Genomic DNA, 57,671 nt, shown 5'->3' on the forward strand with positions numbered 1-57,671 from the left:
GGCTTTCCCATGTGAAAGTTGGGTGAAGGCGGGGTTAGGAAAGTGAATAGTTTCACTTTCCACCGACTGAACGCGAGGCCTCTGGCCGTCAGCCGGACCATTGCCAGCAAAGGTTGCCCCGGGCAATTAAAGAAACCCGTTGCAGAAATGCAGCGGGTTTTTTGCGTTTATGGTGCTAAATCGTGCTTTAGCGCGACTTTAGCGTAAGGTGAAGCAAGTAACTTTCACTGGCATTGATATGGACTCTAAGTATCATTTAAAGTCGTTCATAATGGATGGATCACCAATCCCTCATCAGTTGTTAAAATCGCTTATTTCACCTTGCGCAAAGCAAACGTATTCGCTGCGCTCATTATCGTTAATCCTTTGCACTACATTGCGCAAAGGAAACGCGCTCACTGCGTTCGCTGTCGCTAACCCTTTGCACTTAATTCATCCCTGAAGCTAGATTACAGCGCGCATTTATGCACTCACTTCCTTATGTTGCAAAACTTCATTTCGGTCATTCGTCACCCTTTCTACGATAGGGGCTGATGGAGGTAGGGGAGTCAAAAAGGAGTAAGTAAGGTATGTCATTTGACAAAGCCGTAATGGCTTTAAGAAAAGGAACAGGGAGCTGCTGGCTCCCTGTATAAGTGAATTAAAGCTCGAAAGGTGCGACACCAACTGCTTGCATTGTGTAGCCCGTTTGCGCAAGCTCATTCTTAAAGCTCTCTACTTTAATTGTGCCAGTGACTGTAATGGCATCGTACAGGCTGTCGATAGGCACCCCATTTTTAATCTTAACGTGCACAATTTGATTTGGGGGGGGCGGTGGCACGTGAATACAAGCTCCGAAGTAAGGCACAAGCAAGAATTCGGTAATAACTTCACTGTCTCCTTCTAGTGGCACTACAAATCCGGGTAAGCTAATACTCTTACCATCTAGACTTTTGACAACGGGAGCATCTAGATCAGGTTGCACCCAGTTTTTATCATCACCATCATGATTGGCAGCCTCTTGATTGCTAATCTGAACATGCCCAGTAGGTATGAGGTCATCCCAAAATATTTCTTTTGGCGGTGCAGCTAAGGCTGTACTAGACACTAATATCATCATGGTTGCTGATACTAACCACGATATGAATCGAGTTGAAAACATAAATAACCTCTTAAACTTTGACACTCATACCATCATTGAGCGAGTAAAAATAAGCACGTATTGCGGGAATTGCACCTATTGCTGTACCTGACACCATGATAACGCCAAGTAACATCAGTTCATAGTCACTGAGCAGAGATAAAGAAATGGCAATACCAAACTGGGCTTGTAGGACCCCTTTACCTATGAACATGACAATATAGAACATAGCTACGCCGATAATGCTTCCTAGCGCTGTAATAAGAACCGCTTCGCTACACATTAAAGCAAAGACATGCTTTGGCCTTGCACCGACAGAGCGCAGTATTGCTAATTCTCGTCGACGTTGACTAAGCGAAGAAAGTAGTGTCGTGAGCATACCCAGTAGACTGATCAATACGACAACCGCAGAAAATAGCATCAGTATTTTCTCCACGATATCTAGCATACCCCAAAGCTCTCTAAGCGTGACGCCTGGCATAATAGCCGACAGCGCCTCAGGCTTGTATGTATTAATATTTCGACGCACTTGCAGTGTATAGAGCGGTGAATCAAAGCCCATTAAAAACGCGGTGAGTTGTTTTGGTTGGCCAATCAGGTCTCCAGGTTCGCTGTCTAATGCACCATGGTTATGTTCACTATGGTCATGATGATGTTCATGTTCATCATGATGTGCGTGATTTTCATTTTTACGGCCAACCACATGAGTTGTAGAACGATGACTTGTGCTGTGCATCTGCTCAATTGCTTTAAGCGGTACATGTAGGGTTTTATCAACAGGTGTTCCTGTCGGCTCTAAAATACCAACGATGGTAAGTGGGTTATCATCGTGATTATGAAAGCTGGTATTCCCCATACCATGGGCGACAACAATCTGCTGTCCAATGTGGTAATGGAGTTGTTTTGCAACTTCACTGCCAATCACGACCTCTTGTGCATTGTGATAAGCTCTACCATTTGTAAACGCGAGACTTTGCTTCTTGCCGTAACGGTAATACTTAAAGTAGTTGTCGTCACTGCCTAGCACGGAGAACCCTTTGTGACTATCACCAAGGCTTATAGGGATTGTCCAAGCAACACCACGTTGCGCTTTGATATATTCATAGCTTTGCCAAGACAGTCCGTTGTTAGCATGCCCAATTCTAAAAACACTTGATAACAAAAGCTGGATGTCGCCGGTACGAGCACCTACGATTAAATCTGTTCCCGATATTGTGCTACTAAAGCTCTGTTTAGCTTCTTGACGTACCCTCTCTATGGAGAGTAGTAACATGACACTGATTGCGATGGTGAACAATGTGAGCAATACGCTGGCTTTTCGATTTGCAATACTCTTGAATGCGAGCGTCACTAGTTTCATTGTGCTACTCCATTAATTTCTCTGAGGCTGATTTGGCGGTCAAATAAATGAGCTAGATTTGCATCGTGACTCACAAACAAGATAGTTGCTTGGTAATGTTTGGCTTGCTCAAATAACTGATTAATGAATACATCGCGGTTGTCAGCATCAAGTGCAGATGTTGGCTCATCAGCAATGATGAGCTCTGGCTGGCCAATAAAAGCGCGCGCTGCTGCCACTCTTTGCTGTTGACCAATACTGAGTTCACTTACTGATTTGCTGCGCGTTTGCTTATCTATGCCTAACTCTTCAAGCAACAAATTAGCCTGATGTTGAGCTGAAGTGTTTGCACTACGCAGATTAGAGGCTCTTCGCTTGGAAAAATTGCAGCCCAGTATGACATTTTCAATCGGACTCAAATATGGGAGAAGGTTGAAGTTTTGAAAGATAGTGCCTATATGGTCGGCTCTAAACCTATCTCTTTTAGCATCACTCAGTTTGCTCAAATCCTGATCTAAAATAGTAACACTGCCTTGTTGAGGCGTTTGAATCCCCGCTAAGAGGCTTAAGAGGGTCGATTTTCCGCTGCCACTCGGGCCATGAAGAAATAGCTTTTCTCCTTCAGCTATTTGCAAGTCATCAATATGCAGGGTAGCTTCAGACTGGCCCGGCCAGCTGAAAATCAGATCTGTAATTTGGATCATTTAATTATCTCATTGTACCGAGTTTTAATTATGTTATCCCAGAACAGAGCCACGCTAAACTAAGTTACGCTCGGTTCGCGTTGTAATGCGGTAAACAATTGTGATTTTTGCTGCGCTCGACTATTATACACCCCTCTAACCCCCTCTGTATTTTGCGTCCTTTAGCAAGACGCAGCCGTTCTCTATGGAGATACAATGAGTAGCTACAAAGTTCTAGACGTCAATGACGATCTACCAATACGCACCAAAGGTGCAGTTCACAGTGGTAAAGTACGTTCGGTTTACTGGTTAACCGACCAAGACAATGCCAGATTAATCGAAGAAAAAGGCTATGATGTTCCAAAAGGAACTGAGCTTGCGATCATGGTAATTTCAGATCGTATTTCAGCGTTCGACTGTATTTGGCAAGGAGAAAACGGGCTAAATGGTGTGCCAGGTAAAGGCATTGCATTAAATAGTGTTGCCGCTCATTGGTTTAAATTATTTGATGAAGCAGGTCTTGCGGGAAATCACATCGTAGATATTCCTCACCCGTATGTATGGATTGTAAGAAAAGCAAGCACGGTTCGTGTCGAGGCGATTGCTCGCCAGTACATTACGGGCAGCATGTGGCGTGACTATAGTAAAGGTGTACGAGAGTTTTGTGGCATAAAACTGCCTGAAGGCCTCGAAGCACATCAAAAGCTTGATGATGTACTGATCACCCCATCTACCAAGGGTATTATCTCTGGCGTTGACGGGGTTCCGGAAGTAGATGATGTAAACATCACCCGTAGTAATATCACTGATAACTTAGAAGCATTCAATTTTAAATCTGAGGAAGATGTTGCGCGCTACGAGCAACTATTAAGTGAAGGGTTTAATTTGATTTCAGCACAGCTTAACAAGCTAGACCAAATCTTTGTAGATACGAAGTTTGAATTTGGCTATGTAGAGGATGCGGATGGTTCGTCGCGCCTTATTTATATTGATGAAGTTGGTACACCAGATTCATCTCGTATTTGGGATGGGCCTGCATATCGTGATGGCAAAATCATCGAAAATTCAAAAGAAGGTTTCCGCCAGTTACTGATAAACAACGTTCCGGATAGCGATGTGTTATTGAATAAAGATCGTATGCCAGAAAGGGAGGCGCTTGCTGAGTCGTATAAGCTGCCGCAAGAAGTGATGATGTCAGTATCAGAGACTTACGTTGGCATTGCGAGTAAAATAGTGGGTCAATCGTTAATGATCCCTCAAGATCCGCGTTCAGAGGTCATTGCAATCTTGGATAAAGAATACGGTCTTATCGATTAAGCAAACTCACTAAAATGCCTAGCAGTCAGTTATTTAAAGGATTGTTAGGCATTGCGACATGAATTCCTTGCATTTCCTCTCCAAGTCACTTTTACTTAGTATAAATACATGTGCGTTCACAGGGTCTGGACGGTAGAGTTTCGATGTTGCTACTTTTGAGATTGAAGAAATAATCGCGTACCTTTTGTTGTGTGATTCATCACTTCATTCGCGCTTTTTTAATGACTAGCAGCATTTTGCTTCTCCATATTTTAAGCAACACCTTAATAGGGCACTCTTTTCCTTTCAGACGTGTAATTGCATAAAGTTTTTCACCGATTTCATTGATGCTGAAATTAAATGCCTGACAGTAAGGTCTGTCATTAAGGGTATGCGTTGAATAGCACAAAATCGAATAATCATAGGGTTGGTTACAGTAAGTTGTAGCTGTGGGCCAGAACACTCTGGTTCTGCTTAAACTGAATAATTGTAGTGTTAAAGGATCGCTATGGGCACGAGTTTTAAAAATCGCATTATAGTGCTGTGTGTTGGCTTGGTATTAATTACCGCAATTGCCAGTTTGGCTGGATTTTGGTGGTCAACGAGCCAGTTTAAAGAGCGCCAGGTTCAACAAGACATTCAAAAAGCACAGAGCGTATATCAACAGTATTTAGTTGCTAGAGAGCGGTTATTGGTTACAGCAGCGTCTGTGTTGACCCAAGACTTTGGTTTTAAACAAGCGGTTGCAACAAGAGATGCATCCACGATTAGCAGCGTACTATACAATCATAGCCAGCGTATTAATGCAGAGTTGATGTTATTGCTAGATATGCGTGGCAAGTTGATTTCAACTAATCAAAATCAATTAGTTTTACCTCAGGATATGCGGCCTTTAGTAAAAGAACTGTTGGCACATGAAGACCGCTCTGCATTTGTAGTACTCGATAAAAAACTCTACCAAGCCATTATTCTTCCTGTGAAAGCCCCAAGAACCATTGCGTTTACAATTGTCGGATTTGTTGTTGATGAACCGATTGCAGAGCAACTTAAAGGACTAACGGGTATGGAAATGAGCTTTATCAGTCTTGGTGAAAAGATGAAAGCGAGTTCCATTCAGTTGCCCGAAGACAGAGATTTGTTTGCCTATTTACACGAACAAAAAATTAGCAGATGGTTTGGTGAGTACCCTCTGTATATTAATGCGGAAGTCGCATTGCCGTCTTTGTCTCAAGTGCCTGTGAGCCTAATTTTAAGTGCAGATTTACGTAGTGAATATGAAGAGTTTGATCAATTAGTACTGACCATCGTGTTTCTGTCTTGTATTACGATGTTGTTTGGCTTTCTTGCCAGTGGTTTTTTAGCCAAAAATCTAGCAACGCCACTACAGCAATTAACTGTCATGGCGAGGCGCTTTGCTAAGGGAGATTATAATGCCGAAATTCATGAATCGCGACCGACAGAAGAAATCTGCCAGTTGGTCGACGCATTTCATGAAATGGGAGACGATATCCAAGCGCGTGAGAAGCAGATCCGGTATCAGGCAAGTCATGATTCGTTAACGGGGTTTTATAATCGGACTTCTGCTCTACCCATTTTGGATGCTTTGGTGTCTACTGATCAGGTCTACTATTTATTAGCGCTGGATATAAAAGGGCTTAGACATATTAACGATAAGCTTGGCCCCCGTATTGGAGATAGCTGTATTGAGGCGGTTGCTAAGCGGATTGAAGTTGTGACGTCTAGTTTTGAAGGATTGAACATTCGCCTTGGCGGGGATGAATTTTTAACGGTATTACAAGCTAAACCCGATTCAACGATGGAAAATTGCGTTAATAGCTTCCTCTCTGAACTCAGCAAAAGCTACACCATCCACAATTTTGAAATTAATTTGCGTTTTAGTGTTGGCGTGGTGCACAGCCCTGAGCAAGCAGATAATGCGGATGACAGTATTCGTCGGGCCTTAATTGCGGCAGACAATGCGGCGCATGGAGTGGAAGATGTCTACTTTTATCAAACAGGTGAAGATGAAGCTTATCTAGAAAGACTAGAAATCATTGATGAGTTGAAACAAGCTCTGATAGATGATGATGGTCAATTGTTTATGACTTACCAGCCTAAATTGAATATGCGCTCAGGTATGGTGGATAAAGTCGAGTCTTTGATCCGCTGGAAGCGCAAAAATGGCGATTGGGTATCGCCAGAGCTTTTTATTGATTTAGCAGAGCAATCTGGGCTGATTGTCGATTTGACCCAATGGGTGTTGAAAACGGTAGTATCTCAAATCGCGCATTGGGAAGGACAAGGTGTCACAATGAAGGCCGCTATCAATGTCTCAGCTCAAGATATTGCAGATGCCGACTTCATTCCGCATTTGCAAAGCATGTTGAGTGAGTTTGCCGTTGCACCTAGCTTAATAACGATTGAGCTGACAGAACGAGACATGATTGAAAATGAAGAAAAGGGTATTGCAGCACTGTTGGCATTAAAGGAACTCGGGGTGCATATTTCGCTAGATGATTACGGGGTCGGACAAACGTCTCTTGGCCGATTGAAAATGTTACCTATTGATGAACTAAAATTGGATAAGGTCTTTATCCTTAAATTGTCTGCGTCACATCAAGATCAGTGCATTGTCCGCTCAACGATCAGCTTAGGTCATCAATTAGGCTTTTCTGTCGTTGCTGAAGGAGTAGAAGATGCTGACTCATTGCAGTTACTCAATGAAATGCAATGTGATTATGCTCAAGGATACTACTTAAGCCGACCTCTCAAAGCCAATGACCTAACGCAGTGGTTGGGGCAATACCATAAAGCGGGTTAGTGCGGTGGTTGACACAGGAGCGTACTTAACGCTTGAAAAACCTTCTCTGGCGACACATCCTGAATCAGATCTACTTCATTCAAGGAAGTAGATTTGTGGGTCAACGCAATCAAATTCTCGGTCTTAGGCGCAACCAGAGACCATGGAGAGGTACCATGCCCAACGATGGCAACACAAGGAACGCCACACGCCGCAGCGATATGCATTGGTCCAGAGTCAATTGAAATAACGGCATCCATTGCACCGATATTGTCTACAAGTTCAGCCAAACTCATGCTACCGGCTAAATTATGTAAAGTAATCCCCTTACTTTGAGCCAAAGAAGTGAGAGAGGTCATGTCGGACTGTTCAGACTGATCACCTAACAGAAATATATTTATATTTTTGATGGTAGAAATGTGTTGTACGACTTGCACGGCCAAATGTTGTGGGTAATAGCGTGTTCCTTTGACTTTACCGCCTAAGTAGAGCGCAATATTACATTGCGCCTTAGAAAGCGCTAACGTTGATGGTTGGGCCGTGAGCTTAGGCGTATCAAAGTGTGTAAACGGTCTGCCATGTGCGTCATTGACTAGTTTACAATAGCGATAAATATAATGGTGGCATTGGTTTAATTTAAAGGCATGGCTTAAAAATGGTCGACGTGCGTTTTGCGCGTAGCCGATCACATTTTTTATACCCGCTAATCTTGCCAGTACAGCATCAGTAAGAGATCCTCGAAATAAGACCGCCAAAGCAAAATTTTGATGCTTGAGTTGGCTAGCCATACCGTACAGGCCACGATGCTTACTGCGACAATGACGGTCATCAGATATGACTTCTAGTCCATACTCGCTTGCACGTGAGAATATTTCCGTCAGATGTGGCCTGACGAGCACACAAATACGTTGCGTTGGGTAGAGTTGTTTAAGTAGTGCCAAAGCGGGCAGCGTATTAATAGCATCACCGATAAACTTAGGTAATATGGCTAATACAGCCCCATCTAGTCGATTTGAAACAATTACTTTATTACCCATACATTAACTTGAGCTACAAACTTATCCTATCTAGTATAACGCTAGGCGTTTTAGAAATTAACTAGAATCAATGAAATAAGTGTCTGACTATGACAAAAAATATGAAAAGCTGTCAATGGCTGTTTGAAAACTTATCAAACATAATTGTGCTCGATGCAGGGATAATCAAACCAGGAGAGAAGGGCAGATATCGCCCTCCAGCAATAATTCCTGATGCGCGGCGCTTTGATATTAGTAACAACTTAAGTGATGAATACTCCAACATGCCAAATATGATGTGCTCAGAACAAGTCTTTCAAGCCGAAATGCGCCAGTTAGGGATCAATGATACCGACACGGTTGTGGTATATGATGACAAGGGGTTATTTAGTGCGGCTCGAGCTTGGTGGATGTTTAAGGCGATGGGGTTTGATCAAGTTTTTATTCTCGATGGTGGCTTAAAGCAGTGGATGGCATTGGGCTATGAAACGGTCACTGAATATGCCTCTGTGGAACAAATCGGTAACTTTACAGCGCAATCTAGAGCACATTACTTTATTGATAAAGAGCAGGTTCTGGAAGGTATCTCTGATCCTGAGGTGATGATGTTGGATGCGCGCGGCGAACAGCGGTTTAAGGGCATAGGGAAGGAACCTAGAGCTGGTATGCGAAGTGGGCATATTCCTCATAGTGTTAATTTACCTTATACCAGCGTACTGACAGAGCAGGGCTTATTAAAACCTCTACCTGAGCTAGCGCAATTACTAAATAGTTTAGGAGTTAATGAGCAAGTAAAGACATTGCAATTTAGCTGTGGTTCTGGGATCACGGCATGTATATTAGCTTTGGTGGCTCTAGAATGTGGCTATTCGAGTCTGCATGTTTATGATGGTTCTTGGAGCGAGTGGGGTCAGTTAGAAGATTATCCAGTGGCTGTCAGTGAGAACTAACGGGGCGTCGCTTACGCATAGATCAACTGTTGCACTTTACTTTGTAGGTAAGTCGGTGAGGTATAAAGTGTTTGCATGTTTTTATCATTGAGCGCCGCATGCAAAGGCAATGTTGATATGCCAACCATTGAGACTTCATTATTGTTGGGCGCTTTAATAAGGCGCACGATATCTCTGTTGCCTTGCTGTGCGATAGAGGGGATAAAAGGTCTCAATTGAGAAATCAAGTAATCTAGGCACGGTTCCCCTAAATCACCGCCAAGAATAATTGTCTGGGTATTGAGAATGGACTCCAAAGTATGAATTGCAATGCGCAACGGCTCTGTAGCTTGAGCTAGCCAGTTTTGACATGCAGAGTGTTTTATTGGATCTAAATGCTTAACCGACGTTAAAGGTTGCTTGTCATGCTTTTCAATGTAATGCCTCAGTGATACGAGGGATGCAAAATCATTCAATGTTCCCAGTTCACCTGTTGATTGATTAATTTCCGGAGTAACAAAAATATCACCCAGAGCGCCAGTGAGACCATTTTGTCCGAGCATAATTTGACGATCATGAACGACCGCGGCTTCAATTTTGTTACCAAGATGAACGTATATGAAATTATGAAGTGTTTTTGCCTCACCAAATAGCATTTGGTAAGCAGCACATGCTGAGGCAGTGGTCTCTATTGCAACTGGCATGACGAGCTTTTGGCTCAGCTCTTTTTGCAGTTTTTTACCTGCCTGATGCTGAAATAGAGTATCCCCTTGCTCTGTTTGCAAAGATAAACCCATTGCCAAAATCGACGGATGTTCAATATTACTTTCCCGTACCAATTGCTGAACTTCATTTGCAATGTTATCGCTGCTCCAAGCAATCTGTTTGTGAGAGGTTCTTTTAGCGAGGCATTCACCATTCAGAAAATAAAGGCCAAGCTCAAACATGTCGGGTGAAATACGCACAGCTAATGTATGGCATGCTCTTTTGTTTAAACATAACATTTTAGAGGGTTTACCCGCTCCTTCAGCGCGTTTAATACCAACTTCTTCAATTAAATTTACACTCAGTAAATCTTCTACCATGTTGGTAATGGTTTGTTTTGTGAGTTGGGTATTTCGTGCAATCTCTGCGCGGGAGATAGGGCCGAGTGTCACAACTTGTGATAATACTAAACGTAAATTAGCGGCTTTGTTTTGTTTAGCATTTAACCCTTTCAATCTACTTCTCCGAGCTTGCCTGGTATGATTTTAAAATCTGGAAGAGCTCTATCTTATTACACATATGAAAATTATCGAATAGTTTATCTCATTCAACTAGGCCGACTTTGTCGGGGCAGTTAAGTAAAACTAATTGACAAATATACGGCTGCTGATTAAATGTACTGAGTTAGGATTAATTAAAGGAACATTGTGTGTCAAGGAAAGGGCTCAATCTACCTACCACAATGCGGTTTACATATTTCGTCAAAACAGGTTGGCGAAGTTTTTGGATAGGTGCACTTGTGTTTCCTATTTTAGGCTACTCATCAAGTAAGTACATGCTTACTCCCGATCAATCTATGCAAGTAAAAAGATCCAGATTGACTGCTGCAATGGCATGGCATGGTTCCAGTCCTTGGATAAGCGCTGTAACTCGGGGAGCAAAAAGCGAGTTTAGACGCTTGGGTATCGATGTCGTCGCGGTGACTGAAGCACACTATGACCCCGCAAAACAAGTTTCTGACTTGGAGACGTTAACGGCTTTGGAGCCTGATATTTTGCTCTCACTGAGTGTAGATGGATTGAGTACGAAACCAAGTTATCTACAGATGGTGGACGCAGGCACCAAGCTCGTGCTCCTTAGTAATCCGATTTCAGGTTTTAGGCACGGTGTTGATTTTGCCGGTATCGTGAAAGATGATGTGGATGGGATGGGGCAGGCCGCTGCACACTTGGTTGCTAAAGCCATTTTGGGTAAAGGCCAAGTGGGTGTCATTTATCATGAAGCTAATTACCCCATAACAAATCGACGAGATAGAGCTTTTAGAAAGGCATTGCAACGCTACCCAGAAATTCAAATTGTAAGCGAAAAAGGGTTCACCAAAAAAACGCAAACGGCTCAACTTACTGCAGCAATGATGATCCAGCACCCCAGTATTAATGCAATATATGTGTCCTGGGATGCCGCGGCTGAAGGAGTCATAGAAGCATTGCGTATAAGCGGCCATAAACACACAAAGGTGATCACCCATGATTTGGGATTAAACAATTTGATCGACATGGCGTTGGGCGGGAATATGTACGCTACGGTGTCTGATCGACCCAATGAGATGGGGAAACTAATGGCAAGGATTGGTGCCGCAGCGGCAATTGGTGCTCAGACACCATTATATACGCAAGTTGACTTTAATACCGTAACACGCGAAAACATTGCCGCATCTTGGCAAATCGCCTTTGCAACCGACTTACCAAAGCTACTGCAACAAGTACTGAAACCTAACGAACGGCAAAAGGTATCTAAACAATGAGTTCAGTTACACAAGTGACGGCAAAAGCACTTGTTTATTATGCTTTTGTATTGACCGTGGTGATCTTCACTTTTGTATTGCATAACAGTGCATTTTTCTCGGTAGAGAATTGGTTGAATATCGCGCGTCAAACCGCCCCCGTTGTGATCATGGCTATCGGGTTGAACTTTGCCTTATCTGTTGGGATGCTCGACCTTTCCATTGGTGCGGTTGTGGCTTTGTCGGGGCTGGTGGCCGCGATGTTATTGCCTGATTATGGGGTTATGATTGCCTCAGTGGTTGCGCTTAGTTTAGGTGGTGCTATTGGTGCGTTTAATGGCTATCTCTCACTTCGTTTGGCAATTCCTTCTTTGATTGTGACCTTGGGTACTATGGTCTTTTTGAGTGGCTTCGTGCGTTACTTATCAGGTCTTGAGTCCATTCCCATTTTAAATAAACCTTTTTTGATCCTCTTTGGTGGAGGTAGTTTGTTTGGCTTACCGAGCCTGTTATTTTGGGTTATAGGGATCGCTGCTTGTGTTTATTGTATTTTTAATTATTTACAGCTGGGTAGGCGCTTGTTGGCAACGGGCGCGAACTCAAATGCTGCGCAGGCTATGGGGGTTGATACGGACAAAATACGTATTATCGCAATGTCGCTTTCGGGAATGTTTGCTGCATTAGCTGGGCTGCTTTACGCCGGAAGAATGCAAAGCGCGCGATATACCTTGGGTGAGTCAGAGTTGATAACAGTCATTGCGGCGGTTGCAATAGGTGGTGGCAGCCTAATGGGTGGCCAAGTGAGTATTTGGGGAACGGTGTTAGGGGTCTGGCTTATTGGTGTGTTGAATAACGGGCTAATTTTATCTGGGTTCTCAAGCAATGCGCAGATGATGATGAAGGGCATCATCCTTGTTGTTGCTGTAGGTATCACTTATAGGGCCCGTAAGTCATGATACGCACAGCATTAGATCAAATTGCGATCCAAGTGGTGGATTTACATAAATACTTTGATGACGCCGCTGTGCTGAGAGGCGTTGATTTTACCGTGCATCGAGGAGAGGTTGTTGCTTTACTGGGTGACAATGGCGCTGGCAAGTCAACACTCGTTAATTGTATTGCAGGAAAACTACTGCCAACCCGTGGTGAGATCCAAATAATGGGGTCCTCACACATTATTAACTCACCACACAAAGCTCAAAAGTTGGGAATTTCGGTCGTTTATCAGGATTTGGCATTAATAAAGGAAATGACCGTGGTTGAAAACCTATTTCTAAATAGAGAGATAAAGCACCGTAACCAGTTTTTAAAGCGCTTGGGTTGGCTCGATAAAAAAGCCATGAGACAGCGAGCTAAAAAGTTATTACGGCGCTTGGGAAGTGAGAATATTGAGTTAGAGATACCAGTATCTAAGCTTTCTGGTGGGCAACAACAAATAGTGGCTTTGGTGCGAAGTGTAATTTCAGGTGCTGATATCATCGTTATGGATGAGCCGACCGCAGCGCTCGGTAATGAACAATGTAATCAGGTTATTGAGTTGATCCGCCTGTTGAGTACTCAGGGGGTTACGATTATCCTGATTAGTCATAATTTAGGGCAAGTAACCAAGCTCTGTGATCGAGCTGTGGTATTATGTGAAGGACAAACGGTGGCGGATGTCGCCGTTAAAGAGGTTGACCAACTAGCGCTACTTGCCTTGATGAGTGGAGTAGAACCAAATCGCTTTTCTGCCTGAGGGGTAAATATGGAATATGTTGAGGCGTTAAAGGCGTTTGCACAATGCAGTGAGAATAAAGATGAGGCGATGTCTGTTTTGGTGAAGACCGCAGATGGCAATGGTCGTTTTCATGTCACAGCACCTATGTTCAAAGCGGTTCTACAACAGGCCGTAGATGAAAAATTAAGTTTAGATGAGCTAGAGTTCTGGGCTTCAATCTTACTTCAACGTGAAGACTTTAAAGTGGATGAACTTGAAGGGAGCTTATATGCATTATCGGAGCCCGAGCTAATGGGAGGGCTAGATAAGGCCAAAATAGAGCGCTTGATAGCGCTGCTAGATTGACCTCATGGTAAGGGTTACTTGTGGTAAGTCAAACAAGTTTCCACTTCATTTTTAGAGCCTAAGATCACCGCAACACGCTGGTGGATATCATTAGGTTCAATATCTAGAATGCGTGACTCTCCCGTGTGAGCAAGGCCGCCTGCTTGTTCAACAAGCATCGCCATTGGGTTTGCTTCGTATAGTAGCCTTAGTTTGTATGGCTTTTCTGGGTTCTTAGTGTCTGCAGGGTATGTGAATAAACCACCGCGACACAAAACGCGATGTACGTCACCAACCATTGCCGCAATCCAACGCATGTTGAAGTTTTTCTGGCGTGGCCCTTCGTTTCCAGCCAGTAGATCAGCGATATAGTCTTTCATTGCTGGTTGCCAGTGGCGTTGGTTAGAGGCATTGATTGCGAATTCTTGCGTATCTTCAGGGATTTTCGCAAAGTCTTCAGTTAACAAGAAGCTGCCATGCGTTTTATCTAGTGTAAAGATGCGTGTGCCTTTACCAGTAGAAAGCGCCAGTGTGGTAGATGGGCCGTAGAGTACGTAACCTGCGGCTATTTGGTTTTTGCCTGGTTGCATGAAAATAGCTGGATCAGCAGGGTCTGATCCTTCTGGTGCTTCCATAATAGAGAAGATAGTACCCACTAAAGAGTTAATGTCGGTATTTGACGAGCCATCTAATGGGTCAAAAGAGACAATAAACTTCGCATCCGGATTACCTGCAACTGTGTAATCTTCTTCTTCAGAGGCAATGGCTTTAACATAGCCAGACTCCAGCAAGATGTCCTTAATCAATTGATTAGAAAGCACATCTAGCTTCTTTTGCGTTTCACCTTGAATATTTTCATCCAAAGTTGAACCTAATACACCAGACAGTGCACCTTGTCCTACGCGAAAAGAGATTTCTTTACAAGCGGCTAAGATAGTTCGGATAAGAGACACTAATTCTCTAGAACAACCATCTTCAAATAACACCGGCGGTAATCTACGCATATTTTAAATCCTGATAACGTTTGTCGGGCCGCAGTGAAGTGTATGTGAGAGTGTCACTGCAGGCTGCGCTGAATTTCGTCTTGATTCACTGTTTTTTGTATACAATTTTATATACTAGATAAAAACAATCACAAAACATGAAATAACAAAGACACAATTATGATAAAGAGACGTATGACACCTTATCTCGTTTCGGCCTTGTTGTTGCCTATGATAACGCATGCTCAGGCAGCAATTAAGTCCATAGACGAATTTACTGATAAGTTTAATCACTTTCCGGGCTATTATTCGTTTTATAGTGACAATAGCAGCGGCAAAGTCTACTTAGATGTAGATAAACTTGCTCAGCCATTCTTATTACAGCATAGCTTGCCTTATGGGGTTGGTTCAAATGACATTGGACTCGATAGAGGCCAACTAGGCGGGACGCACCTTGTTCAATTTGAACGATTTGGTGACAAAGTTATGCTTCGAGCAAACAACACCTACTATCGTGCTAGTGCTGACAACAGTGCCGAACAGCAGAGTGTCAAAGAAGCATTCGCTTCAAGTATTTTGCATGGATTTAAAGTTGTCGCAGAAGACTCAGACAGTGTACTTATCGATTACACACCGTATTTACTTTCAGATGTACATGGTGTGAGTCGTCGTTTAAAGGCCACTAAGCAAGGTAGTTATAGTCTGGATAAAAGCCGCAGTGCGGTATATGCATCTCGCTCAAAAGCATTTGTAAAAAACACGGAGTTAGAAGCAGTATTAACCTTTAAAGGTAAAGACCCCGGCAAGTATGTGCGTCAAGCGGTTGCAGATCCTTACGCCATTACTGTGCATCAAAGACACTCTTTGATTGCTCTACCTGATAAAAACTACACGCCGCGTAAATTCCACCCTCAATCTGGATTTTGGAGCATCGAACATAAAGACTACTCAGCACCGCTGGGCGAGTCTATGTATGTACGTTACATCCCGCGTCACCGCTTGGAAAAGAAAGATCCAACGGCCAAAATATCTGAAGCAGTAAAACCCATTGTTTATTACTTAGATCCGGGTGTACCTGAGCCTGTAAAAACGGCATTGCTTGATGGCGCACGCTGGTGGGAGCAAGCGTTCGAAGCGGCTGGTTACAAAGATGCGTTTCAAGTCAAAATGCTACCAGAGCATGCTGATCCAATGGATGTACGCTATAACGTGATCCAATGGGTACACAGAGCCACACGAGGTTGGTCATACGGTGCATCTGTAGTAGACCCACGCAGTGGTGAAATCATTAAAGGCCACGTAACCTTAGGGTCGCTTCGTGTGCGCCAAGATATTTTGATTGCTGAAGCCCTTGCCGCACCATTTATAAAAGGCGATGAGGTAACACAAAAGCTGCATGAGATGGCGCTAGATCGCATTCGCCAATTGAGTGCGCATGAAATTGGTCATACTTTGGGTATCGCCCACAACTTTGCCGCTTCTGGTAATGAGCGAGCATCGGTGATGGATTATCCGCACCCATTGGTACAGTTTGATGGGCAAGGCAAGCTTGATGTCAGTGAAGGCTATGCGAAGGGCATGGGTGCTTGGGATATTCAAGCTGTAAAATATGGGTACAGTGATTTTTCAGCGAGCAATGAAGCAGAGTCGCTTGCGCGTGTGATCAAAGAGACCAAAGATCTTGGCCTTGGTTATATTTCTGATGCGGATGCACGACCAAAAGGGGGAGCTCACCCCAGTGCGCACCTATGGGACAACGGTGCAGACCCCGCGACAGAGCTGCGCAGAGTCCTTGGGATCCGCAAGCAAGCTTTGGCGCAATTTGGTGTCAACAACATTCAAAATGGGGTGGCGCTTTCGCAACTTGAAGAGAAGCTGGTTCCTCTTTACCTATTCCACCGTTATCAAGTTGAGTCTGTCGTTAAGTTGATCGGCGGTGTTGATTATCACTATGAAGTGCGTGGCGAGGGGTCATTGAAAGGTGCTGAAGTTGTCGTGAAATCAGAGCAAGCAGATGCATTACAGGCTCTATTAGAAACAATTACACCAGACGCTTTGGCGATTCCTGAATCTGTTTTAGCGGTAATACCACCAAAAGCTTACGGAGAATCTCGTAATCGGGAAAGTGTGCATGGGCGCACGGGGCTGCCACTGGATGCAATGGCTTTGCCTGAAATGGCGAGTTTACACACACTCAATCTGCTATTAAATGCAGAAAGGCTAAATCGTGTTGCTCAGCAATATGCAAGAAACCCCAAGCATCTTGGTAGTAATGAATTGCTGACCAAACTGCACACCGCTGTGTTTGAAAGCACTGCTAACTCGCCAATGGCAAAGAAATTAAATGAGCGAGTTCAATACCTAACAGCACATAGAATGGCGACGCTGAGTGCGAGCTCAAAAGTCGATCCAGAAGTACAAGCGCAACTACGCTTTTACTTACAGCAAGTGGCAGATGAGTATACCGACCAATCTATGTTCTCAAGCGCTGATAAAGCAAAAGCATTTGAGCAATTTCTAGGCGAGCATATTCAATATTTCTTAAAACGAGGCAAGTGGCCAGATAGCTTTAAACCGCTAGCGATGCCACCCGGTTCACCGATTTAAGCAATAAAAAAAGCCCCTTAATAGGGGCTTTTTACTACGAATATTGGGTGAATAATTAATTAAGCAATTTGCTTTTCCGCGAGCTTTAATTCCATGGTTGCCTTTAGTAGACGGTATAAATTAATAGAAGCGTCTATTTCTTCTTTACGGTTGGTTAAGCTTTCGATGTTTAGCCCAAGAGGTACATCTAGCTGAGCACAGCTACGCAAGATTAAATCCAAGTTTTCACGACAGATTTTAATCGACTCCTTTAGCGTATTTTCCGCATCTAACATGCGCCATTTAGTTGCTTCCGGTACTGAAATACCTAACCACTGCATAAACTCAAGAGTTTTCTGTCCACCACAAGGCGTAAAAGTTAAAATAATACGCTGTGGCTCAATGCCTTGTTGGCGACATGTACGGGCATAGCTTGTTAATAGATCTATGGTTGCTTGCGCATCATAAACAGCTTGAGAAATAAAGAACTCACAGCCTTGTGCTGTTTTGTCAATTAAGCGCTCATGTTCATTACGCTTACTAGAATGGCGCTCGGCAATAGTCACACCGCCTAAAAAGAAATCTTCTTGGTGATCTCGTAGCGTTTGGTAGGCATCTGGCAGGCTTAATTTAATATCCCCTTTTGATGATGGGCTACCCACCAGCACAAGGTTACTTAGACCAAAATCTTGTTTTGTTTTATGCAACCATTGTGTGAACTCACTGTGATCCCTTTGCGCAACACTTTTATATGTAATCACATCTAGGTTAGACAGTTGGCTAACCACTTGACTGTACTCACAAGGATCAACCGTTTGTTTAAATGGGAACGGACGGGTGACTTCAGTGCGGCTACTTTCATCTTGAATATCGTAGATAACAACGCCGTCATATTCAATTTCATGCAATCGATTCAATAGCTTAGTTGCAATTGCTTGTACTTGTTCTTTATCAGTCCCGAGTTTGGGTGGTGTAGTACCGATTAAATATACCCCTTGATTCGGGTCTAAGATTTTCTCTTGCAGTGATAATGCCATGGTTCTCATTCCTGCCAATTCGTAGTTTATGGTGTAAATATAGCAGCCATTTAGACGTCTAGATAGATCTTTTTAATGAAAGAAATTCAATTAACTTGAATTTCTTTCATGTTGCAAGGCGGGAAAAGTGATTTTCTACTTGTTTTTCAATACTTGGTAACTCTCGAATTTTTGGGTTTCTGTCGTGATTAAGCAGATTTATTTAGGCTTTAATGCATAATTATGTCACTGACAAGCGCTCACAAAAATGTGTGCATTTAAATACATCAAGAGAAAGACTAGGGACACATATGAAATATAGGCTTTTAGCGACCAGCCTAGCGGTGACATTAGCACTAGCGGGCTGTGTATCAAATAACACATCACACTCTTCGGCTTCTCAAAGCATCGCTGCTGTGCAGCAAACCAGCAACAAAGTTTTTGCTCATGATTATGTGCTTGAAGAATTAGACAATGGTTTACGAGTGATGGTAGTCAAAACAGATTACCCTGATGTTGTTTCATTGCAGATCCCCGTGTCTGTCGGTTCCAGAAATGAAGTCGAAGAAGGCAAAACAGGTTTTGCCCACTTTTTTGAGCACATGATGTTTAAAGGCTCGAAAAAATATCCTGAGCAAATTTATAAAGACATTATTAAGAATTCAGGTGTCGATAACCGTGCATACACCACGAATGATTATACGAATTACTATCTCAGCTTTTCAAAAGAGCACTTAGATAAGGTGCTAGAAATACAAGCGGATATTTTCCAAAATTTACATTTCAGCGAAGAGCAGTTTCGTACAGAAGCGCTGACGGTAAAAGGTGAGTACCTAAAAAACAACGCAAACCCTTTGCGAAAGTTACTGAGTGCCGTTCGTGATAACGCGTATGATGAGCATACCTATAAGCACACTACGATGGGCTTCTTCGAAGACATTGAAGCGATGCCTGATCAAATGGCTTACGCAGACTTATTCTTTGAGCGCTTTTACAAACCCGAATATGCAACGATTATTATCGTCGGTGATATAGAGCCAAAAGCGACCGTCGATATGGTCAAAAAGTACTGGGGCGAGTGGCAGCGTGGTGAGTATCAAGCCGATATTCCTGTGGAGCCAAAACAACAAAACGCAAAGTACAAGCATGTTGTTAATGAAGGGCAGCCAGGTCATTGGTTACTGGTTTCATACAAAGGACCTGCTTGGGAGCCGAGCAAAAAAGATCGCGCCGCGGTCGATTTGATTTCAGAGCTTTATTTTTCGGAAAACTCAAAACTGTATCAAGAGCTTGTGGTCGACAAGCAAATTGCGACGCAATTGATTACCTATAATGCAGAAACAAAAGACCCTGGTCTATTACATGTGTTTGTCAAAGTTGAAAATGAGCAAGACTTAGCCGTGGTGCGTGATGCGGTAAATCGCACTTATGCAGGTGCACGTACTGAGTTAGTAGACGCAGAAAAACTTGCGGCACTTAAGTCAAACCAGCGTTACAGCTTCGCAAATAGTATGGACTCTTCGAAAGCCATAGCGTCAACACTGGCAAGCTATGTTCATTTTGAACGTGATCCAGAGGTCATTAATCAGATGTATGCAACAGCTGATACCATCACCCCTGAAGATATCCGCAACATTGCAAATCAGTATTTTGTTGATAGTGGTCGAAACACCGTGACAATGTCCTCGCTAGAAGCCATTGACGGGTTCGACACTGAGGTTAGCCTTGATGCACTGGCTGCTGAAATGAGCGCGCCTGCGCAGCAATACTTTACGGTACTTGATAAAACATCAAACTCACCGCTGGTGGACGTAAACTGGCTATTTTATACTGGGGCGGCGGCAGATCCAGAAGGTAAGAAAGGTCTTGCCGCATTAACTGCTGCAATGTTGGCAAAAGGGGGGAGTGCCACCAAGTCTTACAAAGAAATTCAAAAAGCACTGTACCCACTAGCAGGCAGTTTGTCTCATCAGGTAGACAAAGAGATGATCTCTTTGCGTGGCCGAGTTCACAAAGACAATGCTGAACAATGGTATGCATTGGTCGGTGAGCAATTACTGAATCCAGGTTTCAGAGAAGATGACTTTAATCGCCTGAAAAAGGAGATGATAGATGGCATCAAGTCAGGTTTGAAGTCTTCTAACGATGAAGAGCTAGGGAAAGAAGTACTCTATCACAAGCTCTATCAAGGCCATGTGTACGAAAGCTTAAACCTTGGTGATTTATCTGACTTAGAGGCGTTGACGCTTCAAGATGTAAAAAACTTCTACGCGACTCAATTTACCCAAGCAAAGTTAAACTTGGGACTCACGGGGGCACTCAATAGTCAGCTCAAGGCCAAGCTGATTGAAGATTTGACCAAACTGCCGCAAGGTGATCAAAAGCGTTTGAGTGTGAGTGATGCGCCTAAATTGACAGGTGTTCACGCCACCGTTGTAGAGAAAAGTGCAAAATCAACGGCGGTTTCGTTTGGTTTTCCAATTGACACCATTCGTAGCAGCAAAGACTGGGCAGCTCTGTGGTTAGTGCGTTCATATTTTGGTGAGCACCGTAACTCAGGCGCTTTTTTGTTTGACCGTATCCGTCAAACTCGCGGGATGAATTATGGTGACTATGCGTATATCGAGTATTTTCCTCGTGGCATGTTCCAAACGATGCCTGACGCAAACTTAGGTCGGTCTGAACAGATTTTTCAAGTTTGGCTACGTCCACTGCGCTCTAACAATGATGCACATTTCGCGACACGAGTGGCGGTGTATGAACTAGATAAGTTGATCAGCCAAGGCATGACAGAAAAAGACTTCGAAGCAACGCGTAACTTTTTAAACAACTACGTACCGCAGCTAGTTGCAAGTCAGGATAGACAACTTGGCTATGCACTAGACAGTCAATTCTATAACACGGATGAGTTCGTGAGTTTAGTCCGTGCTCAATTGGCGTCTTTGAGCTTGGCAGATGTCAATCGTGTTATTCGTGAAAACCTGCAAACGGACAATATGCACTATGTGTTTGTAACCGGCGATGGTGAAGATATGAGGCAGCGCTTGGCCAATGAGCAAATTTCGCCATTGAAATACAATGTGAGCAAACCGCAGGCTTTATTAGATGAAGATAAGATAGTTGAAAGCTACGAGCTATCTGTACCAGCTAAAAATATTGAAGTCATAAAAGCGGATGAACTATTTCAGTAACCGTTGATGCACCTAAAACGCCCCATGTTACGGGGCGTTTTAGGTTTACCCACCTGTTTTCCGTCCAATACCTGATAAATGAATAGAATGTTGTTATTTTATGGTCAGACGCTTGGCTTATGATTATAAATACACCATTATAGGAACCTTAGGTTATATTTAATAACGATAAAATTGCCTGACAGTAGTGCGTATTGGAGAAGATGCGCGTTAAGATGAGTAGTAAGTAGTTAACGATAGACATGTGGTTATTATGAGACACGAAATTTGGCAGCAATTAAGAGACGAAGCGCAAGAATTGGTTAAACGAGAGCCATTATTGGCCAGTCACGTTTATTCGAGCGTATTGAACCATGAATGCTTGGGTGCCGCTTTAAGCTTTATTGTGGCGAATAAGCTCTCAGACGCTGTAGTATCAGCATTTACCATTCGAGAGTTGTTCGATCAGGCGTTTGTTGATTGCGACCGGATGTTGACTCATGTGGCACATGATATAAAAGCTGTTAAAGATCGAGACCCCGCTGCCGATAGTTATCTTAACGTGATATTAAATCTTAAGGGTTTCCATGCATTACAAGCACACCGTCTCGCTTACTGCTTGTGGCGACAACAGCGCAAAGAGCTCGCCCGTTTCGTACAAAGTCGCACCTCTGAGGTATTTGGTGTTGACATCCATCCTGCTTGTAAAGTCGGTCATGGTATTATGCTTGACCATGCGACTGGTATAGTCATTGGTGAAACCGCCGTTATTGAAGATAATGTCTCAATTCTACAATCAGTGACACTAGGTGGTACTGGTAACGAACAAGGTGATCGCCACCCGAAAATCAGAGCTGGTGTCTTAATCGGCGCAGGTGCTAAAGTCTTGGGTAATATTGAAGTGGGGGAAGGCGCACGCATTGGTGCCGGTTCCGTTGTTTTAAAAGCGGTTGCTCCTCACACCACTGTTGTTGGTATTCCTGCCAAAGTCGTTGGCAAACCAAATTGTCCATGTCCTGCTGAAAGTATGGATCAAAACTTTTTAGATGACACTATCAGTCGTATCAATGACTCTCATACGAGTGCGATGCTTTGACCTTGATAAGGCCTAACACATGTTTCGCCAGTTATGTTTAATAATCGGCGCTTTTTGCTTAGGAGTGGTAGTGACACTTGGCTACCACCATCAACAACGTAAAGCCCCCGCCGCAGACTTCAAAAGCACGCACAATCCAGTTACTCAAGTACGTTTCGACGATAACCCCGACGAAGGCGAACTTGACCCTCGACATGATACTCAAGCACAAAGTAATGGCGATGAGCCAATATTGCGCGAGGATGCATGGTCAGCGCTCGAACAGGAAAACGCGCAGTTGCGCATGCAGTTAGCGCAGTTACAGCAACAAACAGTGCGAGCTAAAGCGACGGGTAACGTGGCAAAGCAACTGCAAAGTATTTTTGAGCATCAACAGCGGGAAGAAATATGGGCCTCTGAAGTAGAAATTCAAGCAGCGGATTTTATTTACGTATCCGAATTGCAAGATCTGGTCGCCATGCCCGTGGCACAGTGTAAAGCGCATGTATGCCAATTAAATTTTCAAGCGGTTCAGCGTGAAGATGGCAATAAGCATTGGCAGCACGTCCACAACGCGCTACTTCAAATGCCTTGGGTGCGGCAATTTAAGACCATTACTGCGGTGCAGAATGGTCCTTCAATGCAGGTCCATTTGAGTTTAAAACGCAGCAGTGAACTCAAATCAGAGTATTAGCCTATGTGCTACTTTGGTTCAATGCGCATCACCGTTGAGTGAATTTGGCCGTCACTGAGTTGTGTGGTGATGACCTCTCCTTGTTGAGTGTCCTTTATCGAGTTTAATACACCTTGATGAGTTTGTGTGATGCTGTAGCCTCGTGAAAGCACCGCTAAAGGGCTAACGCTATCCAGTTTGGCAGCTAACAATGCGAGTCGATTTTGACGCTGTTGATGATGACTCTCCATGCTGTTTTTTAATGCGACTTCTAGTTGTTCAAGCTTAGACTTGGCAATATTGAGTCGTTTTTCAGGGTGGAACTGCAACAGCCTTTGATGTAATACATTTACGCCATTGTGGTGTTTGTGCTGTTGATACTCAATAGCGCGGGCCAATCTCTGTTGCAACTCATCGACACGCTGCGTCTGTTGCATCAATTGACTCTGTGGGTGTTGCAACCTCAAGCGCTGTTGTAATCTTGCAATATGTTGCTGTTCATTGAGTATTTTGCGGTTGAAAGCCTGAAGAAGCCGATGCTTTCTATCTTTAACAAACGCAATCAGCTCACTACTATCGGGACTGACTAACTCTGCAGCAGCCGATGGTGTTGCAGCACGCATATCCGCGACATAATCACTGATAGTGGTGTCTATTTCATGGCCTACGGCACTGATAATGGGGAGGTCACTGGCATAAATGGCACGTGCGACAACTTCTTCGTTAAAGCTCCACAAGTCTTCGAGTGATCCGCCGCCACGGCCAACGATGAGCACATCTACTTCGTTGCGTCTGTTTGCCAGCGTAATTTTCTCAGCGATTTGCGCTGCGGCTTCTTGCCCTTGCACTAACGCTGGGTAAATGAGTACCTCTAGCTGTGGAGCTCTGCGTTTTAGCACGGAAAGGATGTCTTTGATTGCGGCACCCGTTGCTGAAGTCACGACGCCAATGCGGTTAATAGCTTGAGGGAGCGGCTTTTTATGGTGACTGCTAAAGAGGCCTTCGGCGGCGAGCTGCATTTGTAGCGCTTCAAACCTTTGTTTGAGCAGCCCTTCACCCGCTGGCGCCATATGTTCTACTATGAGCTGATAGTCACCGCGAGGCTCGTATACAGATACACGGGCTTTTACTTGCACCTGAGCGCCATTTTCTGGCCGGTACTTGCAGTAACGGTTGTTGCCGCGCCACATGGCCGCCTTGATCTGGGCTTTTTCGTCTTTTAGCGAAAAATACCAATGGCCAGATGCCGGAGCGACAAAGTTTGATATTTCGCCGGTTAACTCAAGAGACGCAAAGCCTTGCTCTAAAATACTGCGAATTTCGCGGTTTAGGCGCGAAACGGTATAAACTTTGTTGTTTTGTGGCAATGACATACCTAACTCCATAAAAAATTCACAGACACTTTACCATATTTTTTGCTAAATTTTGTTTACTCGCATAAGGAACGCTGATAAAATGCGCACGCAATTCCTTATACTCAGAATTCACTTGAGAGAAGCCGCACACATGCTAAGAATTGCAAAAGAAGCCCTTACTTTTGACGACGTACTATTAGTACCCGCTCATTCAACTGTTCTACCGCACACGGCGAGTTTAAAAACACGCCTGACGCGTAATATCGAGCTTAACCTGCCACTTGTTTCTGCGTCAATGGACACAGTTACTGAAGCGCGCTTAGCGATTGCCCTTGCGCAAGAAGGCGGCATTGGTTTTATCCACAAAAATATGACCATCGAAGAGCAAGCAGATAACGTTCGTAAAGTTAAAACGTACGAAGCTGGTATTGTTACTTTCCCAGTTACAGTGACTGCGGACAAGACGATAGCAGAAACAATCGCCCTTGCCGATGAAAAAGGTTTTTCAGGTTTTCCTGTAGTGGGTGCTGATAACCAACTAGAAGGCATCGTGACTAGTCGCGACATGCGTTTTGAAACGCAGTTAGACAAGCCTGTTTCTTCTGTTATGACTAAAAAAGCGGACCTTGTTACTGTAAAAGAAGGCGCTGGTCGTGAAGAGATCCTTGGTTTAATGCATGAACACCGCATCGAGAAAATCTTAGTGGTCGATGATGTTTTTGCACTTAAAGGCATGATCACAGTTAAAGATTATCAAAAAGCACAAGAAAAACCGAATGCATGTAAAGATGCGCAAGGTCGTCTTCGTGTCGGTGCTGCTGTAGGTGTTGGTGCAGGTACTGACGAGCGCATCGCTGCATTGGTTGAAGCGGGCGTGGATATTTTACTTATCGATACCTCTCATGGCCACTCTCAGGGCGTTATTGACCGCGTAAAAGAAACGCGAGCGGCCTACCCTGAACTGCAAATCGTCGCAGGTAATGTTGCAACTGGCGCCGGCGCACTCGCATTAGCAGATGCAGGTGCGGATGCAGTTAAAGTAGGTATTGGCCCAGGTTCAATTTGTACAACACGTATCGTAACGGGTTGTGGTGTACCTCAAATCACAGCTATCTCGGATGCTGTTGAAGCATTAAAAGACCGTGATATTCCAGTTATCGCAGATGGCGGTATTCGCTTCTCTGGTGATATCGTAAAAGCGTTGGTTGCTGGCGCATCATGTGTCATGGTGGGTTCAATGCTTGCGGGTACTGAAGAGTCTCCGGGTGAGGTTGAGCTTTATCAAGGTCGTTACTACAAGTCATACCGTGGCATGGGTTCATTGGGTGCAATGAATCAAAAAGACGGTTCTTCAGATCGCTACTTCCAGAAGAGCAATCAAGCAGACAAACTTGTACCAGAAGGCATTGAAGGCCGTGTTGCTTACAAAGGTCCAATTGCAGCGATTATTCACCAGCAAATTGGTGGTATCCGCAGTGCAATGGGTCTAACGGGTTGTGCAACAATCGTAGAACTAAACACTAAGCCTGAGTTTGTACGTGTAACGTCAGCAGGTATGGGTGAGTCTCACGTTCATGACGTACAGATCACCAAAGAAGCGCCTAACTATCGCTTAGGCTAAGCTGGCCAACGCGCGTTGAGCCCGCAAAATTGTCAGGGCTAGCAGCAGCTAGCCCTTTTTAATTCTGGTAAAGCAGGTTAGCTGTGCTTTACTAATTTTATCGTTTCCTAACTAACGAGATTATCAATGAGCAAAGACATCCATGATTCCCGTATATTGATCTTAGACTTCGGTTCTCAATACACGCAGTTGATCGCACGTCGTGTACGTGAAATAGGCGTTTACTGTGAACTTTGGGCTTGGGATGTAACGGAAGAGCAGATCCGTGAATTCAATCCTCAGGGTATCATCCTGTCTGGTGGTCCAGAGTCAACCACAGAAGAAAATAGCCCGCGTGCACCTGAGTACGTATTTGAAGCCGGTGTGCCTGTCTTGGGCGTTTGTTACGGCATGCAAACAATGGCTATGCAGCTTGGCGGTAAAGTACACAGCTCTGATAAGAAAGAGTTTGGCTATGCTAAAGTTGAAAAAGTTGGTAACTGTGCACTATTCGAAGCGATTGAAGACCATATTGAAGAGGGTGTTGGCCAGTTAGATGTGTGGATGAGCCACGGTGACAAAGTTGTTGAGATCCCTGATACTTTCGTAACAAGTGCAAAAACGGATACTTGCCCGCATGCGGCGATGTCTTGGGAAGAGAAACGTTTTTACGGCGTACAGTTCCACCCAGAAGTTACACATACACAGCAAGGTACACGTTTACTAGAGCGTTTTGCCATTGATATCTGTGGCTGTGAAAAGCTTTGGACGCCTTCGCAAATCATCGAAGATGCTGTTGAGCGTATCAAAGAAAAAGTAGGCGATGATGAAGTTATCTTAGGTCTATCTGGTGGTGTTGATTCTTCAGTTGTTGCAATGCTTATCCACCGTGCGATTGGTAAAAAGTTAACGTGTGTATTTGTTGACAACGGTTTACTTCGTTTAAACGAAGGTCAGCAAGTAATGGAAATGTTTGGTGATAAGTTCGGCCTGAATATCATCAAGGTGGATGCTGAAGAGCAGTTCCTAAATGACCTAGCTGGTCTGTCTGATCCTGAAGATAAGCGTAAAGCAATTGGTCATACCTTCATTGACGTATTCGATGCTGAATCTAAAAAGTTGAAAAATGCTAAATGGTTAGCGCAAGGTACAATTTACCCAGACGTAATCGAGTCAGCGGCATCAAAAACAGGTAAGGCGCACGTGATCAAGTCTCACCATAACGTCGGTGGTCTGCCGGACGATATGGAAATGGGTCTAGTAGAGCCACTTCGCGAGCTGTTTAAAGATGAAGTACGTAAGATTGGCCTAGAGTTAGGTTTACCTTACGATATGCTTTACCGTCACCCATTCCCAGGACCTGGTTTAGGTGTACGTGTACTTGGTGAAATCAAGAAAGAATACTGTGATTTGCTTCGTCGTGCAGACGCTATCTTCATTGAAGAGCTACACAAAGCGGATATTTACCACAAAGTATCTCAAGCATTCACTGTATTCCTTCCAGTTAAATCTGTGGGCGTAATGGGTGATGCGCGTAAGTACGATTGGGTAGTCTCACTACGTTGTGTCGAAACTATCGACTTTATGACGGCGCGTTGGTCACATTTACCATATGACTTCTTAGGACTTGTTTCAAACCGTATCATCAATGAAATCGACGGGATCTCTCGTGTGGTTTACGATATTTCTGGCAAGCCACCAGCGACAATTGAGTGGGAATAACCTCTATATAAGTTGTTGCAAATAGCGTAAAAAAAGGGCGAATATGATGAATATTCGCCTTTTTGTTTATTTATAGTGCAAACAAACAAAAAAATGCATTTTTTCTCTTTACCTTTTTCGAAAGCTCATTATAATGCGTCGACATTGCAGGGGCGTAGTTCCAATTGGTAGAACAGCGGTCTCCAAAACCGATGGTTGCGGGTTCGAGTCCTGCCGCCCCTGCCACTTCAACTCTCTACACTTCATTGATTCTTTTTAACCTTACATTTAGACTCATTAAAAAAGTGTTTTTATCATGCATCCAATTCAAGCTCAATTGCTCGGTGTCACACCATTAAAACTCAAAGCTCAATATTCAAAAGACAGCGATGTTGATGATGCGCATCAAATAGATCTGTCACCAGCTCCATTGGTCTTATCGGAGCAATTACAGAATGATATTTTACGCGCTACACTTCAAGATGCGCTAGAGGTTGTGCAAGGCGAACACATTATCTTTACAGGTAATAGTTTGCAATTACCTGAGGCGAAGCTAAACGCCGAACAGAAAAAACAATTATGGCGAGTGATTTGTGATGCTAATTCCAAGTAATGATTTTCTGAGTCAACATACAATGTCTGACATCATGGCCGTAGAAGTAGCCAGTCATCCACATCCGTGGAGTGAAAAGACACTGGCTTCATGTATTGGCGGGCGTTACTTTAATGCGAGCCTAACGTGTGATGGTGAATTGATTGGCTACTATATTGCTGAGCGGGCAGGCCCTGATTACACACTGATGAATATCTGTGTGCACCCACAAAAGCAAGGTCAGGGGTTAGCCACACTTTTAATGCAGTCATTGATACAACGTTGTATTGAAGAACAAGCAGAAAACTTATTTTTAGAAGTGCGTGCTTCAAATACCACAGCCATCGCACTATATGAAAAAATGGGGCTAACGATAATGGGTAAACGTAAACACTATTACCCCACAATCGATGGCAAAGAAGATGCGATTTTGATGGGACTGCAATTTGCCGCGCAAGCGAGCGAGTAACCTCGCTTATCGTGCAGCTTGCAGTTGTACCTCTTCATTACTCAAAGTGTATTTAATGGCTTGTACGAGGCTAAGTGTTGCATATTGCCATTGCGCTTTATTGTTGTCTCTGAGGCTATTTTCAAGCTCTCCAGCCGCGCTGTGAATATTGGTAAAACCAAAACAGCCAGCACTGCCTTTTAGGCTGTGTGCTAAAGCGCGCAGTGATTCCCAATCTTGTTCACTATACAATGACTCTACAAGCTCCATTTGCTCCGGCAGCTTTTCGAGATAGTTTTGACTTATCTGCAAAAACTTCTCACTTTCGAGTAAGTTGTTCCACTTAGATAAGTTATCATTGTCCACTTGCAAAAACTCAAGAAGTACCGCGCCGAGCTTTTCTCTGTCAATAGGTTTACCAAGTGTGGCATCACACCCTGCCGCAAGGTAGTTATCAATGTCATTTTTCATAATGTTGGCGGTCAGGGCAACGATAGGGCCATCATAGGCCGCATGTCTCAGCATTTCAGTTGCTTCTAGACCACCCATGACAGGCATTTGCATATCCATGAGAATGAGGTCGTAGTCATTCACCAGTGACATTTCAACGGCCTCAGCACCATTGTTGGCGATATCCGGTACAAGCCCCCACGTGCTCAATAATAACGTAATGAGCTCTTGATTATCTTTATTGTCTTCGGCCAGTAATATATTGGCTTCAAGTTGCTTTTCAGCCAATTCTTGCGTGCTACTAATCTGATTGTGAATATATGAGTCGCAGTCTATCCATTCAATATTGGTGGTTTGATGGTTGGCAGCGATACTAATTGAAAATACACTGCCATTACCTTGTTCACTGGTGACCTGAACATCACCGCCGAGTAATTGGGCTAGGTTTTTAGAAATACACAACCCTAGACCGGTGCCGCCAAATCGCCTCGTCGTGGTGGTATCTGCTTGCTCAAAGGGCTTGAAGACTCTCTCCATTTCACTTTCAGACATACCAATACCTGTGTCCTTGATCACAAAAACAAAGTGATCTGGGCCTGTTTTAAAGTCTACGCCAATAATGATGCTGCCCTGTTCAGTGAATTTGACAGCATTACTGGCAATATTGAGCAGGATTTGTTTCAGTCGCGTTTCGTCGCTATTGAGCACTTTTGGTAGTGGGAAGTTATAATCGAGCATGAAGTCGAGCTGCTTTTCTTCAGCCATTGGTAAGATAATGGACTCAACATCTTTGAGCAGCGGAAGGAACTCAATTTCATTTTGCTCAACTTCCAGTTTCTCAGCTTCGATTTTGGACAGATCAAGGATGTTATTGATCAGTTCTAATAAGTGTTTTGAATTGCGTAAAATAGTGTCGAGATGGAGTTCTGCATTTTTTGCTTGTGGGTTGTGCAGTAACTGCTCCGTGAAGCCCATGATTGCGGTAAGCGGGGTGCGGATCTCATGACTCATGTTGGCTAAAAAGCGGCTCTTGAGCTGATTGGCCTGCTCAGCTTCTGTAATGGCGACTTCCAACTGTTGGTTCATCTCTTCTAGCGCGCGAGTACGATTTTCTACCTTTTCTTCAAGGTGTAGTTTGTAATCTTCAAGCTCGCCTTGGAAGTCACGTATTTGCTTGACCATGTGATTAAAGTCGTCAAACAGTGTCCCAACCTCATCGTCTTCGTGGGCTGGCAAAAATACCGATAAATCACCGTCACCAACACGGTGACTCGCTTCTCCCAGCAGTTCGATTGGCGTTAAAAGCAAATTACGAACAACGATAAAAATGAGCACAGGCAGCGTGACTACAGACAAGATAACAATCAAGGCGGTAATGAGGCTAATGGCCTTCCCTGATTGGTACAAAATACTCTTGGGGATCGTTGAAATATAATAATATCCACCACTCAATTGGGCACTATAAGTCATGCGCTTAAGTTCATCCACGGAAGGCAGCACAATTGAGTCGAGCTTACCGCGATCTGCCAATGAGCTGATTTGTGCCATTTCTTGATCGCTTAAATAACTTTGTGTGAAGTGCCCATCGGATGAAAACAGTACCTCACCTTGCCCTGAAACAAGTAAGTTAAGCGTGTTGTCATAAGGTGCCTCTAATATGCTACTTGAGATGATAGAAGGGGCGACTTGAACAATGATATAACCTTGACGTTGGGGTCTTTTTAGGTGGAAGTTTACGCTATAAATTTGCTGTACAAAATACAGTTGCGTGCCGCCTTCTTTCGCAGGCAGCATGTATTGCTGCTGACGTAAGTTACTTTTAATTACTTGATCAAAAAACGGATATTCTTCGGGGGCAAAGCTTAAGTTGCTGGAGTAAAATGCCGTGCTGTTACCTACCGAGTCCACTAAATTGATACTGATAATATCGGGGTAAGCTTCACTATAGCTGGCAAAAACGTCCATCAAGGCACCTAACCTTTTGGTCTTGGTTTGGTTTTCATTAGGTGCTGTGATTAAAAAGTCACTCAGGACAGGAGAAGTAGACAGTAACTTTGTTGTGGACTGATAGATTTCCATGTAGTTGAACATTTTTTGCTGTTGTTGTTCAACAAAGCGACTAACAATTAATTTAGCCTGTTTTTGCGTTGAGCTAGTGACATTGGTTAGCGTAAAGCCACCCAAAAATAAAAGAGGAAGGATCACCAGTGGAGTGATATACCACAGTAATCTGATACTGAGCTTACTGGTTTTCATCTATCCTGATATCCATATTTGCCTGTACTAGCCGAATTACTATCCATTAGAAGTCCAAACACAGATCATATGATGGCTAGCTGAATTTCTCAAGTTTTTGAGAAAAAGAGGGAGGGCATAGCGCTTACTTGCTCGCTTTAGCTAACAGCTTGCACAAAAGACACGCGTGTCTTTTAACTTACGAGCAAAAGAATAATGGTACGCTTAAATCTAAAACGATATTGTCTTTGACATAAATCGCATATTGCTGCTTTTTATCAACATGGAGTGACTCATTGGTAGAGCCCAATATTTGGCAGGAAAAGCATGATATGGTTGAAGCTGTTGAAAAAGACGGAAAGAAATTCAGAACCCGCTTTTTACAATACATCAGGGAAGTGTGTCGATACGAATCATCGTTTTCGACACTTTAATGATTCTGCTAGTGAACCTAGTTTAAGGGTAAGAAATGCGGAAATAGCAAATGGCTGTTCCCGAGTTACAACTCGTTGTTCAATATCAGGTGATGGAATCTGAATGACTGATATTGCAAGTTATACCTAGTAGTAGCAAGCAGGTACTCTTAATTACCTTCATTATTTTAAGATGGAAAATGCACAAAAAGGGAAGTGCTAATGTCTAGATTTATATATACCTTTTTACAGTGGCTGGCTGTAAGTTTGATTGTTTGCTTGAGCACGTTTATGCATCAACTTCAGAGTCTCTCCCCGAATTCAAATATCTGATAACTTGTCATGGTTGTGATGATGTTCAATCTCGCGCCAGTGCATTTAGGTATGTTACAAACCCCAGCCGACATGAAGATCTCATAGAGCGAATATACTATAAACAGCTTGTTGCGACTCAGCATACTCTACCAAAAACGTATGCGGCAGGCCTTGGTTCGGCACTGGAAAAGCTGCGCAAACAGGCTTCTGATAAAGTCAATGCGAGTTCGGGTTACCCTGCAACTATTTATGTTTATGACCATACAAAGCCGTCGTTAACTAAGTATCAAGCATCTGGCGAGCAGCTCTTTAAAGTACAAAAGATCACTCTTTTATCATTAAAAGAGCAAGCTGCCATAGAAGTAATACGTGGAGTTTTTGAAAAGCTCACGCATAAGAATAGCCATTTAACCGAGGGAGGTTATCTTTTGAGTGAGGTACTAGCAGAAAGTAACCCCTATGGGGAAAATGCCAGAGATTTGATATTAAAAGCGGCTTATAAAAAAACACTTTATTGGCGACACCAGCGTGATCTTGAGCGAGAAGCCAAGGTCGAACTCGAGGTGGCTCAAACGTATTTGGCGTATCTAAACCCCAATAACTTTCAGTATAAGCTATTGCACAAGCTGGCGTTTAAAGATGATAGCTTCGCAATCGTACGTATTGACAGAGTGAATAATCAATTTGAGCTTGTTTATGCAGAAGACAGTAATGGGAAGAAAATCTACCCTCATTTAATTGATGCGCCATGAATGTAGTTTAGAAATGGCGTTACTATAAATAGGACATAAACAATGCCAATTGCAGTAAGTACCGCAATTGGCATTGTTATTAAATTTATAACGCGCTAAATAATTCTATTTCAGCAAGCTGTAGTAGATCATTGCCATTGGCATCTGTGGCAGTGTGAGTTAAGTCAATTCGATAGTGACTAAATTGTATTTCATTTTCGATTCTGAACATCTTGGTTTGATTACGTGCATCAAAATGCTCTTCGCTGCGTGTATCTAGCGTGTGCCAGTGAACACCATCATTGGAGCCGAGTAATTCCCAACTGGCAGGATCGCGCTCTGGTGCGTCGTTGCCACTGGTGATGCTATAAGCATGTAATACGTGCTGTGTGGGCGCTTCAAATTGTAGCCAACCACGTTGCGTGAGCGCGACATATTTATTGCTAAAGTCGCCATCGAAAGCACTCTCAAAGCCTTCCCCCCATTGAGCGAAGCCTTGGTGTTCCGCACTGAGTTTGCCACCCGCAAGTACAAAATTATCGAGCTCAAGCGGAAGAGTCGCGGTCGCTTTATCTATCAGTAAGTCGATATCCGCAATCTGAAAAACCTCTTGCCCATTTACTTGTGGACCACTGTTCACAAAGCTAAATTTATAGTGACTATATGGCACGTCGAGATCCAATACAAAATCTCGGGTTTCTAAGCGGCGGCTAAAAACTTGGTTTGATTGTGTATCGATAACATGCCAATCAGCGCCATTTTTTGATGCAGATAACGTCCAGCTACTTGGATCTCTGCTTGGCTGATTCTCCCCAACCGTTAAGCGATAACCTTTGAGCCGACCCTCGCCATAACCGGAGTAGGAGATATCGGCCCTCGGTTGAATTGTTAAATATTTTGAGTAGCGATCTCCATCAAAGGCGTTTTCGATAGCATAAATGGGATCGACAGGAGGTTGTGATACTGCTGCGTCCCCACCGATTTTTACCAGACTAATTTGATCCGCAGGAATTGGCGGGGCTTCAGGTGCAGCACCTAAAGTAGCCTGATATTTTTGCCACAAGACTTTGATATCTTGGTTTAAGATACGCTTAAGTGCTTCTTCAAGCGTCCACTCCCAACCCTCACGCTGACTTGTGAGCACCATTTGATTTATTTTGTATGTGAAATCCGCATCGTAGTTATCCTGTAACCAAGATAGGAAAAAGCCCGTGTTGGTATAGCCACCTAACCAGTTTCTTGCAGGAGATGGTTTACGAGTAGCGTGGTACCCAGCTCGGATCCGAACTAAATCTGCAATGCCCTCGATAATAGCGTGAACTTCGCCGCCGTCTTGCATCGCACCTGTTGGGAAATGTTGATAACCATGGACCAGTTCATGCCAAAATACGCCAAGTAGCTCGTAAATTACCTCTTCATCACTCGCGTTTGCCAGTGACTCTGTAATGTACTTGGTGCTAAATGCAATCTCCATGTTACGGCCTGAACCTGCGCGATAAGCTAACGTATCCATCCATTTTAAGCTGAAGGTCACTGAATCGAATTCAGGAGACTCTCCATAGTGTTTATAGAGAAATTGGTTTACTTGTAGGGTGACATCATTGATGGTTTTTTCTAGATCAGGGAACAATCGATTAATTCGCTTGTAGCCTTCACTTTCGGTGTCTTCATGGGCAAATTTAATCTCCGGGTAGTTAAAGCCTTGCCAAGGGTTTTGTGGGTCGACCACTTTGACTTGTTGGGTCGCGACCTCGCTTTGCCCGTGCCAGTTATAAGAGGTTAGTTTGACTGATTTAACACCCGGTGTTTTAAATACGACTTGTGGGTTTTTAGCCAGGCTCGTTTCAGGGGTGCCGTGCTCAAATTGCCATTCAAAACTATTTGGTACATTACTGCTGGCATCATTAAAAGTGATGGGCGTATTGATAAATACAGTATTAGTGTCGCTGCTGATATTGGCTATGGGTAACTGTGTCTTAGCAAACAAATCAATCTCAGCGATTTGAAGTAGGTCGTAGCCCCAGTTATCGGTGCCTTTGTGACTTAATTCAAAGCGATAATGTTTAAATTGAGGTGCCTGCTCGACTTGATAGGTTTTTTGTTCGAATCGTTGATTGAAAACCTCTCCTTCGCGGCTGTCTAACGGCTGCCAACTTTCACCATCATTGGAGCCCAACAGTGTCCAATTATGTGGGTCTCTCCCTGGAGCATCGTTTGCGGAAGTAAATTGGTATTGCGCAATTTGCTTCGGTTCTGCTAATGATACTTGTATCCAGCCTTGAGGCTTCAAGGTGACGTACTTAGTACGAGGATCGCCATCGAATGCATTCCCCAAGCCTTCGCCAGCAGGGGAGTCTGCTTGTTGTTCTGTTAGCTCGGTGTGAGCGTTGACGACGCTGTGCAATGCGCTAGGATCGTTTCGTTTATCGTGGGCGAGCTTTTCCCAAACTTGGCTTGTATTTGGTTTGTCATTGCGAGTCCACCAACGCGCTTTGAATAATTCACCTTTGAAGGCAACAACGTGGCCCTTTGTATAGGTTTGTGAGCTTAACCATGGTGAGTTTGATTGGGCAGTGTCATTTACAAATTGCAAGAGTTGCCAAGCGCCTGACTTGTTTTCTCTTGGTGTATCACCTTGCGTCCACCAGCTCGCTTGATAAAGCGCACCTTCAAATAGTGCGCGCTGGCCTTTTTTATAGGCGATTTGCGATTGCCATTCTAATGGAGAATTTGAGATCTGTTGACGAGGTTGATGTGTGTGTCCAGAGTGTGCTTGAACAGCCGTCGACTGAATTGCTAAGGCGATGGCACACAATGCATATTTCTTCATGACTAACTCCCATTATGTCATTTTGTTATTATTGATTGGAACGTTCCATTTATTATTGGCATAAGTTAGCTTGAAAGAAAAGTGTTTAATAAATCATCGGGGAAGAATCAGAGAAAGGAACTAGGATTGAGCAGAGGGATGGGATAAAAAGCCGACCAAGTCGGCTTTTTTTGACAATTAACTGTCAGCACGGCTCATGAATTTAACTTCAGCTGTGTTGATCTTAATCTTGTCACCTGTCGAGATGTGCTCAGGCACCTGAACAATCAAACCAGTCGTCAATGTAGCTGGTTTTGTGCGTGCACTGGCCGAAGCGCCTTTGATTGAAGGAGCCGTTTCTTCAATTACGAGTTCAACACTGGATGGCAAGTCAACAGAAACAGGCGTGCCTTCAACGACGACTACAAGTAGACCTTTTGTGTCTTCGTTGATGAATAAGACCTGCTCCGAGATAGCTTCCTTGTTAAGGTGATATGGGGTGTAATCTTCCTCGTCCATAAACACGTACTCTTCGCCATCGACGTATGAAAACATGGCTGGACGGCGTGTTAAATCTGCCAGTTTTAGCATTTCTTCAGCTTTAAAGGTTTCATCTACCTTTCCGCCATTGACAACATCATACATACGCATACGGTAAAGACTACCGCCAGCACGACCCTGAGGGACTGAACGCTCAATATCGCGAACAATCATTACACGACCATTATATTCGATCGCTGCGTGCTTTTTAATTTCACTGGCCTTAGGCATAGTAATTCCCCATTTAATTTTGTTTTGCAGAAAACTAGCATGAAGCTCGGTCGAGGCCAAGGTTTAAGGTAATTTTATTGCTTTGCAAAGCAGGCATGCGTTAGCATGAACCAGTATTAAGACGCTGCATAAATGCTCAGCTTTTTGATAGCTTATGTGTGAGGAAACGGACATGACCCAATATTTGGATATACGCTGTGACTGTGGTGCTTTGCAGGGCAGAGTTGCATGCAGTGCGCACTTTTTTCAAAATCGTGTAATGTGTTATTGCGATGATTGTCAGGCGTTTGTTAATCATCTCGGTCATGAAAGTTCACTCAATCAATATGGCGGTACAGATGTGTACCAAGTGAGCGCATCACAAGTGTCTATTGTGTCTGGACATGAACATCTAAAGTGTTTAAAAGTAACCCCAAAAGGTGTTCATCGTTGGTATGCGAGTTGTTGTAATGCGCCGATTGGCAATACCATTGGTCCTCAGTGGCCATTAGTGGGATTCATTAGTTCAGTTATTGTACAGGACTTGGACAGCATTGTTGGGCCGATTAAAGGTAGTGTGTTTTGTCAGTTTGCCAATCAGCCTGTTCCAAAAGAGGTAAAAGGCCGCTGGTCTCACAAACGCATCGTCGCCACGATGGTCATAAAGTTGCTTGTGTGGCGTATACTTGGCAAAGCGCAACCAAACCCATTTTATAAAGCTGGCAAAGCCGTCAGTAAACCTCATTGCCTTGCCAGTGATAATACGTAATTACAGTGCGTAAAGCGCCGCCATTTCATGGTATGCCAAGCCAAATTGCTTTTTAAACCAGCTATTCACAAACTCATTATGTGGTGCAATTTTGCCGCAGCGCAGTATATATTCGCCGTATTGCGCGCCAATTAAGCCGTTGCAATGGGTTTCTTTCCAGACTCGTTCAAGTTGCACTTTAAAATGCGATTGTAAAGCACTTAACTGCTTATCTATTCTGGTTTCAACATCCAAAAAAGTCGCTTGCATAGGAGTTATGTCGAGTTGAGGAAAGTCGGCATGGTGACTTTGCGTGTAATGAGTTTGGCTGTCGTCAACTTTGAATTCGATACTTTGTCTTGCCACCACCCCTTTGTAAGTGGCATCGATACTAAACTGTTCGGTGAACTCGGTGACAGGGTAACTGTATGCTTTCTTTACTTCCACATCTAAGGTGTCTTTTGGATCTTGTGGATTAATGCGTTCTTCTACAGTCGTGTAATGCTTTTGTCGATTGACCAGTTTGGCATCACGACTGTGTTCCAGTTTGGCTTGGAACCCTAATGAAAAAGTTTGTTGACCAATGGGGCTATACCACAAGCTTTCTCTAAAAATCTGCTTAAACGCTAAAGAAGCGGTGTTAAGTGTGTTGGCTTGTCGGCTGGTCTGGTGCAGTTTTACGGCGAAGTCGGGAGATAAGCTGATACGTGAATAACGGCTTGGATCTTTGCTAATTGGTTGAAAATTTTGAGGTAGCGACCAAGACATGCAGTATTTTTCAGCGAATTGACGTAAGTAAAAGCGTCGTTGGGTCGCCTGTGAGGCCATTTGTCGACATTGTGCGTGCGCTTTGTTTTGCAAAGATGCTCTGTGTTGAGCAAATAGAGGCGCCAATTGTGCGTTGCTGATTAAAAATGAATAGCTGTGCTCAAAATAACGAAATTTGTCGGGGTAGTGTGACTGTGAAAGCAGTTTTGCTTGCTGTTTTAGCCATTGAGCAGCGTAAGCAAGCTCTTCACTTTGGGTGTTTGCTATGGCACCCAATGGTTCTACTTGCCAATCAATTTGGTTGCGCAATAATGATTCTAGTCTGAGTGTTGCACCGGTTTGGTTGCCTCCAAGTCGAAGCATACGCACATCTATTAGGCCTTTATCGAGAATTTTATTGCGTGCTTGTGCAAGCCCTTTTTGTGCTTCGATGTTGTGGGGATCTTCAACCAGCGCCTGTTCATAATATTCGGCGGACTGCGTATACATACCTGCTTGAAAGAGATTATGTCCTTTTTCTACTAAACTTTTACAACCGACAAGCGCGACCGTAAACACACACAAAGCGAATGCTCTTTTCATGTTTTTAAATTCCTTGTTGTACCACCAGAGGCCCTAACTTTAATCACATTTTTGCCAAGCAAAAAATAGCAAACAGGCATACATGCTTAGCAGTTTATGATAATCGTTCAGTTGTTTCGGTGTCTATGGCTATGGGTGAATATTCGTTTAAATTTGTAAAACAGTAAGCTCGTCGCTAGGGGGAATATAGGCTCGCTGAGGAACCTTCTCCTCAGCGCCTGAACACAGTGTATTAACTATAAATCAGTACTTAACTGGATAACCGTGCTTTTGACTTTGTCACTACAGGTATTGATAAAAAAGTGGTCGCCATTAAAAGCATGCTTTGTAATTGGAGCCGCAGATAAACTTTGCCACGCATCAATCTGTTCGGGCGTAACGTCAACATCATCGGTACCATATAAAACATCAATAGGTATAGGCAAAGCATTGCTCTGTGCTTGGTAGCACTCGGCAATCTCAAAATCAGCGCGCAGCAATGGTAAAAATAACTCCATTAACTCGGTGTGTTCAAGAATTTCTCTAGGGGTGCCATTAAGCGATTTTAGTTCTGCAACGAACTCATCGTGCGGCAGATCGTAAAATGGGCGTTTATTGCTTTTTAGATGTGGTGCACGACTCCCTGAGGCAATTATTTTAAGCGGCATAGAGCTGTTTGCCTGAAACAAATTATAGGCTAACTCATAAGCGATACGGCTTCCTAAGCTGTGACCGAAGAAGATGCATGGTTTTTGAGTTAAGAATGATTGCTGCGACATAAGCTCTTCGATCATGGCTTGCATTGTCGTATGTGCAGGTTCCGTCAATCGAGAGCCGCGGCCGGGAAGCTGTACTGCGACCAGCTCAATATGGGCAGGCAAGTCATTTACCCAAGGCATGAAGATACTTGGTGCCCCCCCAGCATAAGGGAAGCAAAACAAGCGCAGCGTTGCATATGGGTTTGGTTTTGGGATACTAAACAATTTATTAGTCATGATGTCGTTATTTTAATTATATTTTTTAGCATATCCTATCAATTTGTCTGGATTTGTATAGTGGTGAAAAATACGAGTAGAGGCTTGAAAATTAGAAATTTAGAGAACAAGGGGCAGTTTTACAGAAGGATTATAGTGGTCACTTGGTATGGTTGAGGCAAATTGCATCATAGGCACAAGTTGCCCTTCAATTTTTGCAGTGTATGGCAGAGATATTATCTGTAATTTGTCAGCCTATAAGTTGTTAAAATAGTCAGGATCGGAGACAATACGCGGATATGTGTTCATAGATGAGTGTATTGAATTAGCGTTCGCACTCCTAAATGCCTAAAGTAGAGTTTTCAATGTCAAATAACAGTATCCAGCAAGAGGTCTCGCTACGTCGTACTTTTGCCATCATTTCTCACCCGGATGCGGGTAAAACGACTATCACAGAAAAGGTTCTTTTATTCGGAAAGGCGCTACAAAAAGCCGGTACGGTAAAAGGGCGTGGTTCAAACCAGCACGCAAAATCTGACTGGATGGAAATGGAAAAAGAGCGTGGTATCTCGGTAACAACCTCGGTGATGCAGTTCCCGTATAATGATGCATTGGTAAACCTACTAGATACCCCGGGACACGAAGACTTCTCGGAAGATACTTATCGTACACTGACTGCCGTTGACTCATGCCTAATGGTAATCGATGCGGCAAAAGGTGTTGAGGATAGAACACGTAAATTAATGGAAGTTACTCGCTTACGTGACACACCAATCGTGACTTTCATGAACAAACTTGACCGTGATATCCGTGACCCAATGGAAGTGATGGACGAAGTCGAAACAGAACTGAATATCATGTGTGCACCTATCACCTGGCCAATCGGCTGCGGTAAAGAATTTAAAGGCGTGTACCACATTCATCGTGATGAAACGATTTTATACGCAACGGGTCAAGGTCATACCATCCAAGAAAAACGCATCATTAAGGGCTTGGACAATCCAGATCTAGATGCCGAAATCGGTGATGAGTTAGCCGAGCAGCTCCGTGAAGAGCTAGAGTTGGTAATCGGTGCGTCAAATGAGTTTGATCATGAGTTATTTTTATCGGGTGAGCTAACACCAGTTTACTTTGGTACAGCATTAGGTAACTTTGGTGTTGACCATATGCTTGACGGTTTAACAGAATGGGCGCCAACGCCAATGCCACGTCAAACTGAAGAGCGTGAAGTAAAAGCTGAAGAAGAAAAGTTCTCAGGCTTCGTATTCAAAATTCAAGCGAATATGGACCCCAAACATCGTGACCGTATTGCCTTTATGCGTATTGTATCAGGTAAATATACTCAAGGTATGAAGATGGACCATGTTCGTATTGGCAAAAAAGTCAGTATCTCCGATGCGGTAACCTTTATGGCGGGTGACCGTGAGCGTGCTCAAGAGGCATATGCGGGTGACATCATTGGCTTGCATAACCACGGTACAATTCAAATCGGTGATACCTTCACGCAAGGTGAGAAGCTGAAATTCAGTGGTATTCCAAATTTCGCGCCAGAATTATTCCGTAGCATTCGTTTAAAAGATCCACTTAAGCAAAAGCAGTTGCTAAAAGGCCTGGTACAGCTGTCAGAAGAAGGTGCGGTACAGGTATTTAGACCACTACAAAATAACAGCTTAATCGTAGGTGCGGTCGGTGTACTTCAGTTTGATGTGGTTGTAGCACGTCTTAAAGCTGAATATAACGTAGATGCAATTTACGAGAGCGTGGCTGTACAAACGGCGCGTTGGGTGACGTGTGACGATGATAAGAAGATGGCTGAGTTTAAACGTAAGTGTGAAGCAAACTTAGCCCTGGATGGGGGTGATAACTTAACTTACATTGCACCTAGCCGTGTAAATTTAAACTTATCAATGGAACGCTACCCTGATGTTCAGTTCCACCATACACGTGAACACTAATAAACGCTTAAATTGAATCAAATTTAACCTTGCTGGTTTGATGGCTGGCAAGGGTCACAGGATAACAAATGAACCTCAAAACTCTATTAATCGAAAAAGCCAATACAGCGATGCAAGCTGCGGGCATTCCTGAAGGCACAAACCCTGCGGTCACACAATCTACTCGCCCGCAATTTGGTGATTACCAAATCAATGGCGCAATGGGCGCCGCAAAAGCACTCAAAACGAATCCGCGTGAAGTTGCACAAAAGATCATTGATAACTTAGATATCGACGATGTTGCTGCAAAAACTGAAATTGCAGGCCCAGGTTTTATTAATATTCATCTAAAACCAGAGTTCTTAGCATCAAGCTTAGAATCAGCCAACCAAGATGCAAAGCTTGGTGTAGCGCAGCACGCGACCCCACATAAAGTCGTCGTGGATTACTCTTCGCCAAACCTTGCAAAAGAAATGCACGTTGGTCACCTTCGTTCAACCATCATTGGCGATGCGGTTGTACGCGCTTTGGAGTTCCGTGGCGATCAGGTTACTCGTCAAAACCACATGGGTGACTGGGGCACACAGTTTGGTATGTTAATAGCGCACCTAGAAGACTTACTTGAACAAGGTATTGATCTTGAATCTGTGGCACTTGCCGACTTAGAAAGCTTCTATCGAGATGCGAAGAAGCGCTTTGACGATGAAGAAGGCTTTGCAGATAAAGCGCGCGATTACGTAGTAAAACTACAAGGTGGCGATGTGCACTGTGAAAAGCTGTGGCAGTTATTTATCGACACCTCAGTGAAACATTCTGAAGAAGTATACAAAAAGCTTAACGTAACTTTAGGCCGTGAAGACATCAAAGCCGAAAGCGCTTATAACGCGCGCCTTAATGGTGTGATTGAGCTATTGAAAGAAAAAGGCATCGCGGTAGAAGACCAAGGTGCTCAGGTTGTGTTCCTTGATGAACTTGCTAACAAAGACGGTGAACCTTCGGTCTTTATCGTACAAAAATCTGGCGGTGGTTTCTTGTATTCAACCACGGATTTGGCTGCGTGTGATTATCGCTCAAACGAGTTAGATGTAGATCGCATTTTGATTTTTGTTGATGCAAGACAGGGGCTACATTTTAATCAAGTAGAGATCACTGCTCGTAAAGCCGGTCTTTTAAAAGACAAAACAAGTTATGAGCCAAGTTTGTTTGGCACCATGATGGGCGACGATGGTAAGCCATTCAAAACACGTACAGGTGGTACAGTTAAACTTGCTGATTTACTTGATGAGGCGGTGAGCCGTGCAGCCGATAAGCTCGCAGATCGTGCTTCAGAGCTATCTGAGGAAGCGCGCGCAGAAATCGCTCGTAAAGTGGGTATTGGTGCGGTGAAATACGCCGATCTATCTAAACACCGTACGAGTGACTATATCTTCAACTGGGATACGATGCTAAGCTTCGAGGGTGCAACAGCACCTTACCTTCAGTACGCATATACCCGTGTAAGAAGTATTTTCCGTAAAGCGAACGTCAACAGCAATGAGCTAAAAGGTCAGATTGAGATCGCTGCACCACAGGAAAAAGCGCTTGCGCTTAAGTTGTTGCAGTTAGAAGAAATCTTAGATCTGATGATCAGTGAAGCAACACCGCACGTATTGTGTGGGTACTTATATGAGCTTGCAAGCTTGTACATGTCATTCTACGAAGCCTGTCCAATCTTGAAAGACGATGTAAGTGAACAAACTCGCGAAAGTCGTTTAGTACTATGTAACTTAGTGGCAAAAACGCTTCAGTCGGGCTTAGACCTGCTAGGTATCGAGGTTATGGAGCAAATGTAATGTTTGCTTTGCATGATTGATATCTTAGAAAGCCGCCACGATTGGGCGGCTTTTTGTTATTTTATAGCGACCTGATAGAGTTTATTAGGTAAAGATTGTTGGGAATTGCTAAGGAGTCGCCCAGATGAAATTAGATGATATTCGCAGAGAGTACATTCAAGGCGGATTGAACAGAGAGATGCTTGATAAAAACCCCATTGTCCAGTTTGAGCAGTGGCTACAGCAAGCAGTAGAAGCCAAGTTTAGTACCGATCCCACAGCGATGGTCGTTGCGACGGTAGACGAAGAGGGGCAGCCTTCACAGCGTATCGTACTACTCAAGCAGCTTGATCAAAGCGGTTTTGTATTTTTTACCAACACGGGCTCAAAAAAGGCACAAGATCTCGGTGTAAACAACAAAATTTCACTGCACTTTCCTTGGCATGCCATTGAGCGACAAGTCATCGTATACGGTGAAGCACAACCTTTGAGCACCGCTGCAGTTGCGAAATACTTTTTGTCCAGACCCAAAGAGAGCCAACTTGCTGCATGGGCATCTCAACAATCTCGTCCCGTGTCTTCTCGTCAAGCATTGATGCAGACCTTTCAGAGCATGAAGAGCAAGTTTGCAAAAGGGGATATCCCATTACCTGATTTTTGGGGAGGCTACTGTGTAGTGCCACATAAAATTGAGTTTTGGCAAGGTGGTGAGCATAGACTGCACGACCGCTTTATGTATATCAAACAAGCGGATGATAGTTGGCAGATAGAGCGTTTAAACCCTTAGTCATGCGTTTTATAGACACGCATTGCCACCTTGATTTTGACGAGTTAAGTGATGAGTTAGACACACACATTTGCGATGCTGCGAATGTTGGCATCACGGAGTTTGTGGTGCCAGGTATTACGTTATCGCAAAGTGAAGCGCTACTGGATTTCAAACAGCGCTATACACAATGTCACATCGCTTTTGGCCTGCATCCCTACTTTTTAGTCCCCGAGAGCAATCAAGCGATGGCGCAACTTTGGCAGCTTGCACAGTTACATCGGGGTACACTCAGTGCCATTGGTGAGTGTGGTATTGACGCCAAATGTGACCACTTGGCGCTACAACAGGCACTGTTTATTGAGCACATTCATTTGGCTAATACATTAGCGTTACCACTCATTGTTCATCATCGGCAGAGTCACCACTTGATTGCCCAAGCGTTTAAGGTCGTGAAACCTGAATTTGGTGGGGTAATACATGCCTTTTCAGGCTCTGTGCAACAAGCCAACTACTATGTTGATATGGGGTTTAAGTTAGGGATAGGTGGCACGATCACGTACCCCAGAGCACAAAAAACACATGCGGTGGTTAAAACTCTGCCTCTGACTTGTTTTGTGTTAGAAACAGACGCACCGTCTATGCCTGTTCACGGATTTCAAGGTCAGCCCAATCTGCCTAAACGTTTGTTGAGTGTATTTGAGCAATTTTGTCAGCTGCGCCCTGAATCAAAGGAGGAGATTGCCGAGCAGTTTTACTCCTCGTCTTGTGCGCTCTTTTCAATTTGATTTTTGACTTCTCTGCGAGTTAATGCCCGGCCAATCTGCCAAGTAAAAATCCCTACAATGAGCAGCATTAATAGTACTACGCGACCGAGTTGGTGAAAGTGCTTGTGGCTCTCGCTCATCGCCGCATCGGTTAAATATTCAATACTGACAAAACCGATAGTTTGTTCGTTTTCCTCAATGCTGCTTACGATGGCATCTTTGCTTGGGTTTATCCCTGCAAGTCCACTTGGCAAACCCGTAAAGCTAGGCGGCGCACTAAGTCCATCATTACCCATTATAAAGTGTCCTTGCTGGTTATACACTGCCACAGAGAGGACGTATGGGTCGCTGGCTAGGTGATTGCTCAACGCCCTGAGTCTAGGCGTATCTGAGCGTGACAGTGGCTCAGCAGCATTCAGTGCGAACTGATTCACTAAGCTTTGCGCTGCATGATTGGCATTGGAGTGCAGTAATTGGTGTGAACGAAAGCTGGTATTGCTGGCAATCCAAACTAGTGCCAGTAGGCAACTAGCTGCGACCAGCAGACGCAGCATGCGCTTACTTTTAGAGGATTTTAGAAACTCGCTGGCTTGTGTATTTTTCATAGTTAAAAGTTGCTGGCTGACATTGTCGGCATTAGATGATAAAAAGGTCACCTACCGTTTCTAGGAGTGCTCCATGCCAATGCAAAATGTTTTTGATATCAGTCAGCTTGATGTCCGCCCTATTGAAAATCAACTTACCTTAGCAAAGTGGTATCCATTTGAAAATGGCCAATGTTCCGATGTCAAAGTAGAGCAGAATGCGACTAGACGATATATCGTGCTGTTTGGGTGTGAATTGACAGGTAGCCAAGTTGCCAAATTTATTACTTCTTTAGACTTACCTCTAGCGTATCATCGTATTTGTTGCTTTGAGGCGCATCAGAGCTTACCGCTGGGCGTCGCAATAGAAATATCTTCAAGCATCGATATCAAGCAATCTGTGCGTAATACAGCGAGTCAAGTGGGTTGCCAAGGCGCGGTATTGCATACGCTCCCACAATTGTCAGTTGCTGGTCTGTTAGTTATGGATATGGACTCCACAGCCATTGAGATTGAGTGTATTGATGAAATTGCACGCTTGGCTGATGTATATGATGAGGTTGCAGCTGTCACAGCGCAGGCGATGGCTGGGCAGCTTGCATTCAACGACAGCCTGCACCAAAGAGTTGCTAAGCTTAAAGGTATACCCCTTAGCTTGATTGAGCCACTAAAGGCTAACTTGCCGTTGATGGCTGGTATTAAAGCGTTATGTGTCGAACTGAAAACGCATGGTTGGCACTTGGCGATTGCATCAGGTGGCTTCACTTGGTTTGCACAAGCGGTGCAAGCGCAGTTGGACTTAGACTGCGTATTTGCCAACACCCTAGAAATCGCGGATCAGCATCTAACAGGCAAAGTATTGGGTGACGTGGTCGATGCACAAAAAAAAGCTGAGGTTTTAAAGTCGTTGCAGGCTGAGTTTAAAATTGCCCCTGAGCAAACCTTGGCAATGGGGGATGGCGCGAATGATCTGGTGATGATGGCTGCAGCTGATCTCGGCATTGCAGTGCATGGTAAACCTAAAGTTGTAGAGCAAGCTGACACGGCAATATGCCACGGCTCGCTATTACAAGTCTTGTACTTTCTCACCGTGCCAAGGCCAGAGTAAGTTCGATTGCACTTGCTTTAGGTTAGAGGCGGCATAGATTGGCTCCTCTTCAAGTGTGGCTCACCAATCTATGTTTTGGGCATGATGGATTGACCTCGGCCTCACTTTGTGCAAATTATATGCAAATACAGATGTATTAGATGTGTAAATGGAAGAACTATCGTGATGAAGTACACAATATTAATTACTTTCGCTATGTTGCTTGCTGCCTGTGGTGGTGATGCAGGCTCAGATTTAGCACAAAAACAACCGCCAATAGAATCTGTGGACTTGGTGGACAATAAACCGATACCTGATAACCATGATGCGCAGGCATACTCCGTCGCGCTGATTGGCAATAGTCATGCTGCTGCGTTAGTCCCTTATCTTCAAGATACGATTGAGCATTATGCTCCGGAAAAGTCGGTGTCTGTCGAGGCGCTAGGGTTTGGGTTTACGGATGACCTATATGAAAACCCTGCGGTGCAGACAAAGCTTAAATCAGGGAAGTGGACACACTTAATTATTCAGGGCCAAAAATACTCCCAGTCGGGCACTGTTTTGTATTCGACCCAAGCAACGCAACAATGGATTGCGATGGCAAAAGGTTTGGGGATCACCCCCATTTTATTTCCAGAGCACCCACAAAAAGGCCGAACTCAAGAAGCTGAATATATTATGGGGATTCATCAAGGTATCGCCAGTAAACAGGCGAGCTGTGTTGCGCCAATAGGATTAGCTTGGGATGCGGCGATACAGCATATGCCTGAGGTGCCTTTTCATACTGCTGATGGCAACCATGGCGCACCCTCTGGTCTGTTACTGAGCAGCTTAATCTTCAGTGAAATAATCACCGCAGAGCGAGTAGATACAGGGCCCATTTCAATTATTCCCAATACAATCCTTCGCATTGAGCAACAAGGTGCGTTAAGTCAAATTGCATCGCAAGTCTTGGTTGAACAGCCCGCGTGTGACTAACTCAGCGGTGTGACATTTTTGCGGTCATTAGCATCGACACGAACTGAGTGAAATATAACAGCCTGTTTTCTGAAAAAGTCAGGCTGTCTCTATTGTACATTGTAAAGACGTGACTGAAATAGTGCGGCCTTTGATCCCCGACTTAGATTAATGCTTTTTCAGCTTCTTTCTACGTACTTAAAAGTTTCCCAATCCATCTGGTCTGACCATTTTTATTTTTCTTTGCAATCAATTTTAATTGTATAAAGTTTAATCTGAATGAACGCGCAAAAAGGATATTCAAATTGATGAAAAAGTGGATTTTTGACAGCGCCGCTTGATTTTGATAACTTATTGTTCAAATTTGGTATGACCAATTTACCTAACAGGTCAAAATATACTAAATTTTCAAGTAAATATTGCCAAGTTTTAAGTACTTACAGTTAACCAATGGAAGTGCTGAGGCTTTGCTGGTGGATACAACCCAAATTGGCGTGTTATCAATGTCTTTGAAAATTAAAGCTGCAAAACTGTCAGATGTGATTTTAGAGCAACTGGAAAATATGATCTTAGAAGGGTCATTATTACCTGGTGAAAAGCTACCTCCTGAGCGAGAACTAGCTAAGCAGTTTGAAGTGTCACGCCCCTCTTTGCGAGAGGCCATTCAAAAGTTAGAAGCCAAAGGGTTAGTCACACGTCGTCAAGGCGGTGGGACATATGTAAAAAACCAGCTGGAAGAAGGACTGACTGATCCGCTGTTTGATTTGATCAGTAAGCACCCTGAATCTCAATTTGACTTGTTAGAATTCCGTCATGCGCTTGAAGGTATAGCAGCCTACTATGCTGCGCTTCGTGGCACAGATAATGACATGCAAAAAGTTAAGCAAAGCTATGACAATATTGCCAAAGTTGAGGATGATTTGACTCTCAAAGCTAAGGCAATTAACGCGTTTCATTTCACTGTAGCAGAAGCGTCACATAATGTGGTGTTGTTACACTTAGTACGCGGAATGCAAACATTACTTGAGCAAAATGTATTGCAGAACTTAACCGTATTGGTGCAAAAGTCAGACGTTAGTGAGCAACTAGCGCAGCATCGAGCGGTGTTGATGGATGCTGTTATTCAAGGTAACCCAGAAAAGGCAAGGCTTGCGAGTAACGCACACCTTGCCTTCATTGAAGAAGCATTATTAGAGGCGGGCAGAGAGCGCTCTCGTATTGAGCGAAGTCTGAGACGTACTAAACAACAATAAGTTAGGTAAATTCGGTATTTTTAGCAAAATCAAGCGCATAGTGCTTGATTGCGCCGTAGGCGCATTGAATAAATTTGCATTTTAAACATAAGGAACACTCCATATGTCTGAGGTCAATAAAATTGACGTTGACGCGTTAGAAACCCAAGAATGGTTGCAAGCGCTTGAGTCAGTCGTAAAAGAAGAAGGCGTTGAACGCGCGCAATTCCTACTAGAGCAAGTGTTAGAACAAGCTCGTTTGGATGGCGTAGACATGCCGACTGGTATCACGACTAACTATGTGAACACTATCCCTGCGGATCAAGAACCAGCTTACCCTGGTGATGTGACCGTTGAGCGTCGTATTCGCTCTATCATCCGCTGGAACGCGATCATGATTGTTCTACGTGCTTCTAAGAAAAACTTAGAGCTTGGTGGACATATGGCGTCTTACCAGTCATCGGCTGCTTTCTACGAAATGTGTTTTAACCATTTCTTCCGTGCGCCGAATGAAAAAGACGGTGGTGACTTAGTTTATTACCAAGGTCACATTTCTCCTGGTATCTACGCGCGTGCATTTGTTGAAGGGCGTTTAACTGAAGAACAACTAGATAACTTCCGTCAGGAAGTAGACGGTAAAGGTATTTCTTCATACCCACACCCTAAACTAATGCCTGAATTCTGGCAGTTCCCGACTGTATCTATGGGTCTTGGCCCGATTGCTTCAATCTATCAAGCACGTTTCCTTAAGTACCTTGAAGGCCGTGGTCTTAAAGAGACCAACGAGCAGCGCGTATATGCGTTCTTAGGTGACGGTGAGATGGATGAGCCAGAATCACGTGGTGCAATCTCATTTGCTGCGCGTGAAAAGCTAGACAACCTTTGTTACCTAATCAACTGTAACCTACAGCGTCTTGATGGCCCAGTAATGGGTAACGGCAAGATCATTCAAGAGCTTGAAGGTCTATTTAAAGGTGCTGGCTGGAACGTCATTAAAGTTGTTTGGGGTTCAGGTTGGGATGCGCTACTTGCTAAAGACACAACGGGCAAGTTGCTACAACTAATGAATGAAACAATCGACGGTGACTATCAGACATATAAGTCAAAAGACGGTGCATATGTACGTGAGCACTTCTTCGGCCGTTACCCTGAAACAGCAGCACTTGTTGCTGATATGACCGACGAAGAGATCTTCGCGTTGAAGCGTGGTGGTCATGAGCCTTCGAAACTATTCGCAGCGTTCAAAGCAGCGCAAGACGAAAAAGGCCGTCCAACGGTTATCCTAGCTAAAACTGTAAAAGGTTATGGCATGGGTGAAGCGGCTGAAGGTAAAAACATTGCACACCAAGTTAAAAAGATGGATATGTCTAGCGTTGAGCACTTACGTTCACGCCTAGGTCTTGAAGATCTTGTTTCTGACGAAGAAATCGCGAACCTGCCTTACCTTACGCTTAAAGAAGGTACGGCTGAGTACGAATACCTACACGCACGCCGTAAAGCACTACACGGTTACACACCGCAGCGTCTGCCTAACTTCACACAAGCACTTGAACTACCTCAACTAGATCAGTTCAAGCCGCTACTTGAAGAGCAAAAGCGTGATATCTCAACCACAATGGGTTATGTACGTGCACTAAACATCTTGTTGAAAGACAAGGGTGTTGGTAAAAATATCGTACCAATTATTGCGGATGAAGCGCGTACTTTCGGTATGGAAGGTCTATTCCGTCAAATCGGTATTTACAACCCGCATGGCCAGAACTACACGCCTCAAGACCGTGACATCGTTTCTTACTACAAAGAAGCAACATCAGGTCAGGTACTGCAAGAAGGTATCAACGAGCTAGGTGCAATGTCTTCATGGGTTGCTGCTGCAACGTCATACAGCACAAATGACCTACCGATGATCCCATTCTACATCTACTACTCTATGTTCGGTTTCCAACGTGTTGGCGACATGGCGTGGATGGCGGGTGACCAACAAGCACGTGGTTTCCTATTAGGTGCTACAGCAGGTCGTACAACGCTAAACGGTGAAGGTCTACAGCACGAAGATGGTCACTCGCATATTCAAGCGGGTACTATTCCTAACTGTATTTCTTACGACCCAACGTTCGTATTTGAAGTTGCAGTTATCCTGCAAGATGGTATCCGTCGTATGTACGGTCCAGAGCAAGAAAACGTGTTCTACTACCTAACGCTGATGAACGAAAACTATCACCAGCCGGCAATGCCTGAAGGCGCTGAAGAAGGTATCCGTAAAGGTATCTACAAGCTTGAGTCAAATGCAGGCGAGAAAGCGCACGTACAACTTATGGGTTCAGGTACGATCTTGAACGAAGTGCGTAAAGCGGGTGAAATCCTAAGCGAAGAGTACGGCATTGGTTCAGATGTATTCTCTGTGACGTCATTCAACGAGCTGGCTCGTGACGGTCAAGATGCAGAGCGTTTCAACATGCTTAACCCAGAAGCGGATGCAAAAGTACCTTACATCTCAACTGTACTGGGTGAGTCTCCAGCGATTGCAGCGACCGACTACATGAAGAACTATGCAGATCAAGTACGCGCATTCATGCCAAGCAGCTCTTACAAGGTACTAGGTACTGACGGTTACGGTCGTTCAGACAGCCGTGAAAACCTACGTCGTCACTTCGAAGTGAACGCAGGTTATGTGGTTGTTGCTGCACTTAACGAACTTGCTCAACAGGGCAAGGTTGAAAAATCAGTTGTTGCTGACGCTATCAAGAAATTTGATATCGACACAACAAAAGCTAACCCACTGTACGCATAAGAGGCAAAAACATGTCAATTGAAATTCATGTTCCAGATATTGGTGCCGATGAGGTTGAAGTAACCGAGCTCCTAGTAAGCGTAGGTGACACGGTTGAAGTGGATCAGTCATTGATCACAGTTGAAGGCGATAAGGCTTCAATGGAAGTACCCGCAGCTGCTGCTGGTACGGTAAAAGAAATCAAAGTTGCTGAGGGCGATAAAGTCTCAACAGGCTCTTTGATTATGATTTTTGACGCGGCGGGTGCAGAAGCACCGGCTGCGGCACAAGCGCCTGCTGCTCCTGCTGCAGCGCCCGCAACTGAGGCACCAGCTGCTGCAGAGCTTAAAGAAGTACACGTACCAGATATCGGTGGCGACGAAGTCGAAGTTACAGAGATTATGGTTGCAGTGGGCGATGCGGTTGAAGCGGATCAGTCAATCTTAAACGTGGAAGGCGATAAGGCTTCTATGGAAGTACCAGCACCATTTGCAGGTACTGTTAAAGAAATCAAAGTGGAAGTTGGCGGTAAAGTGTCAACAGGCTCTTTGGTATTCGTATTTGAAGTTGCAGGCAGCGCGCCAGCTGCGGCACCTGTTGCAGCAGCACCTGCGCCAGCGGCGGCACCAGCGACGGTAGCTGAAGCAAAAGAAGTACACGTTCCTGATATTGGTGGTGACGAAGTTGAAGTCACTGAAATCATGGTATCAGTCGGTGATTCAATCGAAGAAGAGCAGTCTCTTATCACAGTAGAAGGCGACAAGGCTTCTATGGAAGTACCGGCACCATTTGCAGGTACTGTAAAAGAGATCAAAGTAAACGCGGGCGATAAAGTATCGACCGGTTCTTTAATCTTCGTATTTGAAACTGCGGGCAGTGCTCCAGCGGCAGCAGCACCTGCTGCAGCACCAACAGCAGCGCCAGCAACAGCGGCTCCTACAGCAAAACCAGCTCCGGCAGTAGCACCGGCATCAGCACAAAAAGATGACTTTGTTGCGAATGATCAGTATGCGCATGCTTCACCAGTTGTTCGCCGTCTGGCACGTGAGTTTGGTGTAAACCTAGCGCGTGTTAAAGGTACAGGCCGCAAGAGCCGTGTACTTAAAGAAGACGTGCAAAACTATGTGAAAGAGCTTGTTAAGCAAGTTGAATCTGGTCAGCTGTCTAAAGGTGGTAACACGGGTGGTGGTGAGCTTGGTCTAATTCCTTGGCCAAAAGTAGACTTCAGCAAATTTGGTGAAGTTGAAGAGAAGAAGCTATCTCGCATCCAGAAAATCTCTGGTGCAAACCTACACCGTAACTGGGTACAAATCCCGCACGTTACACAGTTTGATGAAGCAGACATCACGACGCTAGAAGCGTTCCGTAAGGAGCAAAATGTACTAGCAGAGAAGAAGAAAATGGGCGTGAAGATCACACCATTGGTCTTCGTGATGAAAGCCGCAGCAAAAGCACTTGAAGAATTCCCAACGTTTAACTCTTCGCTTTCAGAAGATGGTGAGAGCCTAATTCTGAAGAAATACGTGAACATCGGTGTGGCAGTTGATACGCCAAACGGCTTGGTTGTTCCTGTATTCAAAGACGTGAACAAAAAAGGCATTATCGAGCTTTCTCGCGAGCTGATGGAAGTCTCTAAGAAAGCACGTGACGGCAAGTTGACTGCTGCTGACATGCAAGGCGGTTGTTTCACAATCTCAAGCCTTGGTGGTATCGGTGGTACTTCATTCACACCAATCGTGAATGCACCAGAAGTGGCTATCTTAGGTGTGTCTAAGTCTGAGATGAAACCGAAATGGAATGGTAAAGAATTTGAGCCGCGCTTAATGGTGCCGCTAAGCTGTTCATACGACCACCGTGTCATTGACGGTGCGCTGGCAGCACGCTTTACTGTGACACTTGCAAACTACCTGAGCGATATTCGTCAGCTAGTGATGTAAGAAGAATCAAAACCGCCCAACCTAGGTTGTGCGGTTTTGTTGTATTTTTAGTGTCCTGTCTGATAATTGGACGGGACATTAGTGAGTGCGAATGATACACTTTCGCGCACAAAAAACTCTCTCTGTTGGTTTTGTCCTAATTTGGCGACTGGCAGGCAAATTGGGTGCGGATACTCAGTTGAGTAGAGTCCCGTTCGAATAATAGTTAAGGTAATAACATGAGCAACGAAATCAAAACTCAAGTTGTTGTACTAGGCGGTGGTCCTGGTGGTTACTCTGCAGCATTCCGTGCAGCAGACCTAGGTTTAGATGTTACATTGATTGAATCTCGCGATACCCTAGGTGGTGTTTGCTTGAACGTAGGTTGTATTCCTTCTAAAGCACTTCTTCACGTCGCTAAGGTTATCGACGATGCAGCTGAAATGGCTTCTCACGGTGTAACTTTCGGTGCTCCACAAATCGATTTAGACAAAATCCGTACTTGGAAAGAGTCTGTAATCGGTCAACTTACTGGCGGTCTAGCTGGTATGTCTAAAATGCGTAAAGTTAACGTAGTTAACGGTTACGGTAAATTCACCGGTTCTAACACCATCGCTGTTGAAGGCGCTGACGGCACTAAGACAGTGACGTTTGACAATGCAATTATCGCAGCTGGTTCACAGCCTGTAAGCCTTCCGTTCATCCCACAAGATGAGCGTATCATTGATTCAACGGGTGCACTTGAGCTTAAAGACGTCCCTGGCAAACTACTTGTACTAGGTGGTGGTATCATCGGTCTTGAGATGGGTACTGTTTATCGTGCGCTAGGTTCAGACATCGACGTTGTTGAATTTGCTGATCAGCTAGTACCTGCTGCTGACAAAGACATCATCAAGGTTTACCAGAAGTACGTTAAGAACAAGTTCAACGTAATGCTTTCTACAAAAGTAGTTGCTGTTGAAGCGAAAGAAGACGGTATCTACGTTTCATTCGAAGGCAAGCAAGCACCTGAAGGCCAAGTTCGTTACGACAAAGTATTGGTTGCTGTTGGTCGTACGCCAAACGGTAAGCTACTTGACGCTGACAAAGCGGGCGTTGCAGTTGACGAGCGTGGCTTCATCAACACTGACAAGCAAATGAAAACAAACGTTGATCACATCTTCGCGATTGGTGACATCGTTGGTCAACCTATGCTTGCGCACAAAGCGGTACACGAAGCACACGTTGCTGCAGAAGTTATCTCTGGTAAGAAACACTACTTCGATCCTAAGTGTATCCCTTCAATCGCTTACACAGATCCAGAAATTGCATGGGTGGGTGTCACTGAGAAAGAAGCGAAAGAGCAAGGTCTTAAGATTGAAACTGCGGTATTCCCGTGGGCAGCATCTGGCCGTGCAATCGCTTCAGCACGTACTGAAGGTCAAACTAAACTTATCTTTGATAAAGAGTCAGGCCGCGTTATCGGTGGTGCAATGGTTGGTATCAATGCAGGTGAAATGCTTGGTGAGATCGGCCTAGCGGTAGAGATGGGTGCAGACGCAGAAGACGTGGCACTAACTATCCACGCTCACCCAACACTGAACGAGTCAATCGGTCTAGCTGCTGAAATCTTCGAAGGTTCAATCACTGACCTTCCAAACAAAAAAGCAGTTAAGAAGAAGTAATTAACGCTTCTTTTTAAATTGAAAAAACCCGGCGATAAGCCGGGTTTTTTGTTTTCTCCCAAAAGCAGTGGCTTTTATATTTAGCCTGCAACCAGTCAACCCTAGCTTGTCGTGTTTACTCTGGACTCAATACACGCAGAAATTGCTCATGCAATCATCACGACCGGGGCCCAATCACCATACGTCAAGCAACTCGGTTTAACAGCCAGGCACTCGCCTGAACAATGATGCGAAATAGGACACATATATGCGTTTGAATTATAAGGTGTGGGCAGAAAGTAAGATTTTTATGTGATGGAAGCGGGAGTAAGTAGGTTTAATTCGAATACAAGTGCTTTGTGAATTGAATGTAATTATTTTGTGTATTAAAATCGGATACAAAGGAATATGTTTGCTCGGGCGATATCTACCCAATTAGGAGTCAAGGATTTGTTCGAGCTGTTGTTTAAAGCCATTAGGAGACTCGGCTGTCATGACTCTTGTAAACTCTAGAAAATACTTTTCATTTAAACACACGCTCATTGCTACTGCTTTGATCACCTTATTGTCCGCCTGTGGTGGTGGCAGTAGTTCATCAAGTAACACGCCTACGCGTGATGAGAATAAAATACCCAATGTCACTATAACCTCTATTGCTGAAGTAGAATCCGGGGCAGAAGTACGCCTATTAGGCGCAGCCAGCGATACAGATGGGACCATTGCTAGTTACCAATGGTCACAAAAATCAGGGTTTGGGGTGACGATTCGAGATAAAGATCAAGCGAACGCTTCTTTTACAGCCCCGGTTTTGGATGCTGATGAAACCTTAGAGTTTGAGCTTATTGTTACAGATGACAAAGGTGGGAAAGCGACGGATACGATCAACGTTAAAATAAAACGAGCGGTTCCGACAATTGAAAACAAACTACCGAATGCCGCTATTTCTGCTCCAGATTCCGTTAATCCTGGTACAGAAGTTCGCTTGGTCAGTTCTAGCACTGATGCTGATGGACAGATTGTGGGTTATCAGTGGTCACAAAAATCAGGCTATGGCGTCACTATTCGAGACCAAGATCAAGCGAATGCGTCATTCAGTGCACCGGTACTTGAAGAGGATACCACTTTAGAGTTTGAGCTGGTTGTTACCGACGACAAAGGGGGTAAAGCGACGGCGTCATTTAGCCTTGCGGTGAAAGCGGCCATTAGCCCGAAAACGAGAGCGTACTTGACTTATAAACGCTGCAATGTAGACATTGCGAGCGCTGTACATACTGACTTTCAAAGCACGCAGGATGTAACATCAAAGGCGTCACTTATCAATTGGTTATGTAGCGCACAAAGTGATATTGGCACACAGTTACAACAAGATATTGTAAATACTTTTTCTGCCGATGGTGGTATTAGTACCGTTGAGGAATGGAAAGAGGCACATTGCTCTATTGAAGATAAGTCATATCGTGTCAGTCGTGCTGCGCATTCGCTGATCCAAGTAGCGGGTGATAACGCGGTTTCAAATTGGGTTCAGTGTATGCAGGAGACGAGTGATCATCCATTAGTTTGCTACGCAAAAGAACAGCAAGACTCAGTGTTAATGCACATTAATATCAAGCCTGAACAAGGGCAATTTGTCGTGAGTTCTATTTACGCTAACAACTTAACGAATGTTGATGCACTACCTACCACCCTTAACTCAGGTGAAACACAGCTGCGTTATCAGCGTGATAATGCCCTTTCCAGCGCCTATTTTGAGGTGAGTGGTGTTGATAACCAAGGTGCAGAGCACAGCTGTGCGTACAGCATGGCTTCACCTGAGCAAGTGGAGGCCGATGAGTGTGAGTTGGTTAGGCAGCAAGCACTTGAGCAAGAGAAAATCACGGAAATCCAATATATTCACTATAGAAACTTTGATGTTGTGCCCGTATTTAGTCAGGGCAATGGTGGCAGCGCAACACCAAGCACAATTTCTTGTGCACTATATAAGCAAGAATAGTTATTAATTTGGATAAGAGCAGCTTTGTAGTTGCGTTTTGGGCGAAAACTACAAAGCTATCTGGATATTTTCTGTAGAGAAATCAAGGATAATGATTCGATAATGTCTAATTTAAATTTAAGAAAATCACACAAGCTTATTTTGTTTAGCGTCGTACTCACTAGTTTGCTGTCTGCATGTGGTGGCAGTAGTAATGGGACGACAAGTGAACCCGTCAAAAGAGTAGAAAATAAACTGCCAAGCGTAGCCATCTCATCGACAGCTGAAGTAGAGTCCGGAGCAGAGGTACGTCTGAGCAGCTCTGCAAGTGATCCCGATGGCAGCATTGCGAGTTATCAATGGTCACAAAAATCTGGCTATGGTGTCACCATTCGAGACAAAGACCAAGCGAGTGCTTCATTCACTGCGCCAGTACTGGACACCGATGACACACTGGTATTTGAACTGCTTGTGACGGATAACAGCGGTGGGACCGCGTTAGATACATTCAGCATTAAGGTCAAGCGTACAGTCCCAGAAAATGAGCTACCAACTGTCTCGATATCTGCT

At 44.1% G+C, this 57,671-nt stretch carries 43 protein-coding genes and 1 tRNA gene (1 of these 44 running past the window's edge); 30 read left to right on the plus strand and 14 right to left on the minus strand.

Annotated features, from left to right (window positions below):
• Positions 1 to 640: 640 nt before the first annotated feature.
• The 3 genes from A7985_RS13055 to A7985_RS13065 are packed head-to-tail and all read right to left on the minus strand — an operon-like array spanning position 641 to position 3,163.
• The gene (locus tag A7985_RS13055; RefSeq protein ID WP_247684710.1) at positions 641 to 1,099 is read right to left on the minus strand and encodes a DUF3299 domain-containing protein; all 459 of its coding nucleotides are present in this window, start codon (positions 1,097 to 1,099) and stop codon (positions 641 to 643) included.
• A gap of 52 nt (positions 1,100 to 1,151) precedes the next feature.
• Positions 1,152 to 2,480, minus strand: a complete 1,329-nt coding sequence (locus A7985_RS13060) for an ABC transporter permease (protein ID WP_065790918.1) — start codon at positions 2,478 to 2,480, stop codon at positions 1,152 to 1,154.
• The gene (locus A7985_RS13065) at positions 2,477 to 3,163 is read right to left on the minus strand and encodes an ABC transporter ATP-binding protein (RefSeq protein WP_065790919.1); all 687 of its coding nucleotides are present in this window, start codon (positions 3,161 to 3,163) and stop codon (positions 2,477 to 2,479) included. The genes A7985_RS13060 and A7985_RS13065 overlap by 4 nt, the downstream gene beginning before the upstream one ends.
• 195 nt (positions 3,164 to 3,358) lie before the next feature.
• Here A7985_RS13065 and A7985_RS13070 point away from each other — a divergent pair, with 195 nt between their 5' ends.
• Both A7985_RS13070 and A7985_RS13075 read left to right on the plus strand, forming a co-directional pair.
• Entirely contained in the window at positions 3,359 to 4,459 is a 1,101-nt protein-coding gene (locus A7985_RS13070) for a phosphoribosylaminoimidazolesuccinocarboxamide synthase (protein ID WP_065790920.1), read from the plus strand.
• Positions 4,460 to 4,946: 487 nt separating this feature from the next.
• A complete protein-coding gene (locus A7985_RS13075) occupies positions 4,947 to 7,259 on the plus strand; it encodes a bifunctional diguanylate cyclase/phosphodiesterase (protein ID WP_065790921.1) in 2,313 nt (770 codons plus the stop codon).
• Here A7985_RS13075 and A7985_RS13080 read toward each other — a convergent pair.
• Complete coding sequence (locus A7985_RS13080) at positions 7,256 to 8,275, minus strand: glycosyltransferase family 9 protein (protein ID WP_065790922.1); 1,020 nt, start codon at positions 8,273 to 8,275, stop codon at positions 7,256 to 7,258. The genes A7985_RS13075 and A7985_RS13080 overlap by 4 nt on opposite strands.
• 89 nt (positions 8,276 to 8,364) lie before the next feature.
• Here A7985_RS13080 and A7985_RS13085 point away from each other — a divergent pair, with 89 nt between their 5' ends.
• Complete coding sequence (locus A7985_RS13085) at positions 8,365 to 9,204, plus strand: sulfurtransferase (RefSeq protein ID WP_065790923.1); 840 nt, start codon at positions 8,365 to 8,367, stop codon at positions 9,202 to 9,204.
• Positions 9,205 to 9,215: 11 nt separating this feature from the next.
• On the opposite strand, the gene A7985_RS13090 is transcribed toward A7985_RS13085, so the two are convergent.
• Positions 9,216 to 10,403 carry an ROK family transcriptional regulator gene (locus tag A7985_RS13090; RefSeq protein ID WP_065790924.1) on the minus strand — a complete coding sequence of 396 codons (1,188 nt, stop codon included), beginning with the start codon at positions 10,401 to 10,403 and terminating at the stop codon, positions 9,216 to 9,218.
• 194 nt (positions 10,404 to 10,597) lie between these two features.
• Here A7985_RS13090 and A7985_RS13095 point away from each other — a divergent pair, with 194 nt between their 5' ends.
• Genes A7985_RS13095 through A7985_RS13110 form a run of 4 tightly spaced genes read left to right on the plus strand, consistent with a single transcriptional unit; the run spans position 10,598 to position 13,733 of the window.
• Complete coding sequence (locus tag A7985_RS13095; protein ID WP_141685362.1) at positions 10,598 to 11,692, plus strand: substrate-binding domain-containing protein; 1,095 nt, start codon at positions 10,598 to 10,600, stop codon at positions 11,690 to 11,692.
• Positions 11,689 to 12,627 carry an ABC transporter permease gene (locus A7985_RS13100; protein ID WP_065790925.1) on the plus strand — a complete coding sequence of 313 codons (939 nt, stop codon included), beginning with the start codon at positions 11,689 to 11,691 and terminating at the stop codon, positions 12,625 to 12,627. Before A7985_RS13095 ends, A7985_RS13100 begins: the two co-directional genes overlap by 4 nt.
• Positions 12,624 to 13,406, plus strand: coding sequence for an ATP-binding cassette domain-containing protein (locus tag A7985_RS13105; protein WP_065790926.1), 783 nt, complete (start codon positions 12,624 to 12,626; stop codon positions 13,404 to 13,406). Before A7985_RS13100 ends, A7985_RS13105 begins: the two co-directional genes overlap by 4 nt.
• A 9-nt stretch (positions 13,407 to 13,415) precedes the next feature.
• Positions 13,416 to 13,733 (plus strand): hypothetical protein, encoded by a 318-nt coding sequence (locus tag A7985_RS13110; protein WP_065790927.1) that lies wholly within the window; start codon positions 13,416 to 13,418, stop codon positions 13,731 to 13,733.
• A gap of 14 nt (positions 13,734 to 13,747) precedes the next feature.
• Here the strand turns inward: A7985_RS13110 and A7985_RS13115 are convergent, their stop codons facing one another.
• On the minus strand, positions 13,748 to 14,716 hold the full coding sequence (locus tag A7985_RS13115; RefSeq protein ID WP_065790928.1) for a class 1 fructose-bisphosphatase: 969 nt from the start codon (positions 14,714 to 14,716) through the stop codon (positions 13,748 to 13,750).
• A 159-nt stretch (positions 14,717 to 14,875) separates the two neighbouring features.
• Between A7985_RS13115 and A7985_RS13120 the strand changes: the two genes are divergently transcribed.
• On the plus strand, positions 14,876 to 17,302 hold the full coding sequence (locus A7985_RS13120; protein ID WP_065790929.1) for a zinc-dependent metalloprotease: 2,427 nt from the start codon (positions 14,876 to 14,878) through the stop codon (positions 17,300 to 17,302).
• A gap of 59 nt (positions 17,303 to 17,361) precedes the next feature.
• Here the strand turns inward: A7985_RS13120 and A7985_RS13125 are convergent, their stop codons facing one another.
• Complete coding sequence (locus A7985_RS13125; RefSeq protein ID WP_065790930.1) at positions 17,362 to 18,318, minus strand: methylenetetrahydrofolate reductase; 957 nt, start codon at positions 18,316 to 18,318, stop codon at positions 17,362 to 17,364.
• A 290-nt stretch (positions 18,319 to 18,608) separates the two neighbouring features.
• Between A7985_RS13125 and A7985_RS13130 the strand changes: the two genes are divergently transcribed.
• The 3 genes from A7985_RS13130 to A7985_RS13140 all read left to right on the plus strand — a co-directional run bounded on the left by A7985_RS13130 (position 18,609) and on the right by A7985_RS13140 (position 23,236).
• On the plus strand, positions 18,609 to 21,488 hold the full coding sequence (locus tag A7985_RS13130; protein WP_065790931.1) for a M16 family metallopeptidase: 2,880 nt from the start codon (positions 18,609 to 18,611) through the stop codon (positions 21,486 to 21,488).
• 253 nt (positions 21,489 to 21,741) lie between these two features.
• Positions 21,742 to 22,563, plus strand: coding sequence for a serine O-acetyltransferase (gene cysE / locus A7985_RS13135; RefSeq protein WP_065790932.1), 822 nt, complete (start codon positions 21,742 to 21,744; stop codon positions 22,561 to 22,563).
• A 70-nt stretch (positions 22,564 to 22,633) separates the two neighbouring features.
• Positions 22,634 to 23,236: a hypothetical protein gene (locus A7985_RS13140; RefSeq protein WP_065790933.1), complete on the plus strand. Its 603-nt coding sequence runs from the start codon at positions 22,634 to 22,636 to the stop codon at positions 23,234 to 23,236.
• Positions 23,237 to 23,244: 8 nt separating this feature from the next.
• On the opposite strand, the gene xseA is transcribed toward A7985_RS13140, so the two are convergent.
• Positions 23,245 to 24,588: an exodeoxyribonuclease VII large subunit gene (gene xseA, locus A7985_RS13145; RefSeq protein ID WP_065790934.1), complete on the minus strand. Its 1,344-nt coding sequence runs from the start codon at positions 24,586 to 24,588 to the stop codon at positions 23,245 to 23,247.
• A 133-nt stretch (positions 24,589 to 24,721) separates the two neighbouring features.
• On the opposite strand from xseA, the gene guaB reads away from it, so the two are divergent.
• From guaB to rimI, 5 genes are all read left to right on the plus strand, one after another.
• Positions 24,722 to 26,191, plus strand: coding sequence for an IMP dehydrogenase (gene guaB, locus A7985_RS13150; RefSeq protein ID WP_065791260.1), 1,470 nt, complete (start codon positions 24,722 to 24,724; stop codon positions 26,189 to 26,191).
• A 126-nt stretch (positions 26,192 to 26,317) separates the two neighbouring features.
• Positions 26,318 to 27,892, plus strand: coding sequence for a glutamine-hydrolyzing GMP synthase (guaA, locus tag A7985_RS13155; protein ID WP_063373255.1), 1,575 nt, complete (start codon positions 26,318 to 26,320; stop codon positions 27,890 to 27,892).
• Between the two features lie 148 nt (positions 27,893 to 28,040).
• Positions 28,041 to 28,117, plus strand: a tRNA-Trp gene (locus A7985_RS13160).
• A 70-nt stretch (positions 28,118 to 28,187) separates the two neighbouring features.
• On the plus strand, positions 28,188 to 28,484 hold the full coding sequence (locus tag A7985_RS13165) for a hypothetical protein (protein ID WP_065790935.1): 297 nt from the start codon (positions 28,188 to 28,190) through the stop codon (positions 28,482 to 28,484).
• On the plus strand, positions 28,468 to 28,932 hold the full coding sequence (rimI, locus tag A7985_RS13170) for a ribosomal protein S18-alanine N-acetyltransferase (RefSeq protein WP_065790936.1): 465 nt from the start codon (positions 28,468 to 28,470) through the stop codon (positions 28,930 to 28,932). The genes A7985_RS13165 and rimI overlap by 17 nt, the downstream gene beginning before the upstream one ends.
• Before the next feature lie 6 nt (positions 28,933 to 28,938).
• Here the strand turns inward: rimI and A7985_RS13175 are convergent, their stop codons facing one another.
• Entirely contained in the window at positions 28,939 to 31,617 is a 2,679-nt protein-coding gene (locus A7985_RS13175) for an ATP-binding protein (RefSeq protein WP_065790937.1), read from the minus strand.
• 667 nt (positions 31,618 to 32,284) lie between these two features.
• Here A7985_RS13175 and A7985_RS13180 point away from each other — a divergent pair.
• Positions 32,285 to 33,076: a hypothetical protein gene (locus A7985_RS13180; protein ID WP_141685363.1), complete on the plus strand. Its 792-nt coding sequence runs from the start codon at positions 32,285 to 32,287 to the stop codon at positions 33,074 to 33,076.
• An 85-nt stretch (positions 33,077 to 33,161) separates the two neighbouring features.
• Here the strand turns inward: A7985_RS13180 and A7985_RS13185 are convergent, their stop codons facing one another.
• Complete coding sequence (locus A7985_RS13185) at positions 33,162 to 35,885, minus strand: basic secretory protein-like protein (protein WP_065790939.1); 2,724 nt, start codon at positions 35,883 to 35,885, stop codon at positions 33,162 to 33,164.
• 177 nt (positions 35,886 to 36,062) lie between these two features.
• Positions 36,063 to 36,635: an elongation factor P-like protein EfpL gene (gene efpL, locus A7985_RS13190; RefSeq protein WP_065790940.1), complete on the minus strand. Its 573-nt coding sequence runs from the start codon at positions 36,633 to 36,635 to the stop codon at positions 36,063 to 36,065.
• Positions 36,636 to 36,807: 172 nt separating this feature from the next.
• Between efpL and A7985_RS13195 the strand changes: the two genes are divergently transcribed.
• Complete coding sequence (locus A7985_RS13195) at positions 36,808 to 37,383, plus strand: DUF6151 family protein (RefSeq protein ID WP_065790941.1); 576 nt, start codon at positions 36,808 to 36,810, stop codon at positions 37,381 to 37,383.
• Here A7985_RS13195 and A7985_RS13200 read toward each other — a convergent pair whose 3' ends face one another.
• A complete protein-coding gene (locus tag A7985_RS13200) occupies positions 37,384 to 38,712 on the minus strand; it encodes a tetratricopeptide repeat protein (protein WP_065790942.1) in 1,329 nt (442 codons plus the stop codon).
• A 236-nt stretch (positions 38,713 to 38,948) separates the two neighbouring features.
• Positions 38,949 to 39,686, minus strand: a complete 738-nt coding sequence (locus A7985_RS13205) for a thioesterase II family protein (protein ID WP_065790943.1) — start codon at positions 39,684 to 39,686, stop codon at positions 38,949 to 38,951.
• Positions 39,687 to 40,030: 344 nt separating this feature from the next.
• Here A7985_RS13205 and prfC point away from each other — a divergent pair, with 344 nt between their 5' ends.
• From prfC to A7985_RS13225, 4 genes are all read left to right on the plus strand, one after another.
• Entirely contained in the window at positions 40,031 to 41,620 is a 1,590-nt protein-coding gene (gene prfC / locus A7985_RS13210; RefSeq protein ID WP_063355724.1) for a peptide chain release factor 3, read from the plus strand.
• Between the two features lie 68 nt (positions 41,621 to 41,688).
• Positions 41,689 to 43,431, plus strand: coding sequence for an arginine--tRNA ligase (gene argS / locus A7985_RS13215; protein WP_065790944.1), 1,743 nt, complete (start codon positions 41,689 to 41,691; stop codon positions 43,429 to 43,431).
• A gap of 124 nt (positions 43,432 to 43,555) precedes the next feature.
• Positions 43,556 to 44,197 (plus strand): pyridoxamine 5'-phosphate oxidase, encoded by a 642-nt coding sequence (gene pdxH, locus A7985_RS13220; protein ID WP_065790945.1) that lies wholly within the window; start codon positions 43,556 to 43,558, stop codon positions 44,195 to 44,197.
• A gap of 2 nt (positions 44,198 to 44,199) precedes the next feature.
• A complete protein-coding gene (locus A7985_RS13225; protein WP_065790946.1) occupies positions 44,200 to 44,964 on the plus strand; it encodes a TatD family hydrolase in 765 nt (254 codons plus the stop codon).
• Here the strand turns inward: A7985_RS13225 and A7985_RS13230 are convergent.
• Positions 44,931 to 45,599 (minus strand): AhpA/YtjB family protein, encoded by a 669-nt coding sequence (locus A7985_RS13230; protein WP_256096764.1) that lies wholly within the window; start codon positions 45,597 to 45,599, stop codon positions 44,931 to 44,933. The two genes, A7985_RS13225 and A7985_RS13230, sit on opposite strands and share 34 nt — an antisense overlap.
• 28 nt (positions 45,600 to 45,627) lie before the next feature.
• Here A7985_RS13230 and serB point away from each other — a divergent pair, with 28 nt between their 5' ends.
• From serB to A7985_RS25800, 8 genes are all read left to right on the plus strand, one after another.
• Positions 45,628 to 46,635, plus strand: a complete 1,008-nt coding sequence (gene serB, locus A7985_RS13235; RefSeq protein WP_065791262.1) for a phosphoserine phosphatase SerB — start codon at positions 45,628 to 45,630, stop codon at positions 46,633 to 46,635.
• 165 nt (positions 46,636 to 46,800) lie between these two features.
• Entirely contained in the window at positions 46,801 to 47,592 is a 792-nt protein-coding gene (locus tag A7985_RS13240) for a hypothetical protein (RefSeq protein WP_065790947.1), read from the plus strand.
• Between the two features lie 482 nt (positions 47,593 to 48,074).
• Positions 48,075 to 48,824, plus strand: coding sequence for a pyruvate dehydrogenase complex transcriptional repressor PdhR (pdhR, locus tag A7985_RS13245; protein WP_063373269.1), 750 nt, complete (start codon positions 48,075 to 48,077; stop codon positions 48,822 to 48,824).
• A gap of 103 nt (positions 48,825 to 48,927) precedes the next feature.
• The gene (aceE, locus tag A7985_RS13250) at positions 48,928 to 51,594 is read left to right on the plus strand and encodes a pyruvate dehydrogenase (acetyl-transferring), homodimeric type (RefSeq protein ID WP_065790948.1); all 2,667 of its coding nucleotides are present in this window, start codon (positions 48,928 to 48,930) and stop codon (positions 51,592 to 51,594) included.
• An 11-nt stretch (positions 51,595 to 51,605) separates the two neighbouring features.
• On the plus strand, positions 51,606 to 53,510 hold the full coding sequence (gene aceF / locus A7985_RS13255; RefSeq protein ID WP_065790949.1) for a pyruvate dehydrogenase complex dihydrolipoyllysine-residue acetyltransferase: 1,905 nt from the start codon (positions 51,606 to 51,608) through the stop codon (positions 53,508 to 53,510).
• A 218-nt stretch (positions 53,511 to 53,728) separates the two neighbouring features.
• The gene (gene lpdA, locus A7985_RS13260) at positions 53,729 to 55,153 is read left to right on the plus strand and encodes a dihydrolipoyl dehydrogenase (RefSeq protein ID WP_023400801.1); all 1,425 of its coding nucleotides are present in this window, start codon (positions 53,729 to 53,731) and stop codon (positions 55,151 to 55,153) included.
• 472 nt (positions 55,154 to 55,625) lie between these two features.
• The gene (locus tag A7985_RS13265) at positions 55,626 to 57,122 is read left to right on the plus strand and encodes a PKD domain-containing protein (RefSeq protein ID WP_065790950.1); all 1,497 of its coding nucleotides are present in this window, start codon (positions 55,626 to 55,628) and stop codon (positions 57,120 to 57,122) included.
• Positions 57,123 to 57,224: 102 nt separating this feature from the next.
• A protein-coding gene (locus A7985_RS25800; protein WP_081310567.1) for a PKD domain-containing protein crosses the window boundary here: on the plus strand, positions 57,225 to 57,671 show its 5' portion. 1,032 nt of this gene lie beyond the right edge of the window; only the first 447 of its 1,479 coding nucleotides appear in the window; its start codon is at positions 57,225 to 57,227; the stop codon falls past the right edge of the window.

Origin of the sequence: Pseudoalteromonas luteoviolacea, from assembly GCF_001696455.1 — a bacterium.
GTDB lineage: Bacteria > Pseudomonadota > Gammaproteobacteria > Enterobacterales > Alteromonadaceae > Pseudoalteromonas > Pseudoalteromonas luteoviolacea_C.

Excerpts from the sequence above, each read along its gene's own strand:
- A7985_RS13080 (WP_065790922.1), bottom strand. The coding sequence starts at position 8,275 with ATGGGTAATAAAGTAATTGTTTCAAATCGACTAGATGGGGCTGTATTA.
- A7985_RS13165 (WP_065790935.1), top strand. The coding sequence starts at position 28,188 with ATGCATCCAATTCAAGCTCAATTGCTCGGTGTCACACCATTAAAACTC.
- aceE (WP_065790948.1), top strand. The coding sequence starts at position 48,928 with ATGTCTGAGGTCAATAAAATTGACGTTGACGCGTTAGAAACCCAAGAA.
- A7985_RS13225 (WP_065790946.1), top strand. The coding sequence starts at position 44,200 with ATGCGTTTTATAGACACGCATTGCCACCTTGATTTTGACGAGTTAAGT.
- pdhR (WP_063373269.1), top strand. The coding sequence starts at position 48,075 with ATGTCTTTGAAAATTAAAGCTGCAAAACTGTCAGATGTGATTTTAGAG.
- A7985_RS13120 (WP_065790929.1), top strand. The coding sequence starts at position 14,876 with ATGATAAAGAGACGTATGACACCTTATCTCGTTTCGGCCTTGTTGTTG.
- pdxH (WP_065790945.1), top strand. The coding sequence starts at position 43,556 with ATGAAATTAGATGATATTCGCAGAGAGTACATTCAAGGCGGATTGAAC.
- aceF (WP_065790949.1), top strand. The coding sequence starts at position 51,606 with ATGTCAATTGAAATTCATGTTCCAGATATTGGTGCCGATGAGGTTGAA.
- guaB (WP_065791260.1), top strand. The coding sequence starts at position 24,722 with ATGCTAAGAATTGCAAAAGAAGCCCTTACTTTTGACGACGTACTATTA.
- argS (WP_065790944.1), top strand. The coding sequence starts at position 41,689 with ATGAACCTCAAAACTCTATTAATCGAAAAAGCCAATACAGCGATGCAA.
- A7985_RS13105 (WP_065790926.1), top strand. The coding sequence starts at position 12,624 with ATGATACGCACAGCATTAGATCAAATTGCGATCCAAGTGGTGGATTTA.
- A7985_RS13115 (WP_065790928.1), bottom strand. The coding sequence starts at position 14,716 with ATGCGTAGATTACCGCCGGTGTTATTTGAAGATGGTTGTTCTAGAGAA.
- A7985_RS13185 (WP_065790939.1), bottom strand. The coding sequence starts at position 35,885 with ATGAAGAAATATGCATTGTGTGCCATCGCCTTAGCAATTCAGTCGACG.
- xseA (WP_065790934.1), bottom strand. The coding sequence starts at position 24,588 with ATGTCATTGCCACAAAACAACAAAGTTTATACCGTTTCGCGCCTAAAC.
- A7985_RS13125 (WP_065790930.1), bottom strand. The coding sequence starts at position 18,318 with ATGGCATTATCACTGCAAGAGAAAATCTTAGACCCGAATCAAGGGGTA.
- A7985_RS13175 (WP_065790937.1), bottom strand. The coding sequence starts at position 31,617 with ATGAAAACCAGTAAGCTCAGTATCAGATTACTGTGGTATATCACTCCA.
- rimI (WP_065790936.1), top strand. The coding sequence starts at position 28,468 with ATGCTAATTCCAAGTAATGATTTTCTGAGTCAACATACAATGTCTGAC.
- A7985_RS13205 (WP_065790943.1), bottom strand. The coding sequence starts at position 39,686 with ATGACTAATAAATTGTTTAGTATCCCAAAACCAAACCCATATGCAACG.
- A7985_RS13060 (WP_065790918.1), bottom strand. The coding sequence starts at position 2,480 with ATGAAACTAGTGACGCTCGCATTCAAGAGTATTGCAAATCGAAAAGCC.
- A7985_RS13110 (WP_065790927.1), top strand. The coding sequence starts at position 13,416 with ATGGAATATGTTGAGGCGTTAAAGGCGTTTGCACAATGCAGTGAGAAT.
- cysE (WP_065790932.1), top strand. The coding sequence starts at position 21,742 with ATGAGACACGAAATTTGGCAGCAATTAAGAGACGAAGCGCAAGAATTG.
- A7985_RS13070 (WP_065790920.1), top strand. The coding sequence starts at position 3,359 with ATGAGTAGCTACAAAGTTCTAGACGTCAATGACGATCTACCAATACGC.
- A7985_RS13130 (WP_065790931.1), top strand. The coding sequence starts at position 18,609 with ATGAAATATAGGCTTTTAGCGACCAGCCTAGCGGTGACATTAGCACTA.
- A7985_RS13075 (WP_065790921.1), top strand. The coding sequence starts at position 4,947 with ATGGGCACGAGTTTTAAAAATCGCATTATAGTGCTGTGTGTTGGCTTG.
- prfC (WP_063355724.1), top strand. The coding sequence starts at position 40,031 with ATGTCAAATAACAGTATCCAGCAAGAGGTCTCGCTACGTCGTACTTTT.
- serB (WP_065791262.1), top strand. The coding sequence starts at position 45,628 with ATGCAAAATGTTTTTGATATCAGTCAGCTTGATGTCCGCCCTATTGAA.
- lpdA (WP_023400801.1), top strand. The coding sequence starts at position 53,729 with ATGAGCAACGAAATCAAAACTCAAGTTGTTGTACTAGGCGGTGGTCCT.
- efpL (WP_065790940.1), bottom strand. The coding sequence starts at position 36,635 with ATGCCTAAGGCCAGTGAAATTAAAAAGCACGCAGCGATCGAATATAAT.
- A7985_RS13240 (WP_065790947.1), top strand. The coding sequence starts at position 46,801 with ATGAAGTACACAATATTAATTACTTTCGCTATGTTGCTTGCTGCCTGT.
- guaA (WP_063373255.1), top strand. The coding sequence starts at position 26,318 with ATGAGCAAAGACATCCATGATTCCCGTATATTGATCTTAGACTTCGGT.
- A7985_RS13200 (WP_065790942.1), bottom strand. The coding sequence starts at position 38,712 with ATGAAAAGAGCATTCGCTTTGTGTGTGTTTACGGTCGCGCTTGTCGGT.
- A7985_RS13100 (WP_065790925.1), top strand. The coding sequence starts at position 11,689 with ATGAGTTCAGTTACACAAGTGACGGCAAAAGCACTTGTTTATTATGCT.
- A7985_RS13055 (WP_247684710.1), bottom strand. The coding sequence starts at position 1,099 with ATGATGATATTAGTGTCTAGTACAGCCTTAGCTGCACCGCCAAAAGAA.
- A7985_RS13265 (WP_065790950.1), top strand. The coding sequence starts at position 55,626 with ATGACTCTTGTAAACTCTAGAAAATACTTTTCATTTAAACACACGCTC.
- A7985_RS13195 (WP_065790941.1), top strand. The coding sequence starts at position 36,808 with ATGACCCAATATTTGGATATACGCTGTGACTGTGGTGCTTTGCAGGGC.
- A7985_RS13085 (WP_065790923.1), top strand. The coding sequence starts at position 8,365 with ATGACAAAAAATATGAAAAGCTGTCAATGGCTGTTTGAAAACTTATCA.
- A7985_RS13065 (WP_065790919.1), bottom strand. The coding sequence starts at position 3,163 with ATGATCCAAATTACAGATCTGATTTTCAGCTGGCCGGGCCAGTCTGAA.